The sequence below is a fragment of the Streptomyces sp. TRM70350 genome (assembly GCF_019219825.1).
Lineage (GTDB): Bacteria > Actinomycetota > Actinomycetes > Streptomycetales > Streptomycetaceae > Streptomyces.
Genome location: NZ_JAHUXH010000026.1, coordinates 1 through 57,671, shown reverse-complemented (window position 1 = coordinate 57,671; position 57,671 = coordinate 1). Strand labels below are relative to the sequence as shown.

Genomic DNA, 57,671 nt, shown 5'->3' with positions numbered 1-57,671 from the left:
CGGGTGCGGGCGCCCTGCGTCATACCGCCGTGCAGCGCCTCGGCCTTGGCACCGGCGTCGCGCAACTGCTCGGCGACGCGGTCGGCGCCCAGCTGGGTCCGCACGAAGATGATGGTCCGCCCCTTGCGGGACGCGATGGCCGCCGTGACCGGCGCCTTGTCCTTGGGCTTCACGACCAGGATGTGGTGCGACATGGTCGTCACCGCGCCCTGCGCCGCGTCCACCTCGTGCAGGACCGGCTCGCTCAGGTAGCGGTCGACCAGGGTCTTGATCTCGTTCTCCATCGTCGCGGAGAACAGCATCCGCTGACCGCCCGCCGGGACCTGGTCGAGCAGCTCGGTCACCTCGGGCAGGAAGCCCAGGTCGGACATCTGGTCGGCCTCGTCGAGTACGGCGATCCGCACGTCGTCGAGCGAGCAGGCACCGCGGTTGATGATGTCGCGGAGGCGACCCGGGGTGGCGACCAGCACATCGACGCCGCGCTCCAGGGCGTAGATCTGGTTGCCCATCGACGTACCGCCGCAGACCACCTTCATCTTCAGCCCGAGGACGTCCCCGTACGGCTGCAGCGCGTCGGCCACCTGCATGGCGAGCTCACGCGTCGGCGTGAGGATCACGGCCCGGGGCCGCTTCTTCTCGGTGCGGCCGTCGGCGAGCCGGGCCAGCGTCGGCAGCCCGAAGGACAGCGTCTTGCCGGAGCCGGTACGGCCCCGGCCCAGGATGTCCTTCCCGGCCAGGGCGTCCGGGATGGTCGCGGCCTGGATGGGGAAGGGGGTGGTCACACCGTTCTGCGCGAGCTTGCGCACGACGCCCTCGGGCAGGCCGAGGGCGGCGAAGGTGATCTCGGGGGACTGCTCGTCGCCCTCCGCGGGCAGGACGGCGTGATCAGTACTGGCGATAGACATACGTCTGCGAAACCTTCCGGAGTCTCGTCGGCACGCGCCCGTCAACTCCGTGATTCGCACACGACCGCCTCAATGCGGTCCGCCACGGCAAGGGAGAGTACGCGCCACACGGCGCGCTCTGCGATGGCGCCGGGCAAATGGGATCAAACGATCTACCAAGATACGCACCCACCACCCCGAAAGGCAAACCGGGGCCGTTACGGCAGGTCGGCGCCCCTACCGACGGCTCAACGAGGCGACCCGACCGGCAACCGCCCCACCCCTAAACCGGCGACCCCGCCTCCGGCGCCGGTTCCCGCTGGGCCAGCTGCGGTCCCGTCTCCTCATGTGCCGACGAGGACGGCTCCGCGGCCGTCGGGTCGGGAGAGGGCGGCGGTTCCGGGGAGGGAGGAGGCGGCTCGGGGTCCGGCGTGGTGCGGGTCGGGGTCGGCTCCGGTGGGGGCGGCGGTGGGTCGCCCGGCTCGGCGGGGTGGCCGGGCCTCGCCGGTGGCGTGGCCGACGTACTCGCCCCCGGCGCCTTCGCCGAGCCCGACGGCTCGGGCGTCTCGCCCGGCTCCGCCGAGCGGTCGCCCTTGCCGTCCTTGCCGCGCACGGCCTTCGCGCCGCCCGCGCCCCCGCCGCCCGCTACACCGCCGCCGGACACCGCGGTCCCGCCGTCGGGCGCCGCACCACCCCGCGGAACCGCCGAGTGCGACGGCCTGGCCCGGTTGCCGTCGTCGTCACCCACGCTCATACAGCCGGCGGCAGCGGCGACGGCCGCGACGGTGGCGGTCAGGCGGACGGGTACGTACAAGGGGCGCACGAGCAGCCACCTCCGAGGCGGGGTGATGGAGTCAACCTGCCCAACTCCCGCCGCCCACAAGAGGACACGCGCCCTGTTACCCGTATCCGAGAGCGTGCAGCCGCGCGTCGTCGATCCCGAAGTGATGGGCGATCTCGTGCACGACCGTGATCTCGGTCTCCACGACGACGTCCTCACGGGTCTCGCACATCCGCAGCGTCGGCCCCCGGTAGATGGTGATCCGGTCCGGCAGCACCCCGGCGTACCACTCCCCGCGATCGGTCAGCGGCGTCCCCTCGTACAGCCCGAGCAGCTCGGGATCGTCGGCGGGCGGTTCGTCCTCGACGAACACCGCGACGTTGTCCATCAGCCGCGTCAGCTCCGGCGGGATCCGGTCCAGCGCCTCGGCGACCAGTTCCTCGAACTCCTCGCGCGTCATCTCCAGCACAGGCCCATTGTCCGGTACGACACCGCTTACGAGCCCCCTGCCACCACATCCCGTACGACTCGCTCCGGCCCGCATATCCACCGGCGGGCATGGGCATACGGGACCAATGGCCCGCGCCCCAGCCGCCGTCCGGAACACGATGAGCCGTATCCGAAGCATCCGCCGCCCCCGCCCCACCGCCGAAACAGCCGCACTCGACCTCCTCCCCCTCCCCGCCAACCGCTGGACCCGAGCCCTGGGTCTCATGGCCGTCGTCCTGCTGGGCGCCTGGCTGGGTCTGCTGGTCGTGGGAAACGTCCGGGTCCCGGTCGGGCCGATGGACACGACGATGACCCTGCGCCCGTCCCTCACCGGCGGCACGAAGATCAACGTCTCCCCGCTCGGCGCCCTGCACCTGGACAGCCACATCGCCCCGGTCCGCCTGGACGTGAACGTCGACCAGCTCGACCCCGACCGCTCCCAGGCCCTGGTCGACCACCCCGAACGCCTCTCCGGCCTGCAGGACGAGGTCGCCCGCGACGTCGGCCACGGCGCCCTCGACCTGGCCGCCCGCTCCTGCGTGGCCGTCGTCGCCGGCGCGACCGCCCTCGGCCTCGTGGTCTACCGCCGCCCGCGCCGCGCCCTCGCGGCCGGCGGCCTCGCGCTCACCCTCCTGGCGGCCTCGGGAGCGACGGCGTACGCCACCTGGAACCCCAAGTCGGTCCTGGAGCCGAGGTTCTCCGGCCTGCTCACCTCCGCCCCCTCCCTGGTCGGCGACGCCCGCAGCATCGTCACCGAATTCGACGTGTACCAGAACGAGTTGGCGCGGCTGGTGACGAACGTGACCAAGCTGTACGACGCCACGTCCACGCTCCCCGCGTACCGGCCGGACCCGACCACCATCCGCGTCCTGCACGTCTCGGACATCCACCTCAACCCGGCGAGCTGGAAGATCATCGCCTCGCTGGTGAAGCAGTACAGGGTGAACGTGATCGTCGACTCCGGCGACACCATGGACCACGGCACGTCGGCGGAGAACGGCTTCCTGGACCCGATCGAGGACCTGGACGCCCCGTACGTCTGGGTGCGCGGCAACCACGACTCCCGGACCACGCAGCGCTACCTGGAAGGCCTGAAGAACGTGCACGTCCTCGACGACGGCCGCGCGGTGTCCGTCGCGGGCCTGCGGTTCGCGGGCATCGGCGACCCCCAGTTCACCCCCGACCGCACCAACAAGCCCGGCGCCGAGGCCTCCCAGGAACTGGCCGGCGCCCGGCTGGCCACCGCCCTGCGCGACCAGCGCGCCGCCGGTACCCCGGTGGACGTGGCCGTCGCCCACGAACCGGAGGCCGCCCGGCAGACGGACGGCGAGGTCCCGCTGGTCCTGGCGGGCCATCTGCACCACCAGGAGATGGAGGTGCTGCCCTACGGCACCCGGCTGCGCATCGAGGGCTCGACCGGCGGCAGCGGACTGCGCGCGGTGGAGGGCGAACACCCGGACCCGATCGAGGCGTCGATCCTCTACTTCGACCGTGACACCCGCCGCCTCCAGGCCTGGGACGCGATCCGCCTGGGCGGTCTCGGCCTGACGACGGCGGAGGTCAGCCGCCATCTGGTGGAGGAGAACCAGCCGGGGGCCACCCGGTCCCCGTCACCGTCCCCCACCCCGTCCGGGGAGCGGAGTCCGTAAACCGTTTTGGCGATCCCTCCCGCCATCCCATATGCTTCTCACGTCCCCGACGCGCTGAGAAGCGCCCAGGCGGGCCGATAGCCCTCATCGTCTAGCGGCCTAGGACGCCGCCCTTTCAAGGCGGTAGCACGGGTTCGAATCCCGTTGGGGGCACCAGCGAAGACGTATCTGAGCCCACTCCCCGTGCGGGGGTGGGTTTTTTGTTCGCCCTTTCTCGTACGGCGTCTCACACGTGCTTGCGCAGATGTGCCGTCACCTGCATGCCGACGGCCGGGGACAGCCGCCCGGGCGGTACGTCGAAACCCAGCTCCCGGGCGAGCGTCGCGCCCCGCAGGTCGAACGCCGCCTCGGTGAGGTGCGCCAGCGTGTCCACGGCGGCGCGGGTGCGGCGCAGGCCGGTGACGAACACGGCGGCCGCGACGGGCAGCGCCGGCCACCACCACAGGGCCACCGGCACGGTCAGCACGCCCCACCCGGCGAGCGCGACGGCCGCGTCGAGTTCGGAGCGGGCGGTGCGCAGGGCGTTCTGCTCGGAGTCGGTGAGGACCAGCCACAGCCGGGGCCAGGCGAAGACCACGTCCAGCCGGTACCAGCCCCAGACCCGGGCGTCGACCGCGCCCAGCCGGTCCCCGGCCCAGACGGGATGGGCGGGCGGCCGCAGGGCGACGGCGTTGCGCCGGGCCGCGAGCGCGTCCAGCCGGGCGCTGTCGGCGGCCGACGGCCGGACGCCGACCCGGTCCAGCTCCTCCCGGTACGCCTCGTCGGCCGCCGTCCACCGCGCGGCACGGGCGGCCGTACGCCGCTGCGCCAACCGGCCGAGGCCGCGCGGCCAGGGCTCGAACCACAGCCGCACCAGCACCGTCGCGGCCCCTCGGGCGGCCAGCCCGGCGGCGGCCGACAGCAGGGGCAGCACCACGATCACGAACAGCCACACCGACGACACGCCCCGGCCGATCAGCGGGCCGCCCGGTTGCAGCAGGCCGGTGAGCCGGCCCAGGTCCGCCCAGTGCGCGTGCCCCAGCCGGTACGCCGCCGCCGCGCCCGCCACGTACAGCAGTCCCGGCAGGACGAGCAGCGCCATCCAGCGCTCCACGTACCTGCGGCCCAGCTCGACCAGTACCGCGTTCATCGCTTCCGCCGCCCGTCAGCCGAAGCGCAGCGGGCTGTCGTGCAGCGCGCACACCGGCAGGTCGTCGCCCGGGCGGGGCAGTTCGGCGCGGCGGCAGGTGCCGAGGGGGCAGCGGTAGCGGCCGTGCGCGACGTGCCCGGAGTGGTCGAGGCCGGGCAGGTCGACCAGGCCGCCGGGCGGTTCGGCGCCGACCGCGTCGGGCGGCACCGTGCGGGCCGTCCAGGACTCCAGCAGCTCCAGCAGGCCCAGGTCGCGCAGCCGGTCGGTGACCGGTTCACCGCGCCGGGCCGCCGCCAGGGTCTCCTCCAGCGCCTGGCTGTCGCCGGTCTCCGCGGCGACCGTGCGCAGCGCGGGAAGTTCCCGGCACAGCGCGCCGAGCAGCTCCGCCGTCTCCACGAATGGCTCTCCTCCCCCAGAGAGTTGATGGACCATCATGATGCCCTGAACCAACACCGGCAGCGGCGGCCGACGGGGGCGGACCATGCGGGAGGACATCGGCGAGCACATCGGCGAGCACACCGGCGACCACACCGGCGGGGACATCGGCTGGGCACGGGCGGAGCTGCTCGCCGAACGGCTCGGGCAGCGGCTGGAGTCCTTCTGGGCCCAGGGTGTCCGGGAGGCGGTGATGGCTCCCGAGGCGGTGGCCGAGGCGGACGAGCTGCGCGCGTACGTGCTGCGGACCGGCGGCGGGGAAGGCGGCGGGCCGCTGTACGTCCTCGACCGGTCGGTGGTGGCCGCGATCGCGCATCTGCACTACGCCCGGTGCCTGGTCATGGGCCCGGACAGCGCGCAGGCCCGGCCCGAGGCACAGCTGACGCTGATGCTGTTCGCGGTGGTCGCCCGGTTCACGCCGCAGGAGGTGCCGGATGATCTGCGGCCGACGGTGGCCACGCTTGCGGCGTTCGAGGCGGAGGACCTGGAGGAGAGCGCCGCGCGCGCCCTGGAGCTGCTCGGTCGCTGGCAGACCGCGTCGGACGCGGCCGCGCTGAAGGAGGCGATCGCCCGGTGGCAGCAGCTCCTGGAGGTGCTGCCCGCGTCCCACCCCGGCCGGGCGATGCTGCTGTCCAACCTGTGCGCGGGCCTGCGCTCCCAGTACACGCTGCACGGCGTCGAGGCGGACGTGGAGCAGTCCGCCGACCTGGGCTTCAAGGCCGTACGCCGGGCCGCGCCCGACGACCCGAACCGGGGCATGTACTACGCCAACCTGTCCGGAACGCTGATCCTGCGCTACGCGCTCCGCCGCGACCCGGCCGACCTGGAGGCCGCCGTCGACACCGGGCGGCAGGCGGTGCGGGTCGCGCCCGAGCCGCACGCGCTGTTCCACTCCAACGCGGGCCTCGCGCTGCTGGAACGGTACGAGCGCCACGCGGCGGCGGCGGACCTGGACGCCGCGACCGAGGAGTTCCGGGCCGCCGTACGGCATGCGCGGCACGACGATCCACAGCGGCCGATGTACCTGTGCAACCTGGGGCGCGCGCTGGAGAAGCGGTACGTCCGTCTCCGGCAGCCCGCGGACCTGGAGGCCGCCCTCACGGCGGCACGGCAGGCCGTGGCGGAGTGCCCGCCCGCGCATCCGGGCCGCCACGGCTTCCTGCTGGCCCTCAGCCAGACCCTGCGGACCAAGGCCCAGGACACCGGGGCGGACGCCGATCTCGACGCCGCCGTGGACACCGCCCGGCAGGCGGTGGCGGCCGTACCCGACGCCAGTCCCGACCGGGGCGACACCATCGGGAACCTGGGCCTGGCCCTGCGGCTCAGGTTCGACCGGCGGCAGCGGCGGGCGGACATCGAGGAGGCCGTGGCGCTGCTGCGGGGCGGCTTCCCCGACGGCGGCGGCGCGCACCACCTCTACAACCTGGCCCGGGTGGAGCTCGCCCGGTTCCGGCAGACCGACGACCGCGCCGACATCGACGCCGCGATCACCGCCGCCCGGCGCAGCGCCGACGCCGCGGCCGGCAGCCACGAGCAGGGCGTGCCGCTCAGCCTGCTCGGCGAGGCCCTGCTCGCCCGGGCGAACCGCACGAACTCCCGGTCCGACACCGATGAGGCGATCACCGTCCTGACCAGAGCCCGGGCACTGCTCGCCGACTACCACCCCACCGCCCTCAGCGTCTGCCTGTCCGAGCTGGGCAACGCCCACACCCGCCGCTTCGACACCACGGCGGACCCGGCCGACCTCGACCGGGCGATCGACGCCTTCCAGGAAGCCATCCGGCACAGCCCCGACCACCCGGACCGGGTCGTCGACGAGTCCCACCTCGGCGGCTCCCTGCTGCTGCGCCACAGCCGCACCAACTCCCCCGACGACCTCGCCGAGGCGCTGGCCTGGAACCGCCGCGCCGCCGACCGGATCGCAGACGTCGGCCACGAGCACGCGGGCCAGGTGCTGTTCAACCTGGGCCGCACCCTGCAGGCGGTGTACCAGCGGAACGACGACCTCTCCGCCCTCGACGAGGCGGTACGGCGCCTGGAGGACGCCCTGCGCGCCCGGCACCGCGGCCCCGCGGACCGCGCCAAGTGCCTGTCCAACCTCGGCGCCGCCCTCCGGGTCCGCGCCGAGCGGCTCGGCGGCCGCGCCGACCTCGACCGCGCCGTCGACCTCAGCCGCCAGGCGGTCGCGGCCCTTCCCGCCGACCACCCCGACCGCGCCATCTACCTGTCCAACCTGGCGACCACCCTGCAGGCCCGCTACGGCTCGTACGGCGCCCAGCAGGACCTGGCCGACGCGGTGCGGGCGGGCCGGGAGTCCGTCGAGGCGACGGCGCCCTCGGACACCACCGTCCTCGTCGTCCACCTGACGAACCTGGGCATCGCCCTGCGCCGCCGGTACGAGTGGTCGGGCGCCCTCGACGACCTGGACGAGTCGATCGAGGTGTGCCGGGCCGCCGTACGCGCACTGCCCCCCGGGCACGTCGACGAGTCCCTGCACCGCAGCAACCTCGCCGTGGCCCTCATCTCCCGGTACGGGCGCACCGGCGTACCCGCCGACGGCGACGAGGCCGTCGAGGCGGCCCGCGCGGCGGCCGACAGCGTCCCCGACGACCACCCGCAACGCGCCACCCACCTGTCCAACCTGGCGCTCGCCCTGCGCGCCCGCTCCGACGGCCGGAACCGGCCGGCCGACGCCGACGAGGCGATCGACCACATCAGACACGCCATCCGCCTCTGCCCCGCCGGGCACCCGCGGCGCCCGCTCCTGCTCACCAACCTCTGCACGGCGCTCCTGGCCGCCGAGCGCGACGACCCCGCCACCCTCACCGAGGCGGCGAGCGCGGCCCGCACAGCCCTGCGGGCCACCCCCGAGGACCACCCCCAACGCGCGTCGAGCCTGTCCACCCTCGGCCAGGCCCTGGTCGCCCGCGCCCGCCTGGAGGGCGACCCCGACGACCTGGCCACCGCGTTCGACCTGTTCCGCCAGTCCACCGGCATCGCCACCGCCCCCGCGGCGGTCCGCTTCCGCGCCGCCCGCACCTGGGCCATGGCGGCCACCGCCGCCGGCGAGTGGCACGAGGCCCTGGACGCCTACCGCGCCGCCATCGCCGAACTGCCCCTGCTGGCCTGGCACGGCCTGGACCGCCGCGACCGCCTCGACGCCCTCGGCCGCGCGGCGGGCGTGGCCGGCGAGGCGGCCGCCGTCGCCCTCAGCACCGGCCGCCCCCACGAGGCCCTGCGTCTGCTGGAACAGGGCCGCGGCGTACTCCTCGCGCAGGCCCTGGACGCCCGCGACGACATGACCGACCTACGGGAACGGGCCCCGCACCTCGCCGACCGCATCCGGGAGATCCGCGCCCTGCTGGACCAGCCCTCCGCCGACACCACGGGCGCCCCCCACCCGGCGCGCGCCCAGCGAGCGGCGGCGGAGCAGCGCCGGGAACTCGCCCAGGAAATGGACGCCTTGGTGGCCCGCGTCCGGGAGCTGCCCGGCCTGGAGGACTTCCTCCGGCTCCCCTCCCTCGAACGGCTCCAGTCCGCCGCCGCGCACGGCCCCGTGGTCGTCGTCAACACCAGCACCGTGCGCTGCGACGCCCTCGTCGTCACCCGAACCGACGTCCACACCGTCCCGCTCCCCGACCTCCACCTCACCGAGGACGACGGCCTGATCCACCGCACCGAGGCCCTGCTGGACGCCCTGTCCGCCATCGGCCGCTCCCCGGCCGACGCCTGGCGGGCCCAGCGCATCCTCACCCGCACCCTCGCCTGGCTCTGGGACACGGTGGCGGCCCCGGTCCTGGCCGCCCTGCCCGACGACACCCCCACCTCCCGCCGCCTCTGGTGGTGCCCCACAGGCCTGCTCACCCTCCTCCCCCTCCACGCGGCAGGCCACTACACGGGCAGAAAGGGCCCCTCCCTCCCCGACCACTACATCTGCTCCTACACCACAACCCTCCGAGCCCTGTCGGCCGCCCAGACCCGCCCCACGCCTCCCGCCACCCCCCGCATGCTGGCCGTGGACCAGTCCGCCACCCCCGGCCTCCCACCCCTGCCCCACGCCGCCGCGGAAGTACGACGACTCTCCCACCGCATCCCGCACACCACCGTCCTCACGGGCCCCCAGGCAACCCGCGAGGCACTCCTCCAGCACCTTCCCACCCACCCGTGCCTGCACTTCTCCGGCCACGGCACCCAGGACCCCACCGACTCCGCGAGCGGCGCCCTCTACCTCCACGACCACGAGCAGTCCGGCCCCCTGACGGTCGCGGACATCTCCCGCCTCCGCCTGACCGACGCCCAGCTGGCCTTCCTCTCGGCCTGCGAGACGGCCCGGGGCGCCGCCGCCGTCCCCGACGAGGCCGCCCACCTCGCCGGCACCCTCCAGCTGGCGGGCTTCCCCCACGTCGTCGCCGCCCAGTGGGCAGTGGACGACGCCTGCGCCCTGAAAGTGGCGGACACCTTCTACGCGGGCCTGACCACCCCCGACCAGGCGGCCCAGGCCCTCCACACCGCCGTCCAGCGCCTGCGCCGCGAGAACAGCGACCCCCTCTGGTGGGCGGCCTACGTCCACACGGGCCCGTGAGCGGAATTAACCGGTACGGGGCACCATCCACCCTCTGATATGCTGATCCAGCGACATCGGGCACCAAGAAAGTGCAGGTCAGCCAAGGGGAGACCAACTCCCGGCAGCTTTCTTCCACTCGTTTTGGAGACCCACCTCGCCGTGTGCGACACTGTCGTACGCAACAGCCTGGTCCTGTGGAGCAGTTTGGAGTGCTCGCCACCCTGTCAAGGTGGAGGCCGCGGGTTCAAATCCCGTCAGGACCGCTCGGGGTTCCACAAACCCCGTGGCTGGGTAGCTCAGTTGGTACGAGCGTCCGCCTGAAAAGCGGAAGGTCGCCGGTTCGACCCCGGCCCCAGCCACAACAGCCCACCAGGGCAAGCAGCCCCTCTCCGGACAGATCGGAGAGGGGCTTTTTGACGTCGGTGTGGTGTTTGCCTCCGTGCCGCTCCCAGCCGTGCCCCGAGCAATTGGTTCGCCAGTCGTTCGGGCGAGGTGCGATCCTGGATCGCGTATGTCTACGCACCCTGCCCCCGCCCCCGGCGCGCTCGCCCCCCGCCTCACCGCCCTCTCCCTGCGCGACGCGCACCGGCTCGGCCGCAGGCTCGAAGGCGCACGGAAGATCCGCAAGCCGGAGGCCCGTGCCGCCGTGCTCGCCGAGATCGAGGCGGAGATCGAGAAGGCCGAGGCACGCATGGCCGACCGGCGTGCCCAGGTGCCCGCGGTCACCTACCCGCCGCAGCTCCCGGTCAGCCAGAAGAGGGACGAGATCGCCGACGCCATCCGCGACCACCAGGTCGTGATCGTCGCCGGTGAGACCGGGTCCGGAAAGACGACGCAGATCCCCAAGATCTGCCTCGAACTCGGTCGCGGCGTCCGCGGCATGATCGGCCACACCCAGCCCCGCCGTATCGCCGCCCGTACCGTCGCCGAGCGGGTGGCCGAGGAGCTGGACACCCCGCTCGGTGAGGCCGTCGGCTGGAAGGTCCGCTTCACCGACCAGGTGAACCCGGACGCCACCTTCATCAAGCTGATGACCGACGGCATCCTGCTCGCCGAGATCCAGACCGACCGCGAGCTGCGCGCCTACGACACGATCATCATCGACGAGGCCCACGAGCGCTCCCTCAACATCGACTTCCTGCTCGGCTACCTCGCCCAGCTCCTCCCCAGGCGCCCCGACCTCAAGGTCGTCATCACCTCGGCGACCATCGACCCCGAGCGCTTCTCCCGGCACTTCGGCGACGCCCCGATCATCGAGGTCAGCGGCCGCACCTACCCCGTGGAGGTCCGCTACCGCCCCCTGCTCGAAGAGGACTCCGACGACGCCGACCGCGACCAGATCACCGCGATCATCGACGCCGTGGAGGAACTCCAGCAGGAGGGCCAGGGCGACATCCTGGTCTTCCTCTCCGGCGAACGCGAGATCCGCGACACCGCGGACGCCCTCACCAAGAAGCAGTACCGCTTCACGGAGATCCTCCCCCTCTACGCCCGCCTCTCCCACGCCGAGCAGCACCGCGTCTTCCAGCCCCACACCGGACGCAGGATCGTGCTGGCGACCAACGTCGCCGAGACCTCCCTCACGGTCCCGGGCATCAAGTACGTCATCGACCCCGGCTTCGCCCGGATCTCCCGCTACAGCCACCGCACCAAGGTCCAGCGCCTGCCCATCGAGCCGATCTCCCAGGCCAGCGCCAACCAGCGCAAGGGCCGCTGCGGCCGCACCAGCGACGGCATCTGCATCCGCCTCTACAGCGAGGACGACTTCCTCGCCCGCCCCGAGTTCACGGACGCGGAGATCCTCCGCACCAACCTGGCCAGCGTCATCCTGCAGATGACCGCCGCCGGCCTCGGCGACATCGAGAAGTTCCCCTTCATCGACCCGCCGGACCACCGCAACATCCGCGACGGCGTCCAACTCCTGCAGGAACTGGGCGCGCTGGACCCCACGCAGAAGGACCCGCGGGGGCGCCTCACGGACACCGGCCGCAAGCTCGCCCAGCTCCCGGTCGACCCGCGCCTGGCCCGTATGGTCCTGGAGGCCGACAAGAACGGCTGTGTCCGCGAGGTCATGGTGATAGCCGCCGCGCTCTCCATCCAGGACCCCCGCGAACGCCCCGCCGACAAACAGACCCAGGCCGACCAGCAGCACGCCCGCTTCAAGGACGAGACGAGCGACTTCCTCGCCTACCTCAACCTCTGGCGCTACCTCCGCGAGCAGCAACGCGAACGCGGCTCGTCGTCCTTCCGCCGCATGTGCAAGCAGGAGTACCTGAACTTCCTGCGCATCCGCGAATGGCAGGACATCTACACCCAGCTGCGCACGGTCGCCAAGCAGATGGGCATCCACCTCAACGAGGACGAGGCCCCCGCCGACCGCATCCACGTCTCCCTCCTCGCCGGTCTGCTCTCGCACATCGGCATGAAGGAGGTGAAGGACGGCAACAAGAACGAGTACCTGGGCGCCCGCAACGCCAAGTTCGCGATCTTCCCCGGCTCGGCCCTCTTCAAGAAGCAGCCGCGCTTCGTGATGTCCGCCGAGCTGGTGGAGACCTCCCGCCTGTGGGCCCGCGTCAACGCCAGGATCGAACCCGAGTGGGTCGAACCCCTCGCCGGGCATCTGATCAAGCGGACGTACAGCGAACCGCACTGGGAGAAGGACCAGGCCGCCGTGATGGCGTACGAGAAGGTCACGCTGTACGGCGTGCCGATCGTCGCCCAGCGGAAGGTGAACTACGGCCGGATCGACCCGGAAGTCTCCCGGGAGCTTTTCATTCGCAACGCGCTGGTCGAGGGCGACTGGCGCACGCACCACAAGTTCTTCGCCGACAACCGCAGACTCCTCACCGAGGTCGAGGAGTTGGAGCACCGGGCCCGCCGCCGGGGCATCCTGGTCGACGACGAGACCCTGTTCGACTTCTACGACCAGCGGGTCCCCGAACACGTGGTCTCCGGCGCCCACTTCGACTCCTGGTGGAAGCGCAAGCGGCACGAGCAGCCCGACTTCCTCGACTTCGAGCGCGAGATGCTGATCCGCGAGTCGGCGGAGGCGGTCACGAAGGCGGACTACCCGGACTCCTGGCGTCAGGGCCCGCTCAAGTTCAAGGTGACCTACCAGTTCGAGCCGGGCGCGGACGCCGACGGCGTCACCGTCCACATCCCGCTCCAGGTCCTCAACCAGGTCACCGAGGAGGGCTTCGACTGGCAGATCCCGGGCCTGCGGGAGGAACTGGTCACGGAGCTCATCCGCTCGCTCCCGAAGCCGATCCGCCGCAACTACGTCCCCGCGCCGAACTTCGCGAAGCGCTTCCTGGACACGGCCGTGCCGCTGCAGGAGCCCCTCACCACCACCATGGCCCGCGAGCTGAAGCGGATGGTCGGCGTGCCCCTCACCGCCGACGACTTCGACTGGGCGAAGGTCCCCGACCATCTGCGGATCACCTTCCGGATCGTCGACGAGCGGCGCCGCAAGCTGGCCGAGGACAAGGATCTTCAGGCACTGAAGCTCCAGCTGAAGCCGAAGGCCCGCAAGGCCCTCTCGCAGGCCGCCGCGGCCACCGCGGAGCGCCGGGGCGGCGAGTCCGTCGAGCGCAAGGGCCTGACCGACTGGACCATCGGCACCCTCACCCGCGTCTTCGAGACCCGCCGCGCCGGCCAGCCGGTGAAGGCGTACCCGGCGCTCGTCGACGACGGACCGACGGCGAACACGGTCTCCGTACGCCTCTTCGACACCGAGGCGGAACAGGCGGAGGCCATGTGGCAGGGCACGCGCCGCCTCATCCTGCGCAACATCCCGGTCAATCCCGCGAAATTCGCGAGCGACCGCCTGACGAACGCCCAGAAGCTCGCCCTCTCCGCCAACCCGCACGGCTCCATCCAGGCCCTGTTCGACGACTGCGCGATGGCGGCGGCGGACAAGCTGATCGCCGACTTCGGGGGGCCGGCGTGGGACGAGGGGTCGTATCGCAAGCTCTACGACAAGGTGCGCGCCGAGATCGTCGACACGACGGTGCGTACGGTGGGCCAGGTGCAGCAGGTCCTCGCCGCCTGGCAGTCCTGTGAGCGCCGCCTGAAGGCCGTACGCAGCCCCGCGCTGCTGCCGAACCTCCAGGACGTACGCAGGCAGCTGGACGCCCTTGTGAAGCCCGGGTTCGTCACGGAGACGGGGCTGGGCCGCCTGCCGCACCTGATGCGCTACCTGGTGGCCGCGGACCGCCGCCTGCAGCAGATGCCGACGAACGTCCAGCGGGACACCACGCGCATGGAGAAGGTCCACGAGATGCAGGACGAGTACGCGTGGCTGCTGGAGCAGATGCCGCAGGGCCGCCCGGTCCCCGCCTCGGTGCTGGACATCCGCTGGATGATCGAGGAACTCCGGGTCAGCTACTTCGCGCACGCGCTGGGCACGGCGTACCCCGTGTCGGACAAGCGGATCGTGAAGGCGATCGACGCGGCGGCCCCGTAACGGATCCTGCACACCAAGTGAGTTCGACCCGGCGCCCACGCTCCTGTACAGTCTCTTCTCGCAGCGCAACGCACGAATGGCGCCGCGAAACCTGGTCCTGTGGAGCAGTTTGGAGTGCTCGCCACCCTGTCAAGGTGGAGGCCGCGGGTTCAAATCCCGTCAGGACCGCACAGAGCGAGTGAGGCCCGCGCCCATCAGGGGAAGCGGGCCTCACTCATGACCACGCCCCGAACGCCGCGACCCACCCTGTCAAGGTGGAGGCCGCGCCCGCGGCGCAGCCGCAGTCGAACAGAGCACATCCCGTCAGGACCGCATCAACAAGGAGCCCGGGTTCTTCGGAACCCGGGCTCCTTCGTATGCGCTCTACGCCGTCTTGACGGCGTCACATTCGGTCGGTACTCAGAAACCAGGGCAGCACGCCCGCAGGGCCCCCGGAGGTGGCGTATGGCGGCATCGGCGAGGCATGAGACGCGGGCGCTGCTGCGTGCACATCTGTCGGCCGCGTCGTCGTACCGGCATCTCACCCGGCACTGCCCCGTCTGCCATCGCCTGCTGCGGCTCGCCATGGACTCCACGCCGCGGGCGTCGGACGCCCCGGAGGAGGGCGTCGAGCGGGAGCGTCCTTCCGGTGCATGACTCTCAACTCCCCTACCGCACATAGGTCAGAGGCAACAAGCACCCTGGCATGTGACGGGAGTCACTGCATGAGTTTCTGAAACGACGGTACTTACCCATCTCCTACAACCGGTCAATTTAATATGTGCAATTGCACCGCCCCGAAGAGATCCCTCACAGCAGCTCCGACACCCCTCCCCAGACTCCGACAAGCCCACCCACAGCCTGGTGATCCCGCGCACAAAAAAGATCGCGCTGGACCCGGCGGAGTCCAGCGCGATCGACGACGCACCCTGTCAGTTGCCTGAAGCCTTGGGCGAGGGCCCTGTTGGGGCAGAACCCGCGTCGCTTGGAGCTTGCTTTCGGACGCCTCGGCAGGTTGGGGGACCGGCCGGTTCGTCCCGTTATTCAGTTGTTCAGGCCTCGCTGCGCTGCTGCGGGATGCCCGCGAGCAGAGCGCGGACCTCGGCCTCGCGGTAGCGGCGGTGCCCGCCGAGCGTGCGGATGGACGTGAGCTTGCCGGCCTTCGCCCACCGCGTGACCGTCTTCGGGTCGACGCGGAACATCGTGGCGACCTCAGCCGGGGTCAGCAGCGGCTCGGCATCAGGGGTGCGAGCGGTCATGAGCGGCCTCCTCGGGAGAACCGAACCTTCTCGGTTCTTTCCTCTAAATTCTGCACCTTGACCCGCGTTGCCCGAAATGGCAGACGCGAGTCGAGTCGGTTATAGGACGAACGGCTTGTCCTCGGCACTACAACTACACCATCTGTCCAGCCGCGTCGGCCAAACCGATGGAATTGCCCTCCCAGGTGTTCATCAGCGACGGATGCCGATGGACCATGCCATAGCGGACAGTCACGCCACTGTGACGATCAGTCACAGGGCGATCAGGAGTCACCAGACCCCCTAAAGCGTGCAATGCGGAGAATCCACCCACAGTTGAGCACATAGGGACGGACGGAGTCCTCCCCGGACTCCTTGTCCTATTTTGGCATGAGGGCGGGCAAGGTCCGCAAGGGACGTGTACGTGCGCTCCATCACGCATGTCGCACGCATCACACACTTGACATATACGCCCAGATAGCGCTCTAGATCCCTTGTTGACGCCACGTAAGGTACGTCACAGAACAGTACGTCAGTTCGCCGAACGCAGGTCCCGCACCGACCGCCAGCGCTCCACCAGCCGCCCGTAGGCCTCGCCCGCCGCGACCCCGTCCCCGACGCGCAGCGCCTCGATGCCCTCGGCCACGTCGGCCGCCGAGTGGTCGCCCTCCAGGTCACCGGCCGGCAGGGCGTGCACCAGCCCGCCGTAGTCCAGCTCCACCAGCGAGCGCGGATGGAATTCCTCCAGCCACCGCCCGACGTCCACCAGCCCGTCGATCAGCGGCCCCTCGTCCATGGCGTTCTTGAGCGTGCGCAGGGCGCGGGCCACCCGGCGCCGGGCCTGCACCATGGGCGTGCGGTAGCGCAGCACCGGCGGGGCGTCGTCGGTGCCGCCGGAGCCCTTGTCGTACTCCCGCTCCTCGTCGGAGACGAGGACGAACCAGTTCAGCGGCACCTGCCAGGTCGCCGTGCGGATCCAGGGGCGGGCGTCGGGGTTGCCGGCCAGCCAGCGCTCGTAGTCCTGGGTCGCCTGGTGGCGCACCAATGGCGGCAGCACGGCGTCCAGGAGCGGGGGCGGGAGCTCCTCGGCGAGGCCGCCGAGCGCCTGCCAGCCGCGCAGCCGGGTCCGCCAGGGGCAGATGTGGATCACCCCTTCGGCCTCCAGCACGAAGGCGTCACCGCTCTCGTGCACCGGCACCGGGACCGGCGGCGTGGGCAGCAAGTCGGCCAGGGAGCGGCGCAGTTCGTCCTGGTACGAGGGGCGGTCGGGGCGGCGCGCGTAGCGTGCCCAGTGGTCGCGCTCCGGCTCCGGGAAGGCGGCCAGCGGCTCGTACACGCGCAGATACGCCGCATACGGAACGATCAGCGAGGACACCTTGGGCACGCCTGCTCCCTCCCCCGCCGCCTGCCGGGGAAACCTGCGGAACCCGCTCACAAACGCGCGGGAAAACTATGCAAATCGTCGCACGGACGTACTCCGTGCGGAGGTGATCCTGAGCACTGCCCGGTCGGCGCGGCCCGGAGGCTCTAATCTCGTGCTCACAGGCCCCGCCACCCGCACGGGACCCCGTCCGATCGCCGCTCTTTACCTCAGGAGTCACCACCGTGACCGACGTAACCGGCGCACCTGCTGATGTACTGCACACCCTTTTCCACTCGGACCAGGGCGGTCATGAGCAAGTCGTGCTCTGCCAGGACCGCGCGAGCGGCCTGAAGGCCGTGATCGCCATCCACTCCACCGCCCTGGGCCCCGCGCTCGGCGGTACCCGCTTCTATCCGTACGCGAACGAGGCCGAGGCCCTCGCCGACGCGCTCAACCTCGCGCGCGGGATGTCGTACAAGAACGCCATGGCCGGGCTGGACCACGGAGGCGGCAAGGCCGTGATCATCGGCGACCCCGAGCGGATCAAGACCGAGGAGCTGCTGCTGGCCTACGGCCGGTTCGTGGCCTCGCTGGGCGGCCGGTACGTCACCGCCTGTGACGTCGGTACGTACGTCGCCGACATGGACGTCGTGGCCCGCGAGTGCCGCTGGACCACCGGGCGCTCCCCGGAGAACGGCGGCGCCGGTGACTCCTCCGTCCTCACCGCCTTCGGCGTCTACCAGGGCATGCGCGCGTCCGCCCAGCATCTGTGGGGCGACCCGTCGCTGCGCGGCCGCCGGGTCGGCATCGCCGGCGTCGGCAAGGTCGGCCACCACCTGGTGGAGCACCTGATGGCGGAGGGCGCCGAGGTGTTCGTCACGGACGTGCGCGCCAAGGCCGTACGCCGGGTCACGGAGCGGCATCCGAGCGTCACGGCGGTCGCCGACACCGACGCGCTGATCCGCGTCGAGGGCCTCGACATCTACGCCCCGTGCGCGCTCGGCGGGGCGCTGAACGACTCCTCCGTTCCGGTGCTGACCGCGCGGGTGGTGTGCGGCGCGGCCAACAACCAGCTCGCCCACCCGGGTGTCGAGAAGGACCTCGCCGACCGCGGGATCCTCTACGCGCCCGACTACGTGGTGAACGCCGGTGGGGTCATCCAGGTGGCCGACGAACTGCACGGCTTCGACTTCGACCGGTGCAAGGCGAAGGCGGCCAAGATCTACGACACCACGCTGGCCATATTCGCACGTGCGAAGGACGATGGGATTCCGCCGGCCGCCGCGGCCGACCGGATCGCCGAACAGCGGATGGCGGAGGGTCGCGCGGCCCGCGGATGGTGACGTTCCGCGGGGCCCATCCGTGGGATGGAGCGGTACCTGCCGGTGGACAGTTGGAGAGAACTCTCACTTCGACCGGCGGGTCGTCCGCCAATAAGTGGTTAAAATCGCCACTGACCAGCGAGGACAGGGCGCCTCAAAGGTTCTGGGCACACGCGCGTGCTGCGGGCGACGTACCGTATGGGCGCGGGCTCAGGTACCGTGGAAGCCCTACGGACCGGTCTCTCCACGGGGAGCCCGTTCCGGATCATGAACGCGTGTCAAGACTCTGGGGCCGTCGAGCCCCGTCGTTGAGGGGGTCGAGCCATGGGGCGCGGCCGGGCCAAGGCCAAGCAGACGAAGGTCGCCCGCCAGCTGAAGTACAACAGCGGTGGGACGGACCTCTCACGCCTGGCCGAGGAGCTGGGCGCATCAACGTCGAACACGTCACCGAACACGAACGGTGACCGGTTCGAGGACGATGAGCACGACGACGACCTGTACGCACGGTACGCCGACCTCTATGAGGACGACGACGAGGACGAGGACGACGAGTCCTCGCGTCACCGTCGCGGCGCTTGACCTTGCACTGAACAGCAACCCGGTCGGTGACCTCGGTCACCGACCGGGTTCTGTGCTGCCCGCAGGGCGTCAGCCGACGGCGCTTTTAGTGTGAATGCGTCCCCACGAGGGCCGCGCCCGTCGTGTGCTCGCCCCGGTCCGTGATCTCACCGGCGACCCATGCGTCGACCCCGCGGTCGGCCAGGGTGGCGAGGGCCACCTCGGTGGACTCCTCCGGGACGATCGCGATCATGCCGACGCCCATGTTGAGGGTCTTCTCCAGCTCCAGGCGGTCGACGTCACCGGTCCTGCCGACGAGGTCGAAGACCGGCGCCGGTGTCCAGGTGGAGCGGTCGACGATCGCGTGCAGGCCGTCCGGGATCACCCGGGCCAGGTTGGCCGCGAGTCCGCCGCCGGTGATGTGGCTGAAGGCGTGCACCTCGGTGGTGCGGGTGAGCGCGAGGCAGTCCAGCGAGTAGATCTTCGTCGGCTCCAGCAGCTCCTCGCCGAGGGTGCGGCCGAAATCCTCGATGTGGGCGTCGAGGGACAGGCCCGCCTGGTTCAGCAGCACGTGCCGGACCAGCGAGTACCCGTTCGAGTGAAGTCCGGAGGACGCCATGGCGATGACCGCGTCACCCGTTCGGATACGATCCGCGCCGAGCAGCCGGTCGGCCTCCACCACGCCCGTACCGGCGCCGGCGACGTCGAAGTCGTCCTCGCCCAGCAGCCCGGGGTGCTCGGCCGTCTCACCGCCCACCAGGGCGCAGCCGGCCAGCACACAGCCCCCGGCGATGCCCTTGACGATGGCGGCGACCCGCTCGGGGTGGACCTTGCCGACACAGATGTAGTCGGTCATGAACAGCGGCTCGGCGCCGCACACCACGATGTCGTCCATGACCATCGCGACCAGGTCGTGGCCGATGGTGTCGTAGACCCCGAGCTGCCGGGCGATGTCGACCTTGGTGCCGACGCCGTCCGTGGCGGAGGCGAGCAGGGGGCGCTCGTAGCGCTTGAGGGCGGAGGCGTCGAAGAGGCCGGCGAAGCCGCCGAGGCCGCCGAGGACCTCGGGGCGCTGCGTCTTCCTCACCCACTCCTTCATCAGCTCGACCGCGCGGTCGCCCGCTTCGATGTCGACGCCCGCAGCTGCGTAGCTGGCACCAGTTGTCTCAGACATGGCGATGAGAACCTTCGTGTCGTACGGCAGGTGTGACGGGCGCCTACGGGCGGCGGATCGCGTCCGTGGCAGCCGTGGCGGCGGGCCCGGCCGCCAGCTCGGTCTCCAGGAGCTGCTTGCCCAGCAGCTCGGGGTCCGGGAGCTCCATCGGGTACTCGCCGTCGAAGCAGGCGCGGCACAGGTTCGGCTTGGCGATGGTGGTCGCCTCGATCATGCCGTCGATGGAGATGTACGCCAGGGAGTCGGCGCCGAGCGAGGTGCCGATCTCGTCGATGGTCATGCCGTTGGCGATGAGCTCGGCGCGGGTGGCGAAGTCGATGCCGAAGAAGCACGGCCACTTCACCGGCGGCGAGGAGATCCGGATGTGCACCTCGGCGGCGCCGGCCTCGCGGAGCATGCGGACCAGGGCGCGCTGGGTGTTGCCGCGGACGATCGAGTCGTCGACGACGACCAGCCGCTTGCCCTTGATGACTTCCTTCAGCGGGTTCAGCTTCAGCCGGATGCCGAGCTGGCGGATGGTCTGGGAGGGCTGGATGAACGTACGGCCGACGTACGCGTTCTTCACCAGGCCCGCACCGAACGGGATGCCGGAGGCCTCGGCGTAGCCGATGGCGGCCGGGGTGCCGGATTCCGGGGTCGGTATCACCAGGTCGGCCTCGACGGGGGCCTCCTTGGCGAGGCGGCGGCCCATCTCGACGCGGGAGAGGTACACGTTCCGGCCGGCGATGTCGGTGTCGGGGCGGGCCAGGTACACGTACTCGAAGACACAGCCCTTGGGCTTCGCGTCCGCGAATCGGGAGGAACGCAGGCCGTTCTCGTCGATGGCGAGGAACTCGCCCGGCTCCACCTCGCGGACGAAGCTGGCGCCGACGATGTCCAGGGCGGCGGTCTCGGAGGCGACGACCCAGCCGCGCTCCAGGCGGCCCAGGACGAGCGGGCGAATGCCCTGCGGGTCGCGGGCGGCGTACAGGGTGTGCTCGTCCATGAAGGCGAGGCTGAAGGCGCCCCTGACCTGCGGCAGCACGACGGGGGCGGCTTCCTCGACGGTCAGCGGTTTGCCGTCGGCGTCGACCTGGGCGGCCAGCAGGGCCGTCAGCAGGTCGGTGTCGTTGGTGGCGGCGACCCGGGTGGTACGGCCGTCCTGCTTGGGCAGGTCGGCGACCATCTCGGCGAGCTGGGCGGTGTTGACCAGGTTGCCGTTGTGGCCGAGCGCGATGGAGCCGTGCGCGGTGGCGCGGAACGTCGGCTGGGCGTTCTCCCACACCGAGGCGCCGGTTGTGGAGTAGCGGGCGTGGCCGACCGCGATGTGTCCCTGCAGGGAGCCGAGTGAGGTCTCGTCGAAGACCTGCGAGACCAGGCCCATGTCCTTGAAGACGAGGATCTGGGAGCCGTTGCTGACCGCGATTCCCGCGGATTCCTGACCCCGATGCTGGAGGGCGTAGAGCCCGAAGTACGTGAGCTTTGCGACCTCTTCGCCCGGAGCCCAGACACCGAAGACGCCGCAGGCGTCCTGGGGGCCTTTCTCACCGGGAAGCAGATCGTGATTGAGTCGACCGTCACCACGTGGCACGCCACCGAGTGTAGGCGAGGTCGACCACTGGTCCGAATTGGGGATACCGGGCGGTAAGGGGTCAACGCTCGGCGACAGCCGTCACCGTCTCGCCGTTTTCGCTGGTCAGCGTGAGGGTGCGGTGCTCCAGGCGGTAGCTCGCGGTGCCGTCGAAGAGACGCAGGAGACGCTTTTCGACTGCCATGAGTGAGGCTTCGCACATCATGCGCGTCGTGGACGCCGGCCCGAGGGTGATGCGGCCGTCGCGGACGGTGGCCTCGGCGTTGACCTTGTTGCAGGTGAGGCGGCCGCTGACCGTGCCGGTGGCCTTGTCGAAGGTGAGGTGCGCCGTGCCCTCGGCGCCCTCGGGGAGGGGCTCGGCGACCCCGTCCGGGCCGCCCTCGCCGAGGGTCGTGACCGTCCACTTCGTCCCGTACAGCGGGGCCGGGCGCTCCTCCGTCAGGCGGACGGTGTCGCCCGCGCCCGTGGTGAGGGTCAGGCGGTCGCCGCTGACCTCCGTCTTCAGGGGGCCGTCGGCCAAGGTGCGGGCGAGGTTCTCCTCGAAGGCCATGGGCTCCTCCGCGCAGGCCATCTCGGTCACCGTCGCGTCGCCGAGCCGGACGCGGTCGCCGTCGAAGGACGCCTGCGCGCTGAAGTGGTTGCAGCCGTAGTTGCCCTGGGCCGTGCCGCTCTCGTCAATCGTGACGTGCGCGTCGGTGGGGGCCTCGTGCTTCTTGCCGTCGACGGTGACGCTGTCGACGGCCCAGTGAACGCCCGTGACGGGCTTTTTGACGTCGGCGGTCGTACTGCCCGCCTGCTCGCTGCCGCAGGCGGCGGCGAGGGGGAGGAGCGCGACGGCCGCGGTGAGGGTGATGCGCTGCTTCTGCCTGTACATGCCGCTTCGACGGGGCGGGTGGGGTGGTTGGTTCCCGTCCCAGGACATCACCGGGTCTCACGACATCAGCGGAAGGAGTTTCTCCAGATCGGCCCGCTCCCCGCTCGCGCTCACCTTGGCGTTGGTGACCGCCTCCTGCCAGCTGAGGCGGCCGGTCGCGAGTCGGATCCAGGTCAGCGGGTCGGTCTCGACGACGTTCGGCGGCGTGCCCCGGGTGTGCCTCGGCCCCTCGACGCACTGCACCACGGCGTACGGCGGGATCCGCACCTCGGTCGAACCGCCGGGGGCCTTCGCGGCGAGCGCGTCGGCGAGCAGCCGGGTCGCCGCGGCGAGGGCCTGCCGGTCGTACGGGATCTGTAGCCCCGGCACGGCGGCGTTCAGGTCGTCGGTGTGGACGACCAGCTCGACGGTGCGGGTGACGACGTAGTCGGCCAGGGGGAGCGCGCCGGCGCTGGTGGGAAGCAGCCGGGCGCCCGGGTGGGCGTCGAGGTCGGCGGTGAAGCGCCGCTCGACGGCGGCGAGGTGCGCGTCGAGGTCGGGGTGCTGTTCGGCCAGGTGACGGGCGGTGTCGGCGATGGCGGGGGCGTCGGCTGCGATGGCGGAGGGCCAGTCGAGCAACTGGGCGTCCTGCCGCACCGGCTCGGGCTCACGGAGCAGCCTGGTCACGGCCGCGAGGGCCATCCCGGTGTGCGCGACCAGGTCACGTACGGTCCAGTCGGCCAGGCGGGTGGGCAGGGCGAGCTGCTCGGGCGTGAGCGTCCGGACGGCTTCCCGGACGGCGCCGAACTGGGCCAGCACGGCCGCGCGGGTCCTGGCGGGGTCGTAGGTGCGGGTGCGCTTCTTGGCCGGGGGCATGGCGGTGAGCCTAATGCTCGGGGGCTTCGTCGTGGCCGGGCCCGTGAGATGGACGTTCCTCGCGTTCTCGCCGAGGTAGGAGTGCAGGGAGACGAACCACTGGCCGGGTCTTTGCGGCTCGACGAGCACGTCGTGGCGGCCCGCCTCGGAGAGGTCCACGCGGCTCGCGGTCGGCCGGAAGCGGGTCCTCGGCCAGGGCGGGTATGTCCTGGGGCGGGTCGGACAGGTGGTCGGCGCAGCCCAGCCGCTCGGCGAGACCGTTGGCGGTGAGGACGGCGGTCTCGGCGAGGATGTCGCGGTCGTGGGCGGTGAGCCGGCCGTGGTCGGTGAACTTCGATCCCACCATCAGCTCGGCCCGCGCCCACAGTGCGCCGACGGGCCGCCCGTCCGCCTTGCCCTCGGCACACGGAAGCTGGACGACCACCCCGGAGTCGGTGAGAACGCCGGTGATCCCGCCGCCGAGCGGCTGCTGGGGGTAGGTGTGCCTGCCGTAGGGATCGACGAGGTTCTCCAGCGGGTCGTCAGCGACCACGGGACTGTCCGCGGGCAGGGCACCCACCGCGCCGGTGAAGGACCAGCGCTCGCCGCTGTCCGTGCCGTACGTCTCCCCCGCCTCGGTGCCGAAGATCTCGCAGTCCTGGGGCAGCCCGGCGGCCGGCTCGGTCGTGCCCTCGTCGGCGACCCGGTGCGAGATCGTGCCGCCCGCCGGGGACGGGGCCAGCACCCGGCCGGGCGGGACGAGTCCGGCGCACGCCTCGTCGATCTGCCGCCTGGCCTGCCAGTACCGCCACAGATCGGTGCCGCTCCGGCCGATGCCCGCGACGGCGACCAGGCACAGCAGTACGTTCGCGAACTTCCGTACGCGGTCAGCACGCGGGAGTCGACGTGAAGGCCCCGCCCTGGCAACGGGCGGGGCCTTCACGGTCGTATGGACGACGCTCAGGCGAGCAGCGCCGGAATCGTCCCCTCGTGCGCCTCGCGCAGCTCCCCCAGGGAGAGTGCGAACTCGCCCTGCACGTCCACCGAGTCTCCGTCGACGACGCCGATGCGGGTGGCCGGGAGGCCGCGCGCACCGCACATGTCGGTGAAGCGGAGTTCCTCGGAGCGCGGGACGGCGACGATGGCGCGGCCCGCGGACTCGGAGAAGAGGAACGTGAAGGCGTCCAGACCGTCGGGGACGACCAGGCGGGCGCCCTTGCCGCCGAGCAGCGCCGACTCGACGACCGCCTGGATCAGGCCGCCGTCCGACAGGTCGTGCGCGGAGTCGATCATGCCGTCGCGGGAGGCGGAGATCAGGATCTCGGCCAGCAGGCGCTCGCGCTCCAGGTCGACCTCGGGCGGCAGGCCGCCGAGGTGGTCGTGGACGACCTGGGACCAGGCCGAGCCGCCGAACTCCTCGCGCGTGTCGCCGAGCAGGTAGAGCAGCTGGCCGTCCTCCTGGAAGGCGACCGGCGTGCGGCGCGCCACGTCGTCGATCACGCCGAGGACGGCGACGACCGGCGTCGGGTGGATGGCCGCCTCGCCCGTCTGGTTGTAGAGCGAGACGTTACCGCCGGTCACCGGCGTGCCCAGCTGCTGGCAGGCGTCCGCCAGACCCCGTACCGCCTCCGCGAACTGCCACATCACCGCGGGGTCCTCGGGGGAGCCGAAGTTCAGGCAGTCCGAGACCGCGAGCGGCTTGGCGCCGGTCGTGGCCACGTTCCGGTAGGCCTCCGCGAGGGCCAGCTGCGCGCCCTTGTACGGGTCCAGCTTGGCGTACCGGCCGTTGCCGTCCGTCGCGATGGCGACGCCCAGGCCGGTCTTCTCGTCGATCCGGATCATGCCGGAGTCCTCGGGCTGGGCGAGGACGGTGTTGCCCTGCACGAAGTGGTCGTACTGCGAGGTGATCCACTTCTTCGACGCCTGGTTCGGGGACGCCACCAGCCGCAGGACCTGGTCCTTCAGCTCCTGGGAGGTCTCCGGGCGCGGCAGCTTGTTCGCGTCGTCGGCCTGGAGGGCGTCCTGCCAGGACGGGCGGGCGTAGGGGCGCTCGTACGTCGGGCCCTCGTGGGCGACGGTGCGCGGGTCGACGTCGACGATCTTCTCGCCGTGCCAGTAGATCTCCAGGCGGTCGCCGTCGGTCACCTCGCCGATGACCGTGGCGATGACGTCCCACTTCTCGCAGATCCGAAGGAAGCGGTCGACCTTGCCCGGCTCGACGACCGCGCACATCCGTTCCTGCGACTCGCTCATCAGGATCTCCTCGGGGGAGAGCGTCGAGTCGCGCAGGGGTACGTCGTCGAGGACGACCGTCATGCCGCCGGAGCCGTTGGAGGCCAGCTCGGACGTGGCACAGGACAGGCCCGCCGCGCCGAGGTCCTGGATGCCGACGACCAGCTTCTCGGCGAACGCCTCCAGGGTGCACTCGATGAGGAGCTTCTCCTGGAAGGGGTCGCCGACCTGAACGGCGGGGCGCTTGGAGGGCTTGGCGTCGTCGAAGGTCTCGGACGCCAGGATCGACGCGCCGCCGATGCCGTCGCCGCCGGTCCGGGCGCCGTACAGGATGACCTTGTTGCCCGCGCCGGACGCCTTCGCGAGGTGAATGTCCTCGTGCCGCATCACGCCGACGCAACCGGCGTTGACCAGCGGGTTGCCCTGGTAGCAGGCGTCGAAGACGACCTCGCCGCCGATGTTGGGCAGGCCCAGGCAGTTGCCGTAGCCGCCGATGCCCGCGACGACGCCGGGCAGGACCCGCTTGGTGTCGGGGTGGTCGGGGGCGCCGAAGCGCAAGGGGTCGACCACCGCGACCGGGCGGGCGCCCATCGCGATGATGTCGCGGACGATGCCGCCGACACCCGTGGCCGCGCCCTGGTAGGGCTCCACGTACGACGGGTGGTTGTGCGACTCCACCTTGAAGGTGACCGCGTAACCCTGGCCGACGTCCACGACACCGGCGTTCTCGCCGATGCCGACGAGCAGGGCGTCCGACTGGGGTGCCTTCTCGCCGAACTGGCGCAGGTGGACCTTGGAGGACTTGTACGAGCAGTGCTCGGACCACATCACCGAGTACATGGCGAGCTCGGCGCCGGTCGGGCGGCGGCCGAGGATCTCGACGATCCGCTCGTACTCGTCCTTCTTCAGGCCCAGTTCGGCCCAGGGCAGCGCGACGTCGGGGGTAGCGGCCGCGTGCTCGACCGTGTCCAGAGGCGTCCTGCTCATGCGCCCACCAGCTTCTTGATGATCGAGGTGAAGAAGGGGAGACCGTCGGTGCGGCCGGTGCCGATGATCGGCTCCACGGCGTGCTCCGGGTGCGGCATCAGGCCTACGACGTTTCCGGCCTCGTTGGTGATGCCGGCGATGTCCCGCAGCGAACCGTTCGGGTTGAAGTCGAGGTAGCGGAAGACGACCCGGCCCTCCGCCTCCAGCATGTCCAGGGTGCGCGCGTCGGCGACGTACCGCCCGTCCATGTTCTTCAGCGGGATGTGGATCTCCTGGCCGGCGACGAAGTCGCTGGTGAAGGCGGTGTTCGCGCTCTCCACCCGGAGCTTTTGGTCGCGGCAGATGAAGTGCAGGTGGTCGTTGCCGAGCATCGCGCCGGGCAGCAGATGGGCCTCGGTGAGGATCTGGAAGCCGTTGCAGATGCCGAGGACCGGCAGTCCGGCCTTCGCCTGCTCGATGAGGGGCTCCATCACCGGCGAGAAGCGGGCGATGGCACCGGCGCGCAGATAGTCGCCGTAGGAGAAGCCACCGCACAGCACCACCGCGTCGACCTGCCTGAGGTCCTTGTCCTTGTGCCACAGGGCGACGGGTTCGGCGCCGGCGAGGCGGATCGCGCGCTGCGTGTCCCGGTCGTCGAGGCTGCCCGGGAAAGTGACGACGCCAATACGAGCGGTCACTTCACGGCCTCCGCGACTTCCTCCACCTTGACGGTGAAGTCCTCGATCACGGTGTTGGCGAGGAAGGATTCCGCGAGCTCGTGGATGCGGGCGAGCGCGGCCTCGTCGACCGGTCCGTCCACTTCCAGTTCGAATCGCTTTCCCTGACGTACGTCGGAGATGCCGTCGAAACCGAGGCGCGGCAGTGCGCGCTGCACCGCCTGGCCCTGGGGGTCGAGGATCTCCGGCTTGAGCATGACGTCGACTACGACGCGTGCCACTGGCACTCCCGGTGTGTGGTGCTGAGCAGGTTCCTTCAGACTACCCGCACAAAATTTCTACGCGGGTAGAGTTGTAGGAAGCTACGGATCGATGGTCACGGTCAGGCATCGGCATGCGCGTGTTCACGAAAAGTTCCAGGAAAGATCCGAGATCCACCCGCGAGAGCTATTGCGTTGGGACACGCGGAGAGATTTAGTCGGGCTTCACAATGCTTTGCCGGGCACTGTACAAATGAATTGGCAAATAGCCGACACTCGGCACGTCGTCGCAGCTGAGCTGGATAGACGGCCGTACGAAGGGACCGATATTCGTGGCGCAGAAGGTCGTGGTCACTCTCTTTGACGACATCGACGGCTCGGAAGCGGCGGAAACGATCGCCTTCGGACTCGACGGCAAGTCGTACGAGATCGACCTGAATGAAGCCAATGCCAGGAAACTGCGTAAGGCGCTCGCGCCCTACGTGGAGGCCGGCCGCAAGCGGTCGAAGTCGGGCAAGGCCTACCGGCAGACGGAGGTCGCCCCCGACCCGGCGGCCGTACGGGCCTGGGCGCAGGCCAACAAGATGGACGTCCCCGCGCGGGGCCGCATCCCGAAGAAGGTCTACGAGGCGTTCGCCGCGGCCCAGTGAGCCGCGCTCGACGGCCGCTCACGCGCCCCTCGGAGCAACCGACTTGCACAGCACCCCAGGTGATCAGCTAGAGTCTGGAGCACGCCGAGGGGCGGGGCCGGAAAAGCCCAGCTCACGGAGTTATGCGGGTGTAGTTCAGTAGTAGAACATCCCCCTTCCAGGGGGAAGGCGCAGTGTGCGATTCCTGTCACCCGCTCCAGCATCGTCGTACCAACCACTCTTGTGGATCAGGTAGGCTGGTGCTCGCACCGGTCAGTGAAAGCTGATCGGGAGCAATGCGGACGTAGCTCAGTTGGTAGAGCGCAACCTTGCCAAGGTTGAGGTCGCGAGTTCGAGCCTCGTCGTCCGCTCCATTGTGAAAGGCCCCGGTCATCGACCGGGGCTTTTGACGTGTTCCCCGTGTACCCCGAACTCCTCTATGCCTTCTGACATTTGTCATGTGCAGTGATGACACCGCGCACTGCTCCCGGGTTTCCGCCGCCGGGATGCTGAAGCCATGAACACGGACGAACACGAGCACGTGATCGAGGTCACCGACCTGAGGCGTGTGTACGGGGGCGGGTTCGAGGCGGTGCGCGGGATCACGTTCCACGTGAAACATGCCGAGGTCTTCGCGCTGCTGGGCACCAACGGGGCGGGCAAGACCTCCACCGTCGAACTGCTGGAGGGCCTCGCGGCACCGGCCGGGGGCCGGGTGCGGGTGCTGGGCCACGATCCCTACGCCGAGCGGGCCGCCGTACGGCCACGGACCGGGGTGATGCTGCAGGAGGGCGGCTTTCCGTCGGAGCTGACCGTCGGGGAGACGGTCCGGATGTGGGCGGGCTGTACGAGCGGGGCGCGACCTGTGGACGAGGCGCTGGAGCTGGTCGGGCTCGGCAAGCGGTCCGGCGTCCGGGTGAAGCAGTTGTCCGGGGGCGAACGGCGGCGGCTGGATCTGGCGCTCGCGCTGCTCGGCAAGCCCGAGGTGCTGTTCCTGGACGAGCCGACGACCGGGCTGGACGCCGAAGGTCGGCGGGACACCTGGGAGTTGGTCCGGCGGCTGCGGGACACCGGGACGACGGTGCTACTGACCACCCACTACCTGGAGGAGGCCGAGGGGCTGGCCGACCGGCTGGCGATCCTGCACGAGGGACGCATCGCCGCGGCCGGGACACCCGCCGAGGTGACGGCATCCCAGCCGGCCCGGATCTCCTTCGAGCTCCCCGAGGGCTACTTCCTCGGGGATCTGCCGTCCCTGAGCGAGCTGGGGGTCGTCGGACACGAGGTGGACGGGCGGGTCGTACGGCTGCGGACGCACGAGGTGCAGCGGACGGCCACCGAGTTGCTGGTGTGGGCCCGGGGAGCAGGGGTCGAACTGCGCAGGCTGGATGTGCGGTCGGCCTCGCTGGAGGAGGCGTTCCTGCAGATCGCGGGGCGGATGTCCGCTGACCGGAAGGAGGAGGTGGCGGCCGTATGACCACGGTCACCGGACGCATGAACGCCCTCGCGCGGGCGGAGCTGACCCTGCTGGGGCGCAGCCGGGCGACGCTCGTCACTGCGGTGCTCGTACCGCTTCTGCTGCCACTGAGCGTGCGGTCCGCGATCGTCGGGATGGATCTGGCGGACGCCGGTCTCACGGTCGGGACCGTGCTGCTGCCCGCCGCGATCGGGTTCTCGCTGCTCTTCGCGGTCTACGCGGCGCTCACCAATGTGTATGTGGTGCGGCGCGAGGAGCTGGTGCTGAAGCGGTTGCGCACCGGTGAGGTGCGGGACGGGGAGATCCTCGTCGGGGCGGCGCTGCCGGCCTCCGGGATCGGGCTGGTGCAGTGCCTGCTGCTCGCGGCCGGCTGCACGGTCCTGATGGACCTCGGGGCGCCGCCCGCTCCACATCTCGCGGTGGCCGGTGTGCTGTTGGGGCTCGGGCTGTGCGGGGCGCTGGCGGCGGTCACGGCCGCGTTCACCAGGACGGCGGAGAGTGCCCAGGTGACCAGTCTGCCGGTGATGTTCGTGTCCATGCTCGGCTCGGGCATGGTCGTCCCGCTGGAACTGCTGCCCGACCGGCTGGCCTCGGTGTGCGAGCTGCTGCCGCTGACGCCCGCCATCACGCTGGTGCGCGGCGCGTGGACCGGGGATCTGCCGGTGTCCGAGGCGCTGGGTGCCGTGGCGGTGGCACTGGCCTGGACTGTCGTCGCCGTGTTTGCTGTACGGCGGTGGTTCCGGTGGGAGCCGCGGCGCTGACGGAGGGGAGTGGCGGGCAGGTGTCCGGGCCGGGGAGCTGGTGGCGCAAGAAGAGCACGCCGGCGAAGGTGGAGACGTACACGCGGTGGTCGTTCCACTTCTTCGCGCTGATCGAGGTCGGGCTGTTCGGTCTCCCGGTCCTCGGTCAGGGGCGGCTGCCGCACGCGGTCTGGCTGTTTCTGCTGGTGTGCGGGCACGCCCTGTTCGCCGCGGTGGTCGCTGCCCGGGCGCTGGACTGGACGCGTGGTGTACGCCCGCAGCCCCTGCGGCTGATGGGGGCGCTCGGGGCGGTCAGCGCGCTGTTCGCAGTCACCGTGCTCGTGTTCGTCGACCGTGGGCTGGCCGGCGATGACGCCAGGAACGCCCTGAGCACGCTGTTGGCCGGTCTGCTGGCCTTCGGCGTCGGGGCGATCACGATCGGCATCCGCAGTCGGCGCCGGGTGCTGGGGCTGGTGCTCGGCTTGTCGGCGGGCACCGGCCTGGTGGCCTTCGCGCTGGGCGACCCCGCCGTGGCGGCGCTGGCCATGGCGCTGGCGGTGCTGTTCGCCATGGGCTTCTTCGCCTTCACCTCCGTCTTCTCCGTCTGGCTGCTCAACGCCGTCTACGAACTCGACACCGCCCGTGAGACCCGGGCGCGGCTGGCCGTCGCGGAGGAACGGCTGCGGTTCGGGCGGGACATGCACGACGTGATGGGGCGCAACCTCGCCGTGATCGCCCTGAAGAGCGAGCTGGCCGTGCAGTTGGCGCGGCGCGGGCGGGCCGAGGCCGTGGACCAGATGATCGAGGTGCAGCGCATCGCGCAGGAGTCGCAGCGGGAGGTACGGGATGTCGTACGGGGTTACCGGGAGGCCGACCTCGGTGCCGAACTCGCCGGGGCGCAAGGGGTGCTGATGGCGGCCGGGATCGCCTGCGAGGTGTCCGGGGAGGGCGCGGCCGCCGGGCTGCCGGGTGAGGTGCAGTCGACGCTGGGCTGGGTGGTGCGCGAGGCCACCACCAATGTGCTGCGGCACGGGGATGCCGGGCTGTGTGTCGTGGGGCTCAGGGTCGCTGAGGGGCGAGTGGTGTTGACGGTGGAGAACAACGGTGCTTCCGGGGCCAGTGGTGCGGGAGGGGGGTCGGGTCTTGCCGGGCTGCGGGAGCGGTTGGCCGCCGTGGAGGGAACGCTGGAGGCCGGGCCGGTCGGACAGGGTGTGTTCCGGGTGGTGGCGGAGGTGCCGTTGACTGCCGCTGTGCGTGAGGTGGCCTCGTGACGGTGCGCGTGCTGCTCGCCGACGACGAGCATCTCATCCGGGGTGCGCTGGCCGCCCTGTTGGCGCTGGAGGACGACCTCATCGTGGTCGCCGAGGCGGCGAGCGGGCCGGAGGCGCTGGCGATGGCCCGGGCGCACGAGCCCGATGTGGCGGTGCTGGATCTCCAGATGCCGGGCGCCGACGGTGTGAAGGTCGCCACAGCGCTGCGGGCCGAGCTGCCCGGCTGCCAGGTGCTGATCGTCACCAGCCACGGCCGGCCGGGGCACCTGAAGCGGGCGCTGGCTGCGGGCGTGCGGGGGTTCGTGCCGAAGACGGTCAGCGCGCAGCGGCTCGCGGAGATCATTCGTACCGTCCATGCCGGGAACCGGTACGTCGACCCGGAGTTGGCCGCCGACGCCATCTCCGCCGGGGACTCCCCGCTCACCGCGCGGGAGGCCGAGGTGCTGGAGCTGGCCGCCGACGGGGCGCCCGTCGCCGAGATCGCCGAGCGGGCCGCGCTGTCCCAGGGGACCGTGCGGAACTACCTGTCGTCGGCCGTGTCGAAGCTCGGGGTGGAGAATCGGCATGCGGCTGTGCGTCTCGCTCGCGAGCGAGGTTGGGTATAGTTGCTGTCGCGCCCCGGCGCACTGCGGACGTAGCTCAGTTGGTAGAGCGCAACCTTGCCAAGGTTGAGGTCGCGAGTTCGAGCCTCGTCGTCCGCTCTGTATGAGCCTCCCGGTTTCGGCTGGGGGGCTTTTTCGTTCGGGCCGGGGGCTTTCGTTCGGCTCCGGGGTTTCTCCTCGGGCCGGAGGCTTTCCCATCGGGCCGGGGGCTGCCCGACCCGGCCGGGAGCTTTTCCATCGGCCCGGGGGCTGCCCGACCCGGCCGGGAGCTTTCCCATCGGCCCAGGGGCTGCCCGACCCGGCCGGGAGCTTTCCCTTCAGCCCGGGGGCTGCCCGTCGCTTACGACCAGCGGGTGCCTGTCAGGCGCTCGTACGCCTCCACGTACTTGGCGCGGGTCGCGGCCACGACCTGCTGTGGCAGCGCGGGCGGGGGCTGTTCGCTGCTGCGGTCCCAGCCGGACTCGGGGGAGGTCAGCCAGTCACGGACGTACTGCTTGTCGTACGACGGCTGCGCGCGGCCCGGCTGCCACTGGTCGGCCGGCCAGAAGCGGGAGGAGTCCGGGGTGAGGACCTCGTCGGCGAGGACCAGGGTGTCGCCGTCGAAGCCGAACTCGAACTTCGTGTCCGCCAGGATGATCCCCCGGTCGCGGGCGATGTCGCGGGCGCGGGAGTAGATGGCGAGGGTGGCCTGGCGCAGCTGGGCGGCGGTGTCGACGCCGACCTGGCGGGCCACCTCCTCGTAGGAGACGTTCTCGTCGTGCTCGCCGACCTCGGCCTTGGTGGCCGGGGTGAAGATCGGGGCGGGGAGCTCGGAGCCGTCGACGAGGCCTTCGGGGAGAGCGAGGCCGCAGACCGTACGCGACTCGTTGTACTCGACGAGGCCGGAGCCGGTGAGATAGCCGCGGGCCACGCACTCCACGGGCACCATGCGCAGCGACTTGCAGACCAGGGTGCGGCCCGCCCAGTCGGCGGGGGCGTTGTCCGGGAGGTCGGTGCTCACGACGTGGCCGGGAACCAGGTCGGCGAGCTGGTCGAACCACCACAGGGAGAGCTGGGTGAGGACACGGCCCTTGTCGGGGATCTCGGTCGGCAGCACCCAGTCGTAGGCGGAGATACGGTCGCTGGCGACCATCACGAGGTCGCCCGCCTCGTTCTGGTACAGGTCGCGCACCTTGCCGGTGTGCAGATGCACCAGGCCCGGAACCTCGGTCGGCTCGGGCTTTTCGACGAATCCGGACACGGTTCCTCCCCGTGGTTCTGTCCAAGTGAGTCGATTCTCCCGTACCAGGGAGTGATCAAGGACAGTGGGTCGGCCGGGCGGGCCGTCAGTCGCGTTTGCAGATGCGGTCCAGGAGGTTGGCGGTGGCACGCTGGATACGGGCATCTACGTGGCCGGGGCGGTCCAGGGCCGGGGACCATGCGAACGTTCCGGCCGCGAAGACCAGGGCGCCGGAGGGCGCGCGGTAGAGGGACGTCTCCTGGTGGCGGAGGACGCCTTCGCTGTCGGTGTAGGGGGAGTGCGCGAGCAGGATGCGCTCGTCGTGGTCGGGGAGCGGGGTGCGCGGGAAGTAGCGGTCGGCCTCGCCCGCGACCAGGCCCGCGATCTCGTCGCCCTCGTGCGCGCCGGTCGCCTCCCACAGCCAGTGGTCGGCGTTACGGACGATCAGCGGGTGCGGCTCGGGGACCCGGCCCTGGTACTGGATGCCGATCAGCTGCTGCTCCGGGCGGTCGATCTCCCGCCACAGCACCGGCTTGCCCGGGCCCTTGCGCTTGCGGCAGGTCAGGAGGCGGTCCGGGGTGCCGGACGGGGAGGGGCCCAACTCCACCTGCCAGTACAAGGTGTTGGAGGAGAGGAAGACGAGGGATGTGCCGTTCTCACGGGCCAGCTCCACCGTGCGGCGCATGTTCGCCGACCAGTACTCGTCGTGGCCCGGGAAGACCAGGCCCCGGTAGCGGGTGGGGTCGACGCGGCCGGCGTGCAGGTCGCGGGCGTCGGCGTAGGCGAGGTCGTAGCCGTAGCGCTCGACCCAGCGGATGAAGTCGTAGGCGTGGCCCACGTGCAGGGGCAGGCCCGCGCCCGCGTACGGCCGGTCGAAGGAGACGGTCGTCGCGGCGTCGGCCTCGCCGAGCAGCCGCCCGTTCTGGTCCCAGGCGTGGTAGAGGCTCGCGCCGGTGCGGCCGTCCTCGGGATAGAGGTTGTACGCCTGCCAGGTGATGTCCGGGAGTAACAGCAGCAGGTCGGCCGGGTGGTCGTCGCGGACCGTGAACGGGACGTGGGAGCGGTAGCCGTCGGCGGTGGTGAGGACGGCGACGTACGCGCCGACGGTCCAGTGCGACGGGATCTGCAGGCGCCAGGAGAGCCACCAGTGGTGGCAGGAGACCGTGCGGTCGGCGGTGAGCGGTGGGGGCTGGACGATGCCGGAGAGGCGGGGGCTGGTGGTGATCTTGGCCGCGCCGTCGCCGCCGTAGTGGCCGATGCGGTAGATGTCGACGGCGAATTCCTGGGGCGGGTCGACGGTGACGTGGAAGTCGACGGCCTCGCCGGGGGCGACCGCGCCGGTGGAGACGAAGCCCTTGATCTGGCGGTGTACGTCGTCGGCGGCTCGGGGGCCGCCGGAGCGGGGGGCGGGGACGCGCGGGGTGGTGGCGCCGGGGGGCTGCGTCTGCTGGGCGCCGGGGGCCGGGTCCACGTACCAGGGGACCACCTTTCCGGTGTCGTCGAAGTATGTCTCGCTGCCGCGCAGCCAGGGGAGCGGGCCCTGGCCGAAGGGATCCGTCACGGCGTGTGCCAGTGCTCCCGACTCCCAGCGACGAATCTGCTCCGACTCCATGGTCGCTTCCCCTCCCTCGGCGCCGTTTTGTCGTGCTGCTCGCTTGTCGTGGGTCTTCGTGGGTCTGTCGTGGGTCTTCGTGGGTCTTCGTGGGTCGTTCGTTGAGCGGCGGGCGTGCTGTGGCGTTCGCGCGGCGTTCGTATGACTGTCTTATGTCGAGCGCGATTGCCATGTGCGAGTTCAGTACCAGCACATCACATTACGCACGGAGTCCGTCACGGTTCGTTTCGAATTGACCGAAAGGGAAGCGTGGGCTCCGGATGGGATCTGGGGTGGGTCTGGCGAGGAGGACTGGGGAAGCGGTTCGGGGATGGGCGGCCGGAGGGCTCAGACGAGTCGTACGGGCTTCTCCGGGCGTATCCCGACCTCGGCCAGCCAGGCTCTCAGCGGGGCCGGGTCGCCGTCCTCTATGAGGCTCAGGACCCTGGGGGTCAGATCGGCCGCACGTTCGCCCTTGACCAGCAGGGACGGGCCGTCGAGCCAGTCCAGGCCGGGGGTGGCGCCTGCGGTGTCCATCGCGGCGCAGCAGACCATCGCGGTGACGTGGTCGGCGAGCAGCTCGCGGGGGGTGCGTGGGGGCTGGAGAGGGAAGAGGGGGAGTGCGCCGTCGTCCCAGAGGGCGTCGAGGGCGGGGGTGGGCGCGGCCGTCCGGGGTGGGGAGCCGGCGGCCTCTTCACGAGCGAGTTCCGCGCTGAGGCCTGCGGCGAGGGCTGCGCTGCGGGGGTCCGTGGGCGGGGGGTCTTCTGGGTCTGTGTCCGGGTCTGTGTCCGGGTCTGTGTCGGGGTACGTGTCCCGGTTTGGGGTTATGCCCGGCGCTGTGCTTGCGGCTGGGGCTGCTGCCGTGCCTTGGGCTGCGGCTGCGGCCGTGGCTGCGGCTTGGGCTGAAGTTGTGTCTGCGGCTGCCACCGTGTCTGCGTCTGCGGCTGCGGCTTGGGCTGAGGCTGTGTCCCCGGCTGCCGCCATGTCTCGGGCTGCCAGTCTGTCTGCGGCCGCATCTGCGTCTCGGTCTGAGGCCGCGTCCGAGGCCGCCGCCGCGTCCCCGGCTGCCGCCGTGCCTCGCCCTGCCGCCATCTCTGCGGCCGCGTCTCCGTCTCGGGCTGAGGCCGTGTCCGAGGCCGCCGCCGCGTCCCCGGCTGCCACCGTGTCCCGGGCTGCCGCCATGCCTCGCCCTGCCGCCATCTCTGCGGCCGCGTCTCCGTCTCGGACTGAGGCCGCGTCCGAGGCCGCCGCCGCGTCCCCGGCTGCCGCCGTGGCTGCGGCCGCGTCTGCGTCTGCGTCTTGGGCTGAGGCCGTGTCCGAGGCCGCCGCGTCCCCGGCTGCCGCCGTGCCTCGCCCTGCCGACGTGGCTGCGGCCGCGTCTGCGTCTTGGACTGAGGCCGCGTCCCCGGCTGCCACCGTGCCTGCGGCTGCCGCCATGCCTCGCCCTGCCGCCATCTCTGCGGCCGCATCTGCGTCTCGGGCTGAGGCCGTGTCCCCGGCTGCCGCCGTGTCTGCGGCTGAGTCCGTGGCTTGAGCTGAGGCCGTGTCCGAGGCTGCCGCCGTGTCGATCTCGGCGTCGGTGTGGTGGTCCGGGGTCGGGGACGGTTCCGTGAGGTGGTCCAGGACTCGGGCCAGGGTGGGGCCGTGGTCGGTGTCGCGGGTCGTGCGGCGTACGCCGAGGATGTCCAGGACGCGGTGGAGGCGGGCCGCGTCGGTGCGCCACTTGCGGTCGACGACCTCGTCCGGGTACTCCTGCCAGTCCACCGGCGACCAGTCGGGGCCGGACTCCGCCGGGCCCCCGTGGAAGAGGCGGGCGGCGAGCAGGGAGGCGGCCTCGTCCACCATGCCGGGCTCTTCGAGCAGGTCGCAGGCGGGGCGCTCGCCGAGGCGGGAGGCGAAGCCCTCGGCCAGGCGGTCGCGCCGGGACAGCTCGGTGAGGGCGGCGACGACGCCCGCGTCCAGCCGGGACGGCCAGCGGCCCATCCGCCAAGCGGGCAGCGCGACCCGGGTGAGCAGGCGGTCCCAGCCGGCGTACGCCAGCCCGACCTGTTCCTGCGCGACGATCCGCAGCCCGTAATCCACAGCCTGTGCACGCTCGGCCGCCGCGGCGGCGACCCCGCGCTCCATCTCGGCCGCGTGCTCCCGGCAGCCGCGCAGCAGCAGGCGGGCCAGCCAGCCGGCGCCCGTGTACACCGTGCTGACCACGGGGCGGCGGCCCGGTGCCGAGGCGACGGCCACCGCCGCGTCCAGGCCCCGCACGAAACGCCGGGCGGCGGCTATGTCGGGGTGTGCCGAGGGTCCCGTACCGGCGACGACCGGGGCGAGGACCGCGCGCAGCTCGCCGACGCGCATCCACCACAGGAACGGGGAGCCTATGACGAGGACGGGGCTGGCCGTCGTACGGCGATGGCCGTGCCGTCGTATGAGACCCGCCACTTCGTCGGGGTCGTCCGGTGGGGGCGGGGGGCCATGGGCCGGATGGGTGCGGTCCTCCAGCCAGCTGTCGCAGTCCGGGGTCAGCGCTATGGCGGAGGGCGCGGGGACGTCGAGGCGGTCGGCGAGGTCCCGCACCAGCCGGTAGAGGTCGGGGGCCGCTTCCTCGGCGATCGGGACCGTCGGGCTCATGGCGGGGCGGGCGCGGGCGAGGAGCAGCGCGAAGCCGCCGGCGGCCAGCAGGGCGAGAAGCGCGACCGCGCTCACCGCCCAGCGGGCGATGTCCCAGCCCCCACCGACGAGATGGCCGGTGGAACCGCCCGCCAGCAGGACCACGGCGACGGCCGCGGGCAGCACGGCGACGGCCAGCGCGCGGCTGCGGATCCGCAGCACGGCCAGTGCCCGGGAACGCGCTGTCTGCGTCCCTGCCTCCACTCCCATGCCGGTCACGTCCTGACCTCACCCCCTCCCGTCCTGGCAGTCCTGGCGTTGCTCACTCCCCCACTGTGGCACCCACCACTGACATCGCAATGCCGGTGGGCCAAGTGCCGGAACGCTTGCGCCGCACCCTAGTTGGGGCCCCGGCCCCCGTCAGCCGGATGGGAGATCGGTCACTCGATGGAATGGCTTTGGGGAAAGGTGGATGACGGAGGGCAAGGATCAGGCCCCGGATCCGAGGGGGTCCGGGGCCTGTGTCGTGCCAGGTCAGGCAGATGATCGGAGTGATCGTGGCGTGGTGTGGGCGGTGCGGGGCGTGGTGCACGCGGTGTGCGGGGTGTCGGGCCGTGTGGCCTATGCGCCCGTCGCCGCCTTCGCCGCGATGTCCGTACGGTGCTGGGAGCCGTCCAGGTGGATACGGGAGACGGCGCGATACGCCCGTTCGCGGGCCTCGGCGAGGTCGCCGCCCGTCGCGGTGACGGACAGGACGCGGCCGCCCGCGCTGACCACGGTGTCGCCGTCGCGCTTCGTACCGGCGTGCAGCACGTACGCGTGCGGGGCGTCCAGCTCGGCCACCGCGTCGAGGCCGGTGATCGGGTCGCCCGTGCGGGGGGTGCCGGGGTAGTTGTGCGAGGCCACGACGACGGTGACGGCCGCGTCGTCGCTCCAGCGGAGCGGTTCGAGGTTGGCGAGGTTGCCGGTGGCGGCGGCCATCAGGATGCCGGCGAGGGGGGTCTTCAGGCGGGCCAGGACCACCTGGGTCTCCGGGTCGCCGAAACGGGCGTTGAACTCGATGACCCGTACGCCCCGGCTGGTGATCGCCAGACCGGCGTAGAGCAGGCCGGAGAACGGCGTGCCGCGGCGGCGCAGCTCGTCGACGGTCGGCTGGAGCACGCTCTGCAGGACGTCGTCCACGAGCTTCGGGTCGGCCCAGGGCAGCGGGGAGTACGCGCCCATGCCGCCGGTGTTCGGGCCCTCGTCGTTGTCCAGCGCCCGCTTGAAGTCCTGGGCGGGCTGGAGCGGGAGGACGGTCTCGCCGTCGGTCACGGCGAAGAGGGAGACCTCGGGGCCGTCGAGGTACTCCTCGATGACGACCCGGTCGCAGGCGCCCGCATGTGCCTTCGCGGCATCGAGGTCGGCGGTGACGACGACGCCCTTGCCCGCGGCCAGGCCGTCGTCCTTGACCACGTACGGCGGGCCGAAGGCGTCGAGCGCCTCGTCGACCTCCGCTTCCGTCGTGCAGACGTACGAGCGGGCGGTCGGGACCCCGGCCGCGGCCATGACGTCCTTGGCGAAGGCCTTGGACCCCTCCAGCCGCGCGGCCTCCTTCGAGGGACCGAACACGGCGATGCCCGCCTCGCGCACGGCATCCGCGACCCCTGCGACCAGCGGGGCCTCCGGGCCTACGACCACCAGATCGACGCCGAGCCGTGCGGCCAGCGCGGACACGGCCGCGCCGTCCAGGGCGTCGACGGGGTGCAGCTCGGCGACCTCGGCGATGCCGGCGTTGCCGGGGGCGCAGTGCAGCGCGGTGACGGCGGGGTCGAGGGACAGGGAACGGCACAGGGCGTGTTCGCGGGCGCCGGTACCGATGACGAGGACCTTCACGGGGTTCAGCCTAGCGGGAGCGGGTGGGGTGGGTTTGTGGGGGATGCCGAAGGGGTGGAAGGTGCGGAGTTGTGGGTTTCTCCGAGAGCGCGGCTCAGGAAAGGCCCCTTGGGGGGAGCGGTGCCGCCCTCGGCGTCAGTCGTTGTCGATGGTTGTCAGTCGTTGTCGATGGTTGTCAGTCGTTCGAGAGCTCCTCCACCACCGTCGCCCCCAGCTCCCGCACGATCAGTTCCTGGCCGGAGAGGGCCGACTCGTCGAGGTCGGGGTCGTCGTCCTCGGGGATGTCGTCCTCAAGGGAGACGGGTGCCGGCTCCGGCGCGGAGGGCGGCGCAGGGGTGGGGGCAGGTGTCGACGCCGGGGCCGGTGGGGTGGTGGGCTGGGCAGGGCCGGCCGACGTGGGCTGCGTCGACACCGGGCGCTGGGCGGTCGTAGCACCGCCGCCGGTGCCTCCCGGCGTACCGCCGCCGTAGCCGCTCGCGGGGCCGCCACCGCCGTGACCGCTGGTGACACCGCTGCCACTGCCGCCGCCGTAACCGCCCGGGGTCCCGGCGCCGCCGTAACCACCCCCGCCGCTGTTGCCCCCCGACGGCGGAGCCGCGCCGCCGCCCGAGGGGTCGACCACGGCCTCGATCTTCCAGTGGACGTTGAACTGCTCGGCCAGTGCCTGCCGCAGTACGTCCTCGCTGCCGCTGCTCGCGAAGTTGTCGCGGGCGCCGACGTTGACGAAGCCGAGTTGGAGGGTGGTGCCGTCGAAGCCGGTGACCTGGGCGTTCTGGCTGAGGAGGATCCAGGTGAAGCGGCGGCGGTTCTTCACCGCTTCCAGGATGTTCGGCCAGAGGGAGCGGGGGTCGAGGCCGCCGGTGGGGGCCGGTGAGGCGGGCGGGGCCGACGCGGGGGTGGGTGTGGGTGCGGGGGCGGGGACCGACGGGCTGGGTGCGGCTTGGGGGCGGCCGCCGCCTCCCGGGGGTGCGGCGGTGGGCCAGCCGCCGGGACGTCGGCCGGAGCTTCCGGAACCGGCGGGGGTCGCGGTGGGCCAGGCGCCCAGGGCGGCCGGAGTGGGGGCCGGTGCTGCCGGTGGCGTCGGAGTGGGGGGCGTGGGGGGCTGCTGGGCGGGTTCGCCCGTGCTGGGTGCCGTAGGCGCACCCGGGCCGCCAAGGCGTACGTCGCCCCGCTGATCCACGGGCGCGACGGGCGCACCCTGTCCAGCGGGCGCACCCGGCACGGCACCCCCTGTCGCCTCCGCGGGGCTCGCCTCCGCGGGGCCACCGCCCGCCCCGGACGTCCGCACAGCAGCCCGAGCTGCCGCAGCCCCGCCCCCCGGCGGAATGGCCGCGCCCGCGCCCGCATGCGCATCCCCAGGGGCTGCCCCATGCGCCTCGGGCCCAGGCACGTATCCCATGGCGGGCGTGCCAGTCCCCGTGGAGAAGTTCACGCCCCGCTCCAGCCGATCGAGCCGGGCCATCACGGACCGCTCGTCCCCGTACGCGGCCGGCAGCAGCACGCGCGCGCAGATCAGCTCCAGCTGCAGGCGCGGGGAGGTGGCGCCGCGCATCTCGGTCAGGCCCTCGTTGACGAGGTCGGCCGCGCGGCTCAGCTCGGCGGGGCCGAAGGTGCCGGCCTGGGCCTGCATCCGCTCCAGCACGTCGGCGGGGGCGTCGATGAGCCCCTTGTCCACGGCGTCCGGAACGGCGGCGAGGATCACCAGATCCCGCAACCGCTCCAGCAGATCGGCGACGAACCGCCGCGGATCGTTCCCGCCCTCGATCACGCGGTCCACGACCTCGAAGGCGGCGGCCCCGTCGCCGGTGGCGAAGGCCTCGACGACGGAATCGAGCAGCGACCCGTCCGTATAGCCCAGCAGGGACGTGGCCATGGCGTATGTCACACCGTCCGTCCCGGCGCCCGCGAGCAGCTGGTCCATGACGGACATGGAGTCACGCACGGACCCGGCGCCGGCCCGCACGACGAGCGGCAGGACGCCGTCCTCGACGGGGATGTTCTCCTTCTGGCACACCTCGGCGAGGTAGTCGCGCAGCGTCCCCGGGGGCACCAGGCGGAACGGGTAGTGGTGGGTACGCGACCGGATCGTCCCGATGACCTTCTCGGGCTCGGTGGTGGCGAAGATGAACTTCAGATGCTCCGGCGGCTCCTCGACGACCTTGAGGAGCGCGTTGAAACCGGCCGACGTGACCATGTGGGCCTCGTCGATGATGTAGATCTTGTACCGGCTGGCGGCAGGCCCGAAGAAGGCCTTTTCCCGCAGCTCACGGGCGTCGTCCACACCACCGTGCGACGCGGCGTCGATCTCGATGACGTCGATCGAACCGGGTCCGTTGCGCGCGAGGTCACGGCAGGACTGGCACTCCCCGCACGGGGTGGGCGTAGGCCCCTGCTCGCAGTTCAGACACCTGGCGAGAATCCGCGCACTGGTGGTCTTGCCGCATCCGCGCGGACCGCTGAACAGGTACGCGTGATTGACCCGGTTGTTCCGCAGCGCCTGCTGCAGCGGGTCAGTGACATGCTCCTGCCCGATGACCTCGGCGAACGACTCCGGGCGATAGCGGCGGTACAGCGCGAGAGACGACACGCATACGAGGTTATAGGCGCCCACTGACAACGGGCCCCGCCCCAGAACCCGGGGTGAACCCGGGGCGACGCCGGGGCCCCAACGCAAGCGCCCCCCACGCACCCGCCAGAGCCGACCTACCCTTGCTGCCTTCCGGCCCTGGGGGAGTTCAGTCAGATAGCGCCGCGTGAGGGGCTCCGCACAGCCTACCTGATGCTGAGGTGCGGGAACGAGTTCGCGAGCACTGCTCTCGGTCATGTAATGTTTCCGGCGGAGGATTCGCCTAGAGGCCTAGGGCGCACGCTTGGAAAGCGTGTTGGGGGCAACCCCTCACGAGTTCGAATCTCGTATCCTCCGCCAGTGCCTCACCGGGCACGATGTCGAAGGGCCCCACCGTTCGCGGTGGGGCCCTTCGACGTTGTCCGTCTCAGTTTCCGTCTCAGTTGGTTTCCGGGAGCTCCCACAGAGCGTCGCCGACTTGCTGCGCCACCTTGCGGAGAATCGTCCCCGTCATGTGCATGTACCGGGCGCGCATCCGGGCCGCTCCCCCGGGCTCCCAACCCATGATCGAGTCGATCACGACGTCCGGGACGCCGAGGATCAGCAAGACGGTAGCTGCGGTGTGGCGAGCGTCATGGAGACGGCCGTCCCGTACGCCTGCCGCCCTCAGGAGCCGCTTCCAGATGTGGAAGTCGGTGTTGGGGCTCAGCGGCCCGCCGGTCGGCGAGGCGAACACGTAGCCCTTGCCCTCCCACTCGGCACCGGCCGCGATCCGTTCCCGTTCCTGCGTCTCCTGGTGCTGTCGGAGAATCTTGATCAGTGGGTCGGGCAGGCCGATGGTGCGCCGCCCAGCGCGTGACTTGGTGGACTTGTGCTCGCGCCGGGTCTGCTGCTTCTGAGGGCAGTAGCCAGCCTTCCGACCACAGGGGTCATCGCCACACCCGTGGGCGTACTTCGGGCGTAGACGGTTCTTGCGGATGCGGACGTATCCCGCGTCCAGGTCGACGTCTTCCCAGTGGAGCCCGAGCGCCTCCCCTTGCCGGAGGCCGAGCGCCAAGGCGACGACCCAGCGCGCGCTGTTGCGGAGTTTGGCGGCCTCGACCAGGACGCTCTGAACCTCTTCGATCGTGAACGGTTCGATGTCCTCTTCTTCGAGTCTCGGGGCCTTGGCGATCTCAGCCGCGTTGGTGGCGACATGCCCACGTCGCTTGGCCTCACCGAGGGCGACCCGGATCGTCCGGTGAGCGTGGTGGGCGGTGCCGGCGGAACTCCCGGCTTCCTGCATCCGCTGGTAGAAGCGCTCCAGATGTTCCGGCTCCAAGCGGTCGAGGTTGTGGGCGCCGAGGCCGGGGACCAGGTGCACGCGTACGTCGACCTCGTAGCCGTCGTACGTGTTCTCGGAGACGTACGGCTTGGCGATGTTCTCGACCCAGTGCTCAAGCCAGGCCTGGACCGTCCAGCTCTGCCCCGGCTTCCTAAGCTTCTTCTCGTCCCGCGCCCGCTCCATCTCGCGGACTGCCTTGGTCACGGCGGCCTTGGTCTTGCGCTCTATGTGACGGCGGTCCGGCTTGCCGTCATCACGGAGGCCGACCGTCACTCGTCCGTGCCATTTCCCGTCCTTGCCGAAGTAGATCGACGAGGCGCCGTTGGGCTGTCGTGTGCGCTTCTGCTCTGCCATGGCTTCCCCCCTCAGGCCGCTTCGGCGGGTCGGTGGCGCAGCTTGGCCACGTAGGCGGGTACGGCGTCGGCAGGGATGCGGCGAAGCCGCCCGACCGTCACCGATTCGATCTCTCCGGCCAGCACCAGCCGGAAGCACGTCGTACGGCCGATACGGAGCCGCCTAGCCGCCTCCTCGACGGTCAGGAGGACCAAGGCCGGGTCGTGGGAACTCAGCTCAGCGGCGGTTACCTGAGCCTCAGGCATGGGTCGGTTCTCCTTCCGTTCCGGGAGCGGGGGCGATGGTTTCGGCGAGCCAGGTTTCGGCGTCGGTGAGGCCGGTTCCGGCGTAAACCCAGTGGGCGAGGACGAGGGTCGTGTTCGGCGCTTCCGAAATTTCGGAGGTGGTTGCTTGAGCGCGACGCCATTCGGCGCGGGCATCGCGGAGGGCGCCGAGAGTGGTGGAGTAGCGCCGGGACTTGGTGGAGAAGTGGCCGCGGAATCCGAGCATGTGGGCCCAGGCGCGCAGGCGGAGGTGGTCGAGGTCCTTGCGGGCGCCGAGGAACCAGGCGGTTCGGATCAGGCGGCGGGCGTGCTCGCTGATGTCGAGCTGGGCAAGTTCGGCGGCGAACTTGAGTGGCCGGTCGAGAGCTCCTGTCGCCGTCTCAGCGCCCTTCGTGGCGTACTTGGCGATGTAGGCGGCGACGGCGCGTTCGGTGAGCTCCTGGCCGTCGTTGAAGTCGGCCGAGCGGATGGTGCGGACGTCGAGTTGGCGGCCGAAGGTGAAGGTGTGGGCGCGGCCGTCGATGGTTGGGCCGTCGACGCGGACCTTGGTCGTGGCGCTGCGAATGGCGTCAGTGAGCAGCTCGGCGGTCGCCCAGGTCGGGGGCGGGGTGTCGCCGCCGCTGGGACCGTCGATGCGGATGACCGCGTGGAAGTGGACGGCTCCGCGCTTCTGGTACTCGGCAACCTTGGCGAAGGACACGCGGGCGTGCTCGCGGAGCCTGCGCTGGGACAGGCCCGCGCGCTTGGCGACCTCCCGGCGCAGGTAGGTGGAGAAGCGCCGCCAGAGGGGACCGGCGTGGGCGTTCCAGAGGACAGCGGCTTCGTAGTCGTACGTGTCCGGGTCGAGCGGGGCGCCGAGTGCCTCGTCGTCCTGGTCGTGGTGGGTGCCGCAGCGGCAGGGGCACCCGCTGGAGGGGCGGTTGTGGACCGGGCCGAAGCTCGGGGCGGTGAAGGTGGCGAACACGCGCGGGTGGGAGGCGACGTGCTCCGGGATGCCCTTGCCGCCTCGCAGACCGGAGGTGATCAGGTGGAAGGTGTCTCGGCGGTAGACCTCGGCGCAAGCCGTGCAGCGGGTCGTGCGGCGGTTGTTGCAGCGGACGAGGAGTTGGCCGGCCGGGAGGGACGAGGAGTCGAGGTGCTGGAGGACGCGGCCGATCTCGCCTGTCCGCGTATCGACGTCGTACTCGGTGCGATGGCCGTCGAGGCGGATCGGGTGGGTACAGCCACCGAGGCCGGAGAGTTGCTGGATGACTCCCGGTAGGGTGCCGTGCTCGGCAAGCTTCGCGAGGTCCGGAAGCGGGGGCGGGGTGGTGCGGGTGAAGATGGCTTCTCTCCTTCTGGCTGGCTTGGTCAGGAGTGACAGGCCCCGGGGCGGCGGATGCTTGGCGGTGTCGTGCCGCCCCGGGGTGCAGTGCCGATCAGCGGCGGCGGTGGTCGCGGAGCAGCGAGCGCAGGACCACGGCGGCGATGGCAACGGAGATGGCCGAGACGACGACGGCCGTCACGAGAGCTGTGAGGACCACGCCGCCCGCGACGACGGCCGCTATCGCGCCGGGACTGATCGAGACACGGGGAAGCGAGCGCTGCACGAGCACCGGATCAACCGGTGCGTGGGTGTGAGCGGTCGGCGGCGTCGGGTTGTCGGGGTACTTGGGCAGGAACACAGCGAAGGTCTCCTTATCTACTCGTCTAGGTGTGTGAGCCGTTTATGACGGTCACGCCGGAGCGCGTGCCGGACTCGATGGCGGGTGCGAGGAAGGTGCGGGAGAGCCAGAAGCCGAAGAGGGCGATCAGGACGACGATCCAGACGCGGACGCCGAGGAACCTGACTGCTCCCCAGGCGAAGAAGCCGAGGATGACGACAAGCGGCAGGCTTACGGTCACGGGGCGAGGGTCCTTTCAGCGGACAGGGCAGCGGTGGGTGCGGGCGGCCAGCTCGGCGGCGGCGCGGCCGTCGTAGTCGGTGGAGAAGCCGCAGCGCGGGGCGGTGCAAGCGGCGGTGTGCTTCTCCTGGCCCCGGCCGTCGTAGTACGTGCCGACCCGGACGGGGCCGATGCGGACGACGTTGCGGAAGCGGCGGTTGGCGGTCACGCAGGTCTCCTTCAAAGGTGGGTGGCGATGGCTTCAGCCATGGGTGCGGGCACGCCGAGGCGGGCGCGGAGGGTCGGGGTGTCGATGGGTGCTCCGGTGCGGGTGTGGTGTTCGGCGGCGACCTTGCGGGCGTGGGCGACCAGGGCGGCGGGGACGGGCAGGGCGGGAGTCTCAGGCGGTTCCTGTTCCGTGGCCGGTCGCTGGTGCGGGGCTTGCTCGACGGGCAGGTGCGCTTGCTGCGTGGGAGGGAGTTCGGGTTCGTCCGCCTGGACCTCGTCTTCCTTGGCGGTGTCGGCGGCCACATCGAGCGGTGTCGGTGCGGAGTGCGCGAGCAGCGTGCCGCCGAGGAAGGCGACTGCGGGCCAGCCCGCCACGAGGATGCGCAGCCAGGCCGGGACGTGGTTCATGTCGAGAAGGCCGGCGGTGGCGACGTTGGCTCCGAGGGAGGCGGTGAGGGCGATGACGAACCAGCACCACCCGGCGGCTTTCGCTTCTCCGGACCGCAGTCGGCGCCAGGCGGCGACGAGCAGCAGGTCGACGCTGATCGGGTAGGCCCACGCTTTCCATCCGTCCTGTCCGGCTGCCGAGGCGATGTCGTGCAGGTGGGCGAAGGACAGCGCGGCGGCGATGACGGCTTGGATGAGCACCGCGTCAACGCGGGCCAGTTGGGCGCGCATGATGCGGCTCCTTCCGGGTTCAGGCATGCGAGGGGTAGGGACTTGGCGTGAGGCGGTCACACCTACCGGGGTTGGTGGAGGAGATCAGCCGGTAGCCGGGCGGGGCTCGACGACCGGGGCCGGAGAACCGACCGGCCGTACGGCCGCCTCCGGCAGGAATGGCTTGAGCACGGGCGCGTCCGGCACCAGGTGTGCGGACTCTCGGCAGGCCGCCGCCGCATCGCTGAGGGACAGATACGGCGTGCGGATGCGTGACCAGCCGCCGGAGGTGTCACCCGCCACGGCCAGGCCGGGGCGTTCGGGTGCGATGGCACAGGCAGCCGAGACCGCTTCGGGTGCGATGTCGCCGAGTGCCATCTTCGCGGAGGCTTCGTCGTTCACTCGGTGGCAGACGCGGCCGGTCAACTGGGCCCGCAGCATGGTGGCGCCCTTGCCCAACTCGGCGCCGAAGCGCTGGCCGCAGACCTCCAGGTAGATGCCGGCCGCGCGGCCGAGTTGGGCGAGGCGAATGAGCTGGGTGACCATCTCGTCCCGTCGTTCCTCGTCCTTCCTGGTGGAGACGAGGAAGAGTTCGGCCACCTCGTCCACGAACAGCACGAGGGGGACGGGGCGTTCGGACTCGGGCAGTCCCCAAATGTCGGAGGTGATCTCTTCGGCCGGGGTGTCCGGGGCGATGCGCTGCCGGACCTTGATCAGGTCGTAGCGGTCCTCCATTTCCTTCACGAGCACGGGCAGCAGCTCGGCGGCCTGCTCCGGATCGGTCGCCAGCGCGGAAAGCCGGGAAGCGAACGGCGCCAGCTCCACACCGCGCTTGCAGTCGATGCCGACCAAGGCGACCGGCTGGGGAGCGAGTCGGGCGATCAGGTGCCGCAGGTACATGGACTTGCCCGACAGTGTGGCCCCGAGGGTCAGTTGGTGGGGTACGGCCCGGTAGTCGCGCACGAACGGCATGGCGTCCTCCCGCAGGGCCACCGGCACCTGAAGGAACCCGGCGTCCACCTTGCGCGGCATCCGCACTCGCCGCAGCACGTCGAAGCCGACCAGTCGCAGCTCAACCACACCGGGCTTGACCGTGGTCACGTACACGGCGTGAACGCCCCAGGCGTGCCGCAGCCGTTCGGCCGAGGCGGTGACGTCGGCCGGTTCCTGCCCCGGAGCGAGCCGGAGACGGAGCCGCAGCCCCGTCGAGGTGGGCCGGATGATGCCGCGACGCGGCGGTACGGGACGGACCTCACGGCGAGTGGTGGCCTTGACGGCCAGCATCCGCAGCCGGGACGGAGCTACGGTCAGGCCGCAGGCCTCCATGACCGATCCGTAGGAGCTGAGGAGCCGGGCCGTGGATATCGGCAGTCCGACCGTGGACCAGTACACCCCGGGGTGGTTGGCCCGGGCGTAGGCGGCCCCGCCGCCGAGTGCGGCGACAGGACCACCCACTTCCAGGAGTGTTGTCAGGTCGGTCATCAGGCAGCGGCCCCGGTGGCGGCCGGGAACGCGGCCGGTGTCACGGCGGCGGCGCGGTAGGCGATGCCGTGGCGCTGCTGGCCGTTGAAGACGCTCTCCCACGGTCGGGCCACCAGACCCGGAAGCGAGACCGGAGCCCCGAGGGTCAGCCCCTCGGACACTCCGCTCTCGGGAACGGTGACCTTGATCAGCGACGACTCGCCGTCTTCCAGGTAGACGACGCCGATCGTCATCAGTGCCTCTCCGCTGGTGACGTCCTTGGCGATCTCGCCCGTCTGCCGGTCGCGGACCTTGGGCTCGGGCGCCTCGGTCAGCAGGATCGTTGCGGCGGAGGTTTCTACACGGATGGTGCGCAAGGCTTCTTCCTATCTACTCGTCTATACAAGATGCGGTGTTCGAACCCGATCTCCGGGAACGACGACCACCTTGCCACACAACTTGCCCACTCGTCTATACGAGTAAGCCTGTTGGGGTGTACGAGTTCGAGGAAGCCTCCCCGCGCACCACCGCCGATCAGGCGCTCATGTCGCCGGGAGCTGGTACGACAGGACGTACGCGTCCGCCGCCATGACCGTGTCGCAGACCTCCACCGCCCGCCCTTCCTGGTCGAACGCGGTACGGATCAGGTGAATGACCGGCACGCCGGAGGCCAGCCGCAGCGTCCGGACCTCATCGGGCGAGGGCATCCGGGCACGGATCTCTTCCTCGAAGTGGTCGAGGCGGTGCCCCAGCTCCTCAAGCCGTGCGTAGATGCCACCGGGCCCTGGGTTCGGCTCGGCGATCGGCGTACCGCGCGCGATGTCGAGCGGCAGGTACGAGGTAGCGAACTCCACGGGCCGCCCGTCCAGCAGATACCGGCGGCGCCGGGCCAGCACCCGCCGCACGGACCCGAGCCGGGTGGAGACGTCCGGACTGGCCTTCTCCTCCTTGACCTCCAGACTGTCCACCTGCGGGTGACTGCCGACGGCGTCAGCCTCCACGATGAACGCGGACTTCCCCTGCTCGCGATGGCGCCGGGCGAACCGGTCGGATGCGAGCCGTCGTACAGGCGGGCGTGGTCGCACGAAGACGCCCTTGCCGTGCTCGGCGTGCACGAGGCCCTCGCCCTGGAGGACGGAGAAGGAGTTTCGAACCGTCATACGGGAAACCCCGTAATGCTCGACTAGTTCGGCCTCGGAGGGCAGCTTTTCGCCCTCCTTGAATCGCCCACGGTCGATGGCCTCGCGCAGCTGGTCGGCGATCTGCCGGAAGACCGCACGATCGCTCGTGGGGTCGAGGTCGCCGAGGAGGCCGGAGGAAAGAGAGGGCACGTGTACTCCTTTAGGTATCTAGACGAGTGGGCGAGCTTTGTTGCTACGGTGGAGAGCCTAGCCATCCGAGAGGGCAGAGGAACGTGAGCACCGACCGTCCGCACTCCGTGAGCGTCGCCGGAGTCATCGTCGACGACCAGGACCGCGCCCTCTTGATCAAGCGCCGCGACAACGGCCACTGGGAACCCCCGGGCGGAATCCTCGAACGCGAGGAAACCATCCCCGAGGCCCTCCAGCGCGAAGTTCTCGAAGAAACCGGCATCAAGATCGCGCTTCCCGCGACCCTGACCGGGATCTACAAGAACATGAAGGGCCTGATCGTCTCCATGGTCTTCCGCTGCGAGGCCGCCGACGGCACACCAACCACCGGGGACGAGACCCGCGCACTGCGCTGGGCCACCCGCGAAGAGGTCATCGAACTCGCCGACGAGGCATACGCGATCCGCGTCCTGGACGCACTCGACGCGGTATCCCCGCCGGCCATCCGCGCCCACGACGGCGTGAAACTCGTCTAGCCCGAACCCGCTGCACATGGCGGCCTACCAGCACGAAGGAACTTGTATGCACGAGTATACGAGCACCGCCCGGGTCTGGGGACTCACTTGCCCAGGTTTTCCGGAAGAGGTCAGCCGGGCCCGACGCTGGACACGGGACATCCTGCGCGGATCCCCCCTGGCCGACGACGCCGAACTGATCGTGAGCGAGCTGAGCGCGAACGCGATCCTCCACACAGCGAGCGGCGGGGCAGGCAGCTTCCACCTGGCCCTCGCGGTCTCCCCCAAGGTGGTCGCCCTGTCGGTCACCGACGAGGGAGGCACGGGCACCGCCCCGAAGATCGAGCAGCCAAGCGAGGACGCGGTACACGGCCGCGGCTTGGGCATGGTCAGCGTCATCGCACACCGGGTCATCGTCCACGACAGCCACAGCGGCTACACCGTCACCGCCGAACTCTTCACGGACCCCCAGCCCGGAGGACACCCGTGCTGATGGACAAGCCCCGGCGGGGCTTCTGGTGCGAGTGCTGGACGCAGGACGTCAACGGCGAGACGGGATGGCCGGCACTACGGGCCTCCTTCGACGCCTACTCAGCACCACAGGCAGACAGATGGGTAGCAGTCGCCCTGCGCACCATCTCACCAGCACTCGACCCGGACGCCTCAGACGAGGCCTGGACCTGGCTCTACGACGGCCGCATCGACACGCGACGAGCCCTCTTACGCATGGAACCCTGCACCGTCTCTCTCACCCACGCCAACACCCACATCACATGGACGATCCGACCAGTGGTCTTCCTACCGATGGCCCACCGCCAAGGCATCGAACTCCCAGCCTGCGCATACGACTTCACGCCCCACACCACAGACTGAGTTACAACTTTCTCTACTGGTTCAAGGCGGCTCGCTCCGCTCGCCGCGCGCGGCCCGGCCCCCGGCCGGGCCTGCGCTCCTGTCTCCGCCCCGCTCCAGCCCGGCCGGCGCCCGTGCCGCGCTCAGAGAAATCAGCCACCTGATGCCAGAGAAGGGGTACGCCGTGGCTGGGCCCGGTCGGCTCCACGGCTTTAGGCAGCCACTTTGGCGCGAGCCTCGAAGATCATGGCCCCAACGTCGTGCTTTACCGGGCAGGTTCACAAACTGCCCGACGCGCCGGAAGCTTACGGGGCCATGATCACTCGCGCCAAAGCAGCTCCAGCCCAAAGCCGCTCCGCCGACCTCAGAGGTCCCGGAGCGGAGCGATCAACGAACAGGTTTGCTCAATCATCTCCGCGGAGCGATTCCATCATACTCGCGACCACTCGCACTTCCTCCAACAAATCCGCACGAGAATCAGAATCGGCCAGTTCCCGCCTATTAAACTCCGGCTCATCCCAATCAGAAGAAGGCATCTGAGCTACCGCCTCAGAATAACCGTGGAACACTTCATCAGGGTTGGCATACTCACCCGCATAGGCAAGAATATCTTCCATAACCGAATGATCAATCATGGAGTCAGGCCCCTCTTCAGCCCAGGCTCTAATTGAATCCTTTGCATCGACCTGCATCATCTCTTCGATCTCTTGCAACTCAGATTCTGGCACGATACCCGAGAGCTCCTCGAAGAAGCTTTTCGCGGACTCCAGCAAAGCCCAATTCGACAGATCGCCTTTGATCCACCCTATCGCCGCCTCCAGGGTACTGGGAAACACTCGCTGTGATGACTGACGGCTCGCTCCATGCAGAAGCTGCACGATCTCAACAACGTCATGCGGATCGTAGGCATTACCAATAGCATCACCCTCGTCGAGCATCATGTGAGCACACTCCAAAATCGCCTCAGAGTCGAGAATCTCTCCTAGATGCAAGTAGACCCTCACCCGGCGGGCGAGATCGATGCTCCTGTTCACGCCATCCTCGCGAAGTCCCGAAGAATCGCACGACCTGGTAGCCGCCTCCTCCAGGAGAGTCTTATTCTCTTTAAAGAGTTGAAGCGCCTCAGCCCGCACGTTTGCCGTGATCAGGATATTCTCAACCTGTTCGAAATGCGAGAACCGTCCGATGAGAGACAGCAAGCTACCTTGTTCGTCCAACAGGTAGTCTCGCATGAAATCCCGCACGGAAGGATTATGAAAACCGATGAATATCTTGTTTGGTTTCCGGTATGTCCTGACCATCGTCCCGTCGAGGACGGAAATAGAGTTGCGAAGTTCCCGCGAGTTACGGCCAAGACTGCCCCAGAGATCCTGCATGTCTTCAAGACTTACGTCACGAGAGAAGGAGAAGAGCAGTTCAAGCAGATAGACATCGGCATCCTTGAGCTGGTGGTTCACGATGTGAGACCAGACGCTCCGAGGGCTCTGCAGATTCTCCATTATTCGCCTGTCCACATCCTCGGGATCAGACGACAACAGTTCGGCTTCAGCGATCGTCGCGGCTACAATTCGCGGATTGAAGTTGGGGTGCCGGATTATAGGGCGGTACACCCGAGGATCCGCAAATCGCCCCTTTATTTCGCGGCTTAGCCCAGATGTGTAAATGTGATTGTAAAGAATTTCCCCTCTGGTGCGGTACGTATAATCAGCGATATCGATTACACACGTATGCAGGTCAAAGCGATGCCGGTCCAGCTTTTCGTATCGCTGTCGAGCCTGAGCAAGAATGTATTCGCGAGTAGTGAGGATGAATCTCTTGTTGCGTGCACTTCCCGCTCTCCTCATAAGAGACAAGAGTCGACTATCCTCATTCTTTCCGAGTTTATCCTCCAAGGCCGTCTGCCCAAGGAAATCGTCGTAGTAGAAGATCTGTGCGACCTCGTCATCCCAGAGAGAGTTAGCCTCTTCGAGATCTTCGGAAACTTCAATCAATTCATAGCCTGCGCTAACGTATTTTGCGCAGAGGACGTGGGCGAGTGTAGTTTTCCCGATTCCTGGAATTCCGGCAATCACGCAAGAATGACGAGCTTCAAGCAGATCTGCTGCCCGTGCGTAGCTTTCATTCGGCGCATAAGTGCGGAGCGTGTTATCCAGATCATCTGCGAGTTGGTGAGAGCGCGTAAGGATGCTCTTGTGCAGGAGTGACGAAAGTACCGATGCACTGGTCAGCCACAACCGCAAATGCCGCCTAACAATCTTTTCATGTTTACGCAGCAGGGCATCCAGCTCATGGCGCCCATGAATGTCACTCGGAGTCTTAACGTATGGCGTAAGCGCCTTGAAGATCTTATCTTTCGCGTCCTTCGTCAGCTCGGCGGAAGTCGCCAGAACATATCTACCTGGACGCAGATCTTTTACCTTGAGGGATTCAACATCTTTGATATAGGCAACCAGTTTCGATCGAGGCGATCGAACCCAATGCTTGCACTGAACAACAAGTTCAGAACCTCCCGCATGGAGGTATCTAAGGTCAATTCCGGCGTCAGGCCCGGGGGAGAAGATTTCTAGTGGCAATCCGTACTCGGATTCGAAAATGTCCTTACAGACAGCCTCAAAATCAAAGTCTGTAAGCCTGGAAAGATCAAAAGTTTCCATATTCCCCCCTGTTCGGCTCAGCCTCATTGTGCGGCACTCGGAGAGGCTCCCGCAGTCAGTTGAGTGATCTGAGGGCTACGCGTCCATCGCGATGCTGATCTGGCTGTGCCCGAGGATCTCCATGATGATGCGGGGGCGGCACCAGCTGCCGTGAGGAGATGCGGTGCCGTGGCGCGCATCTTCCAGCCGGCCCACCCGCAGCCGCACATCAGCAGCGATCCAGGTGACGTCCAGCGGTACCGCACCGGTTCGTGCCATCCCAGCAGCCCGCCCCGACCGGTTCGGCGGGCTGCTTCGTCACGACTGAGGATGCTGGTGTGGCATCAGACGCCTCAAATCAGATGTAGGTGGATGAAGCCGTGCGGCATCATGCGAAGTTGTCACGTTGCCGCAGGGAGGGGACCCATGGGGAGGGCCAGTCGTCGCAGGCGAGAGCTGCGCGAACCGCCAAGGTCACAGGCCGAACGCTTGCGGAGAACGGCCCGGTATGCGCGAAGGGCCCAGCGTCGTGCAAGCGCACGCGGCACCTCTATTGCCGAGTACGAGGCGATGGCCGCGATGGGCAGTAAATATGTGGTCGAAGCACTAATAGCCCGCCACAACGCGCGCATGATCGCCATCGAAAACATGCCTGCAGCCTCAATCGAGCCGATCATGTCCGCTTTGCTCTCTATCGGGTACACCGACGTCGCCTTCCGTCAGCTAGGCGTTACCCGAGACCGACCACCATCCTCTTACGGCGCTCACTGGATCGATCATCTTGCATGGGGGGTGGACAGCGTCTACGCGGCTGCCCGACTTCTTTTCTGCGGGCAATTCATGGGCGCTACCGCGATCCTTCGGTCACAATTTGAGCGATGGGCCGAAAACGCCGCGTATAACACCGGCATCACACACAGAGTCGGCGAGCCATCAGCCAGTTACTACGGACGGGCTTGGGCCAAGTGCCACGAGGACTATCCGTTTGCCCGGCGCGTGATAAGAAGTCCAGACGCCCCTGCTGCCCCAGCATGGGACGAGGAAACGGAGCAACATTCACCGGTCGGTGCGACAGTCAACATCGGACTGGACCACGAGGTTCATCCCGTGGACCTGATGGAATCAATGTCTGAGTTCCTTCATGGACGCGGTCCATGGAGCGAATTGGCACATTGGGACGCTGCACAACTATTTGACGCTGAACCGCCGAGCACTCTGAGGGACGCTTCAGAAAGCCTCGCAGACGTAATCACACTGATCTTTCGCCAAGTGAGACTTTGTCTTGCCACTGCAGCAGACGAACAGGGCAGGATGGATCTTCCGGCCAAGATCCTTTCGCGGTCGTTCGAAAGATCATACGCTGGCCCAATCGGCCCTAAGTTCTGGTCCTTGGCTCCCTTGCTACCGAAGGCTGGTTTGCGGCCAGAAGTAGTGGCCGGTCTGGAGGACGCCTCAAGAGCACACACAGAAGTGTTGTTGGGGCGCCGTCCAGCCGGAAGGCTCTATAGAGACGACGAGTTTGCCCACTTGCACTTCTATGAGCGTCGAGCCAGATCGGTTAAGTGGGCCCTAAAGGCGTTCCGCATGGAAAAGGATAAGACTGGGCAGCTGGATTTCGAATACCTCGAAACTAGAGACTTTCGATACATGATCGCAAGTGAAATGGCGGGCATCCTTGCCGTATGGCTAAAGGGAAGTCCCGCTGGGGACGCTGCGGCTTCCTGCTCTTCCGCTCTTCGCTCCGCATACTGGCTTTGGCTTGAGGACGACGACCGCGCCCTAGCAGCACTTCGAATCGTCTTGGAGCAGAGCGCCAGAATGAGGGCGTGGACTGAAAAGCCAGAAAAGGCAGAGAAGCTGGCGGCTTCGCCTTCCACGACGCCGAAAGACTGGGTTAAAGCTGCTGGTTGGAATCGTCTTCGCGCCCTGACCAAAGCCTTGGGGGAATTCTCCCATGGCCATGCGAACGTTCGCTTCGAAGGTGCACGAGAAATCCTTGAGAAAATACAAGCTGGCGACGTGGACCCTGACGACAGTATTCACATGGCCCGGGGGCATGCACTTGACGCTCTCACTATCCTGCTACTGGCCGAGTCAGTAAACACCGCGTCGAAGGTATCAACACTGATAGGCGATGCATTCTTGGAAATTGTCGACGATGTGGTGATAAGTAGAGAGCACCTTGTGACCCGCAGGGAAGAGCTGCTAAACCGGACGCTCGCCCAGAGGGATACCTCGTTAGGGGACTACTCGTTCCATGGTCCGGCAGACGCTTTGCGCGCAGATCCCAATCACTCGCCTGGAAGCGACGGAGGTGACGGCAGCCTCTGAAGGCAACGTCGCCATACATGAGCGCCCTTGGACGTACCAAGAGACACACGCTCCAACCAGCCATGGCGCTGGTACGGGGGACTCAGCCGGTGGGTTGGACTCCTAAAGCGAGTGCCGCAGGTTCGAATCTTGCCGGGAGGCCAGGACAGAGGGGCCTCACCCCCGGATCTCGTCGGTGAGGCGCCCTTCTGACATCTACGGCTGTTGTCCTGACGCAGCTTCCCAAGCTGACGGCCTCGGAGTGCGCCCGCGTGCATCCGATCTCCGCAGAGAAGCCATCAGGTGCCACACAAGAAGGACGTGTGATCTCGGCCACATCCGAAGATGCTGCCTGGCACCTTCCCAAGATGAATTTCCCATTTTACCCAAAGGGCTGATGGCCTGCGGCGATGAGAAAGCACGGCGACCAATCAATCGTCGTTTAGCTTCTTCTCTGGCGGCTTGATCAGGTGCTTCGCTGGTGCCCGAGCCTCCCTGACCTGCGATAGAACGGTGCCCCGACGCGGAAAGGAGCCGCCCCGGCCAGGGGGCAGCTCCTCGTACTCCGCCTAGACACCCAACGATCAAAGGCCACACCGGAGGTATCCATCGTGTCAGAGCGACCCAGCAGCGAGAAGCCGGCCGTATTGACGATTCACAAGCCGTCCCCCACCGTGGCGGGGTTCTGCTGCTTCGCCGTTGTGGAGACGGCTGAGTGGTCCGGCCTCATCCCTGAGGGTCCGGCCACGGTCGCACTCCTCGGGGTCGCAGTTAGCGTTCTCGCCAAGGAGTGCTTCCGCCGAGGCGCATGACCCTTAGCTCCCGGCAGGGAAGAGGACACATCCGTCAGGTCACCCTGCCAGGCACGATGGGCTGATTCAGGCACGTCGGCGGGTCGTTCCCGACCGGGCACCTAGCGAGGCCGGCTGAAGCTCCAGAGCAACGGTCCTGGTGTGCCCAATCGATCCCAACTGCATAGGACGCCAGCTCCGCGGGCCGTCTCAGTTTCCGTCTCATTCAGCCCCGTTCACGGTCGTTCAGACGAGACCAGGAGTCCGATGCAGCTCACGAGCGAGCCACCCATGAACCCAGGTGAACGCCTACGTACGACACACATCACCCCGCCAACACAGTTGGAAAGCGTGTTGGGGGCAACCCCTCACGAGTTCGAATCTCGTATCCTCCGCAGCCGCCCACCTGGGCAAACGAAGGCTCCGACCGGATCTCGGTCGGAGCCTTCGTCGTGCCGTGGTTGCAGTTTTGGTTACAGTTCCCGGCTACCGCCCGTTGAGGACGGCCCGGCACACGCGGCAGTATCGCCGCGTACCGCCCATACCTGCGCATCAGCTGGCCACACCCGGCACACGGCCCCAGCTCCCACGTCGGGCATCCCAGTACGGCGGAGGCGGCGGCCCGCTCGACTGGGGTGATCCGCATCGGATCACGAGAGCCCTGCACGGGCATGCGGGGAAGGGTGATGCCACCGGTCGGCTGGCCGAAGTCGCGGATGGGCCGGGCGTCGCTGCCGAACCGCCCTTCCTCTCCTGCCCGGCAGGTTCGGTCGATCTCCTGCTCGGTGAAAGTGATCACGTCGTCGTCCTCTTCGGCCGAGGCCGGGGGAAGAGACGTCCGTTCACCGACGATCTCCTCCCACAGCGTGCGGTCGTCCGCCGACACCCACATGTGCCCACCAGCCCGGCCGTTGCCGCAGCTGGGCACGTAGACCGGGACGCTCTCCCCCGTGGCGCTCTGCGCGAGATCGCTCCAGGGTTGAACGGGGTCACCTTGCACCGTGGGGCGCGGAAAGAGGACCGGGACCGAGTAGCGTTGATCCACCTCACCTGGCAGGGGGTACCGATGACGACAGCGCTTGATCCGCAGACGG

At 69.6% G+C, this 57,671-nt stretch carries 47 protein-coding genes, 8 tRNA genes, 1 other RNA gene and 1 pseudogene (1 of these 57 running past the window's edge); 23 read left to right on the top strand and 34 right to left on the bottom strand.

The window, feature by feature from the left end; all coding sequences use genetic code 11:
• The 3 genes from KWI83_RS29315 to KWI83_RS29305 all read right to left on the bottom strand — a co-directional run.
• A protein-coding gene (locus KWI83_RS29315) for a DEAD/DEAH box helicase (protein WP_218517391.1) crosses the window boundary here: on the bottom strand, positions 1-905 show its 5' portion. Its footprint begins 1,258 nt before the window's first position; the window shows 905 of its 2,163 coding nt (coding positions 1-905); it begins with the start codon at positions 903-905; the stop codon falls past the left edge of the window.
• 262 nt (positions 906-1,167) lie between these two features.
• A complete protein-coding gene (locus KWI83_RS29310; protein WP_218517390.1) occupies positions 1,168-1,707 on the bottom strand; it encodes a hypothetical protein in 540 nt (179 codons plus the stop codon).
• Between the two features lie 76 nt (positions 1,708-1,783).
• A complete protein-coding gene (locus KWI83_RS29305; RefSeq protein WP_141312932.1) occupies positions 1,784-2,134 on the bottom strand; it encodes a metallopeptidase family protein in 351 nt (116 codons plus the stop codon).
• A gap of 106 nt (positions 2,135-2,240) precedes the next feature.
• Here KWI83_RS29305 and KWI83_RS29300 point away from each other — a divergent pair, with 106 nt between their 5' ends.
• Positions 2,241-3,803 (top strand): metallophosphoesterase, encoded by a 1,563-nt coding sequence (locus KWI83_RS29300; RefSeq protein WP_218517389.1) that lies wholly within the window; start codon positions 2,241-2,243, stop codon positions 3,801-3,803.
• 80 nt (positions 3,804-3,883) lie between these two features.
• Positions 3,884-3,959 (top strand) — tRNA-Glu (locus KWI83_RS29295).
• Positions 3,960-4,029: 70 nt separating this feature from the next.
• On the opposite strand, the gene KWI83_RS29290 is transcribed toward KWI83_RS29295, so the two are convergent.
• Both KWI83_RS29290 and KWI83_RS29285 read right to left on the bottom strand, forming a co-directional pair.
• Positions 4,030-4,932, bottom strand: coding sequence for a hypothetical protein (locus KWI83_RS29290; protein WP_218517388.1), 903 nt, complete (start codon positions 4,930-4,932; stop codon positions 4,030-4,032).
• Between the two features lie 15 nt (positions 4,933-4,947).
• Positions 4,948-5,328, bottom strand: coding sequence for a hypothetical protein (locus KWI83_RS29285; protein ID WP_218517387.1), 381 nt, complete (start codon positions 5,326-5,328; stop codon positions 4,948-4,950).
• A gap of 85 nt (positions 5,329-5,413) precedes the next feature.
• Here KWI83_RS29285 and KWI83_RS29280 point away from each other — a divergent pair, with 85 nt between their 5' ends.
• From KWI83_RS29280 to KWI83_RS29255, 6 genes are all read left to right on the top strand, one after another.
• A complete protein-coding gene (locus KWI83_RS29280) occupies positions 5,414-9,949 on the top strand; it encodes a CHAT domain-containing protein (protein WP_218517386.1) in 4,536 nt (1,511 codons plus the stop codon).
• Between the two features lie 170 nt (positions 9,950-10,119).
• Positions 10,120-10,194, top strand: a tRNA-Asp gene (locus tag KWI83_RS29275).
• A 22-nt stretch (positions 10,195-10,216) separates the two neighbouring features.
• Positions 10,217-10,290, top strand: a tRNA-Phe gene (locus KWI83_RS29270).
• A 152-nt stretch (positions 10,291-10,442) separates the two neighbouring features.
• Complete coding sequence (hrpA, locus tag KWI83_RS29265; protein ID WP_218517385.1) at positions 10,443-14,396, top strand: ATP-dependent RNA helicase HrpA; 3,954 nt, start codon at positions 10,443-10,445, stop codon at positions 14,394-14,396.
• Positions 14,397-14,489: 93 nt separating this feature from the next.
• Positions 14,490-14,564 (top strand) — tRNA-Asp (locus KWI83_RS29260).
• A 276-nt stretch (positions 14,565-14,840) separates the two neighbouring features.
• Positions 14,841-15,032 carry a DUF6274 family protein gene (locus KWI83_RS29255; RefSeq protein WP_218517384.1) on the top strand — a complete coding sequence of 64 codons (192 nt, stop codon included), beginning with the start codon at positions 14,841-14,843 and terminating at the stop codon, positions 15,030-15,032.
• A 395-nt stretch (positions 15,033-15,427) separates the two neighbouring features.
• Here the strand turns inward: KWI83_RS29255 and bldC are convergent, their stop codons facing one another.
• A complete protein-coding gene (gene bldC, locus KWI83_RS29250; protein WP_003949541.1) occupies positions 15,428-15,634 on the bottom strand; it encodes a developmental transcriptional regulator BldC in 207 nt (68 codons plus the stop codon).
• A gap of 511 nt (positions 15,635-16,145) precedes the next feature.
• Positions 16,146-16,997 (bottom strand): hypothetical protein, encoded by an 852-nt coding sequence (locus tag KWI83_RS29245; RefSeq protein WP_218517383.1) that lies wholly within the window; start codon positions 16,995-16,997, stop codon positions 16,146-16,148.
• Between the two features lie 221 nt (positions 16,998-17,218).
• On the opposite strand from KWI83_RS29245, the gene KWI83_RS29240 reads away from it, so the two are divergent.
• Complete coding sequence (locus KWI83_RS29240; protein WP_218517382.1) at positions 17,219-18,319, top strand: Glu/Leu/Phe/Val dehydrogenase dimerization domain-containing protein; 1,101 nt, start codon at positions 17,219-17,221, stop codon at positions 18,317-18,319.
• A gap of 303 nt (positions 18,320-18,622) precedes the next feature.
• Positions 18,623-18,877, top strand: coding sequence for a DUF3073 domain-containing protein (locus tag KWI83_RS29235; RefSeq protein WP_171117712.1), 255 nt, complete (start codon positions 18,623-18,625; stop codon positions 18,875-18,877).
• A gap of 85 nt (positions 18,878-18,962) precedes the next feature.
• Here the strand turns inward: KWI83_RS29235 and purM are convergent, their stop codons facing one another.
• The 8 genes from purM to purS all read right to left on the bottom strand — a co-directional run bounded on the left by purM (position 18,963) and on the right by purS (position 27,464).
• A complete protein-coding gene (purM, locus tag KWI83_RS29230; protein WP_218517381.1) occupies positions 18,963-20,030 on the bottom strand; it encodes a phosphoribosylformylglycinamidine cyclo-ligase in 1,068 nt (355 codons plus the stop codon).
• A 43-nt stretch (positions 20,031-20,073) separates the two neighbouring features.
• Complete coding sequence (gene purF, locus KWI83_RS29225) at positions 20,074-21,600, bottom strand: amidophosphoribosyltransferase (RefSeq protein WP_218517380.1); 1,527 nt, start codon at positions 21,598-21,600, stop codon at positions 20,074-20,076.
• A gap of 61 nt (positions 21,601-21,661) precedes the next feature.
• On the bottom strand, positions 21,662-22,474 hold the full coding sequence (locus KWI83_RS29220; protein WP_218517379.1) for an META domain-containing protein: 813 nt from the start codon (positions 22,472-22,474) through the stop codon (positions 21,662-21,664).
• Positions 22,475-22,531: 57 nt separating this feature from the next.
• The gene (locus tag KWI83_RS29215; protein WP_218517378.1) at positions 22,532-23,329 is read right to left on the bottom strand and encodes a maleylpyruvate isomerase family mycothiol-dependent enzyme; all 798 of its coding nucleotides are present in this window, start codon (positions 23,327-23,329) and stop codon (positions 22,532-22,534) included.
• A gap of 10 nt (positions 23,330-23,339) precedes the next feature.
• Positions 23,340-24,251, bottom strand: a complete 912-nt coding sequence (locus KWI83_RS29210) for a hypothetical protein (RefSeq protein ID WP_218517377.1) — start codon at positions 24,249-24,251, stop codon at positions 23,340-23,342.
• Positions 24,252-24,268: 17 nt separating this feature from the next.
• A complete protein-coding gene (purL, locus tag KWI83_RS29205; RefSeq protein ID WP_218517376.1) occupies positions 24,269-26,527 on the bottom strand; it encodes a phosphoribosylformylglycinamidine synthase subunit PurL in 2,259 nt (752 codons plus the stop codon).
• A complete protein-coding gene (gene purQ, locus KWI83_RS29200) occupies positions 26,524-27,204 on the bottom strand; it encodes a phosphoribosylformylglycinamidine synthase subunit PurQ (protein ID WP_218517375.1) in 681 nt (226 codons plus the stop codon). The genes purL and purQ overlap by 4 nt, the downstream gene beginning before the upstream one ends.
• Complete coding sequence (gene purS / locus KWI83_RS29195; RefSeq protein WP_189696117.1) at positions 27,201-27,464, bottom strand: phosphoribosylformylglycinamidine synthase subunit PurS; 264 nt, start codon at positions 27,462-27,464, stop codon at positions 27,201-27,203. Before purS ends, purQ begins: the two co-directional genes overlap by 4 nt.
• Before the next feature lie 311 nt (positions 27,465-27,775).
• Here purS and KWI83_RS29190 point away from each other — a divergent pair, with 311 nt between their 5' ends.
• The 8 genes from KWI83_RS29190 (at position 27,776) to KWI83_RS29155 (ending at position 32,261) form a co-directional block, all read left to right on the top strand.
• On the top strand, positions 27,776-28,093 hold the full coding sequence (locus KWI83_RS29190; RefSeq protein WP_218517374.1) for an Lsr2 family protein: 318 nt from the start codon (positions 27,776-27,778) through the stop codon (positions 28,091-28,093).
• A gap of 124 nt (positions 28,094-28,217) precedes the next feature.
• Positions 28,218-28,292: transfer RNA gene (locus KWI83_RS29185), tRNA-Gly, on the top strand.
• A 78-nt stretch (positions 28,293-28,370) separates the two neighbouring features.
• Positions 28,371-28,446, top strand: a tRNA-Gly gene (locus tag KWI83_RS29180).
• Positions 28,447-28,589: 143 nt separating this feature from the next.
• A complete protein-coding gene (locus KWI83_RS29175) occupies positions 28,590-29,549 on the top strand; it encodes an ABC transporter ATP-binding protein (RefSeq protein ID WP_218517373.1) in 960 nt (319 codons plus the stop codon).
• Positions 29,546-30,310 (top strand): ABC transporter permease, encoded by a 765-nt coding sequence (locus tag KWI83_RS29170; protein WP_218517372.1) that lies wholly within the window; start codon positions 29,546-29,548, stop codon positions 30,308-30,310. The genes KWI83_RS29175 and KWI83_RS29170 overlap by 4 nt, the downstream gene beginning before the upstream one ends.
• Positions 30,292-31,560, top strand: a complete 1,269-nt coding sequence (locus KWI83_RS29165; RefSeq protein WP_374106404.1) for a sensor histidine kinase — start codon at positions 30,292-30,294, stop codon at positions 31,558-31,560. The genes KWI83_RS29170 and KWI83_RS29165 overlap by 19 nt, the downstream gene beginning before the upstream one ends.
• A gap of 2 nt (positions 31,561-31,562) precedes the next feature.
• Complete coding sequence (locus tag KWI83_RS29160; RefSeq protein ID WP_218517425.1) at positions 31,563-32,165, top strand: response regulator transcription factor; 603 nt, start codon at positions 31,563-31,565, stop codon at positions 32,163-32,165.
• 23 nt (positions 32,166-32,188) lie between these two features.
• Positions 32,189-32,261, top strand: a tRNA-Gly gene (locus KWI83_RS29155).
• Positions 32,262-32,502: 241 nt separating this feature from the next.
• Here the strand turns inward: KWI83_RS29155 and KWI83_RS29150 are convergent.
• The 6 genes from KWI83_RS29150 to ffs all read right to left on the bottom strand — a co-directional run bounded on the left by KWI83_RS29150 (position 32,503) and on the right by ffs (position 42,217).
• Complete coding sequence (locus tag KWI83_RS29150) at positions 32,503-33,402, bottom strand: phosphoribosylaminoimidazolesuccinocarboxamide synthase (RefSeq protein WP_218517371.1); 900 nt, start codon at positions 33,400-33,402, stop codon at positions 32,503-32,505.
• 85 nt (positions 33,403-33,487) lie between these two features.
• Positions 33,488-34,993, bottom strand: a complete 1,506-nt coding sequence (locus KWI83_RS29145) for a N,N-dimethylformamidase beta subunit family domain-containing protein (RefSeq protein WP_218517370.1) — start codon at positions 34,991-34,993, stop codon at positions 33,488-33,490.
• A 327-nt stretch (positions 34,994-35,320) separates the two neighbouring features.
• Positions 35,321-37,855 carry a hypothetical protein gene (locus KWI83_RS29140; protein WP_218517369.1) on the bottom strand — a complete coding sequence of 845 codons (2,535 nt, stop codon included), beginning with the start codon at positions 37,853-37,855 and terminating at the stop codon, positions 35,321-35,323.
• A gap of 342 nt (positions 37,856-38,197) precedes the next feature.
• A complete protein-coding gene (gene purD, locus KWI83_RS29135) occupies positions 38,198-39,451 on the bottom strand; it encodes a phosphoribosylamine--glycine ligase (protein WP_218517368.1) in 1,254 nt (417 codons plus the stop codon).
• 175 nt (positions 39,452-39,626) lie between these two features.
• Entirely contained in the window at positions 39,627-42,038 is a 2,412-nt protein-coding gene (locus KWI83_RS29130; RefSeq protein ID WP_218517367.1) for a DNA polymerase III subunit gamma and tau, read from the bottom strand.
• 80 nt (positions 42,039-42,118) lie between these two features.
• An RNA gene (gene ffs / locus KWI83_RS29125) (signal recognition particle sRNA small type) lies at positions 42,119-42,217 on the bottom strand.
• Positions 42,218-42,289: 72 nt separating this feature from the next.
• On the opposite strand from ffs, the gene KWI83_RS29120 reads away from it, so the two are divergent.
• Positions 42,290-42,377: transfer RNA gene (locus KWI83_RS29120), tRNA-Ser, on the top strand.
• Between the two features lie 79 nt (positions 42,378-42,456).
• On the opposite strand, the gene KWI83_RS29115 is transcribed toward KWI83_RS29120, so the two are convergent.
• From KWI83_RS29115 to KWI83_RS29070, 10 genes are all read right to left on the bottom strand, one after another.
• Positions 42,457-43,695: a tyrosine-type recombinase/integrase gene (locus KWI83_RS29115; protein WP_218517366.1), complete on the bottom strand. Its 1,239-nt coding sequence runs from the start codon at positions 43,693-43,695 to the stop codon at positions 42,457-42,459.
• 11 nt (positions 43,696-43,706) lie between these two features.
• Entirely contained in the window at positions 43,707-43,940 is a 234-nt protein-coding gene (locus tag KWI83_RS29110; RefSeq protein ID WP_051648564.1) for an excisionase family DNA-binding protein, read from the bottom strand.
• Entirely contained in the window at positions 43,933-45,207 is a 1,275-nt protein-coding gene (locus KWI83_RS29105; RefSeq protein ID WP_218517424.1) for a replication initiator, read from the bottom strand. Before KWI83_RS29105 ends, KWI83_RS29110 begins: the two co-directional genes overlap by 8 nt.
• A gap of 169 nt (positions 45,208-45,376) precedes the next feature.
• Positions 45,377-45,622, bottom strand: a complete 246-nt coding sequence (locus KWI83_RS29100; protein ID WP_218517365.1) for a SpdD protein — start codon at positions 45,620-45,622, stop codon at positions 45,377-45,379.
• Between the two features lie 25 nt (positions 45,623-45,647).
• Positions 45,648-45,842, bottom strand: a complete 195-nt coding sequence (locus KWI83_RS29095) for a hypothetical protein (protein ID WP_037760294.1) — start codon at positions 45,840-45,842, stop codon at positions 45,648-45,650.
• A 15-nt stretch (positions 45,843-45,857) separates the two neighbouring features.
• Positions 45,858-46,049, bottom strand: coding sequence for a mobile element transfer protein (locus KWI83_RS29090; RefSeq protein ID WP_020274974.1), 192 nt, complete (start codon positions 46,047-46,049; stop codon positions 45,858-45,860).
• A gap of 11 nt (positions 46,050-46,060) precedes the next feature.
• Positions 46,061-46,726, bottom strand: coding sequence for a DUF2637 domain-containing protein (locus KWI83_RS29085; RefSeq protein WP_218517364.1), 666 nt, complete (start codon positions 46,724-46,726; stop codon positions 46,061-46,063).
• A gap of 84 nt (positions 46,727-46,810) precedes the next feature.
• Positions 46,811-48,187 carry an FtsK/SpoIIIE domain-containing protein gene (locus tag KWI83_RS29080; protein ID WP_218517363.1) on the bottom strand — a complete coding sequence of 459 codons (1,377 nt, stop codon included), beginning with the start codon at positions 48,185-48,187 and terminating at the stop codon, positions 46,811-46,813.
• Positions 48,187-48,543, bottom strand: a complete 357-nt coding sequence (locus KWI83_RS29075) for a hypothetical protein (RefSeq protein WP_037760288.1) — start codon at positions 48,541-48,543, stop codon at positions 48,187-48,189. The genes KWI83_RS29080 and KWI83_RS29075 overlap by 1 nt, the downstream gene beginning before the upstream one ends.
• Before the next feature lie 165 nt (positions 48,544-48,708).
• Entirely contained in the window at positions 48,709-49,497 is a 789-nt protein-coding gene (locus KWI83_RS29070) for a GntR family transcriptional regulator (protein WP_218517362.1), read from the bottom strand.
• A gap of 107 nt (positions 49,498-49,604) precedes the next feature.
• Between KWI83_RS29070 and KWI83_RS29065 the strand changes: the two genes are divergently transcribed.
• Genes KWI83_RS29065 through KWI83_RS29055 form a run of 3 tightly spaced genes read left to right on the top strand, consistent with a single transcriptional unit; the run spans position 49,605 to position 50,864 of the window.
• Complete coding sequence (locus KWI83_RS29065; RefSeq protein ID WP_062931480.1) at positions 49,605-50,012, top strand: NUDIX hydrolase; 408 nt, start codon at positions 49,605-49,607, stop codon at positions 50,010-50,012.
• Between the two features lie 46 nt (positions 50,013-50,058).
• Complete coding sequence (locus tag KWI83_RS29060; RefSeq protein WP_218517361.1) at positions 50,059-50,484, top strand: ATP-binding protein; 426 nt, start codon at positions 50,059-50,061, stop codon at positions 50,482-50,484.
• A complete protein-coding gene (locus KWI83_RS29055; RefSeq protein ID WP_374106401.1) occupies positions 50,478-50,864 on the top strand; it encodes a hypothetical protein in 387 nt (128 codons plus the stop codon). The genes KWI83_RS29060 and KWI83_RS29055 overlap by 7 nt, the downstream gene beginning before the upstream one ends.
• A 383-nt stretch (positions 50,865-51,247) precedes the next feature.
• Here KWI83_RS29055 and KWI83_RS29050 read toward each other — a convergent pair whose 3' ends face one another.
• Both KWI83_RS29050 and KWI83_RS29045 read right to left on the bottom strand, forming a co-directional pair.
• Positions 51,248-53,497: a restriction endonuclease gene (locus KWI83_RS29050; protein WP_218517360.1), complete on the bottom strand. Its 2,250-nt coding sequence runs from the start codon at positions 53,495-53,497 to the stop codon at positions 51,248-51,250.
• A gap of 75 nt (positions 53,498-53,572) precedes the next feature.
• Positions 53,573-53,755 carry a hypothetical protein gene (locus tag KWI83_RS29045; RefSeq protein WP_218517359.1) on the bottom strand — a complete coding sequence of 61 codons (183 nt, stop codon included), beginning with the start codon at positions 53,753-53,755 and terminating at the stop codon, positions 53,573-53,575.
• A 351-nt stretch (positions 53,756-54,106) separates the two neighbouring features.
• On the opposite strand from KWI83_RS29045, the gene KWI83_RS29040 reads away from it, so the two are divergent.
• Positions 54,107-55,807, top strand: coding sequence for a hypothetical protein (locus KWI83_RS29040; RefSeq protein ID WP_218517358.1), 1,701 nt, complete (start codon positions 54,107-54,109; stop codon positions 55,805-55,807).
• Between the two features lie 1,095 nt (positions 55,808-56,902).
• Here the strand turns inward: KWI83_RS29040 and KWI83_RS39135 are convergent.
• A pseudogene (locus tag KWI83_RS39135) lies at positions 56,903-57,671 on the bottom strand (hypothetical protein); the annotation flags it as partial.

Excerpts from the sequence above, each read along its gene's own strand:
- KWI83_RS29300 (WP_218517389.1), top strand. The coding sequence starts at position 2,241 with ATGGCCCGCGCCCCAGCCGCCGTCCGGAACACGATGAGCCGTATCCGA.
- KWI83_RS29290 (WP_218517388.1), bottom strand. The coding sequence starts at position 4,932 with ATGAACGCGGTACTGGTCGAGCTGGGCCGCAGGTACGTGGAGCGCTGG.
- KWI83_RS29280 (WP_218517386.1), top strand. The coding sequence starts at position 5,414 with ATGCGGGAGGACATCGGCGAGCACATCGGCGAGCACACCGGCGACCAC.
- hrpA (WP_218517385.1), top strand. The coding sequence starts at position 10,443 with ATGTCTACGCACCCTGCCCCCGCCCCCGGCGCGCTCGCCCCCCGCCTC.
- KWI83_RS29255 (WP_218517384.1), top strand. The coding sequence starts at position 14,841 with ATGGCGGCATCGGCGAGGCATGAGACGCGGGCGCTGCTGCGTGCACAT.
- bldC (WP_003949541.1), bottom strand. The coding sequence starts at position 15,634 with ATGACCGCTCGCACCCCTGATGCCGAGCCGCTGCTGACCCCGGCTGAG.
- KWI83_RS29235 (WP_171117712.1), top strand. The coding sequence starts at position 18,623 with ATGGGGCGCGGCCGGGCCAAGGCCAAGCAGACGAAGGTCGCCCGCCAG.
- purM (WP_218517381.1), bottom strand. The coding sequence starts at position 20,030 with ATGTCTGAGACAACTGGTGCCAGCTACGCAGCTGCGGGCGTCGACATC.
- KWI83_RS29220 (WP_218517379.1), bottom strand. The coding sequence starts at position 22,474 with ATGTACAGGCAGAAGCAGCGCATCACCCTCACCGCGGCCGTCGCGCTC.
- KWI83_RS29215 (WP_218517378.1), bottom strand. The coding sequence starts at position 23,329 with ATGCCCCCGGCCAAGAAGCGCACCCGCACCTACGACCCCGCCAGGACC.
- purL (WP_218517376.1), bottom strand. The coding sequence starts at position 26,527 with ATGAGCAGGACGCCTCTGGACACGGTCGAGCACGCGGCCGCTACCCCC.
- KWI83_RS29175 (WP_218517373.1), top strand. The coding sequence starts at position 28,590 with ATGAACACGGACGAACACGAGCACGTGATCGAGGTCACCGACCTGAGG.
- KWI83_RS29170 (WP_218517372.1), top strand. The coding sequence starts at position 29,546 with ATGACCACGGTCACCGGACGCATGAACGCCCTCGCGCGGGCGGAGCTG.
- KWI83_RS29145 (WP_218517370.1), bottom strand. The coding sequence starts at position 34,993 with ATGGAGTCGGAGCAGATTCGTCGCTGGGAGTCGGGAGCACTGGCACAC.
- KWI83_RS29115 (WP_218517366.1), bottom strand. The coding sequence starts at position 43,695 with ATGGCAGAGCAGAAGCGCACACGACAGCCCAACGGCGCCTCGTCGATC.
- KWI83_RS29110 (WP_051648564.1), bottom strand. The coding sequence starts at position 43,940 with ATGCCTGAGGCTCAGGTAACCGCCGCTGAGCTGAGTTCCCACGACCCG.
- KWI83_RS29085 (WP_218517364.1), bottom strand. The coding sequence starts at position 46,726 with ATGCGCGCCCAACTGGCCCGCGTTGACGCGGTGCTCATCCAAGCCGTC.
- KWI83_RS29080 (WP_218517363.1), bottom strand. The coding sequence starts at position 48,187 with ATGACCGACCTGACAACACTCCTGGAAGTGGGTGGTCCTGTCGCCGCA.
- KWI83_RS29060 (WP_218517361.1), top strand. The coding sequence starts at position 50,059 with ATGCACGAGTATACGAGCACCGCCCGGGTCTGGGGACTCACTTGCCCA.
- KWI83_RS29050 (WP_218517360.1), bottom strand. The coding sequence starts at position 53,497 with ATGGAAACTTTTGATCTTTCCAGGCTTACAGACTTTGATTTTGAGGCT.
- KWI83_RS29045 (WP_218517359.1), bottom strand. The coding sequence starts at position 53,755 with ATGGCACGAACCGGTGCGGTACCGCTGGACGTCACCTGGATCGCTGCT.
- KWI83_RS29040 (WP_218517358.1), top strand. The coding sequence starts at position 54,107 with ATGATCGCCATCGAAAACATGCCTGCAGCCTCAATCGAGCCGATCATG.